Raw genomic sequence first — 56482 nt, 5'->3', positions numbered from 1 at the left:
CCCTCTATCGGCGGGCCGAGATGGTGGTCGAACCGGCGCCGGCCGTGTGGGAGCGGCGCGCGGCCCTCAGTTTCCGTTGATGTTTTCGCTGATCCGGTTCAATACGCCGACAAGGAGAGAGATAGCACCCGACACCACAACAGTTGATTTTTGATGGCTTGGTACATTGCACGACGCTCCATTTTTTAGGTCTTTTATTTATATAAAAGACCTTTTTTTCATTTTATGGCTCTAAAAGCCTGATCCGCCGTTGTTAGATAAAAAAGTGCTTAGCAAAGGCATTATTGGTGTTTGTTGCCCCTAACTGGAATGCGCAGAATCGCTCTATCGAATGTTTTTCATAACAAACGGAAGCGTTATGCGATTTGGTTCTTACTCAGTCCTGCCGGGCTTTGGCCCGACCCTCGGCTTCAGCCTGCTCTACCTGGGCGTGCTGGTGCTGCTGCCGATTTCGGCGCTGGTGCTGTTCGCGGTGAACAACCTCACCCTCGCCGAGTTCTGGCAGGTGATAGGTTCCCCGCGGGTGCTCGCCTCCTTTCGCCTGAGTTTCGGGGCAGCCTTTATCGCGGCGCTGCTCAACAGCCTGTTCGGCCTGATCCTGGCCTGGGTGCTGGTGCGTTACACCTTCCCCGGTCGCCGGCTGGTGGATGCGCTGATCGATCTGCCGTTCGCCATGCCCACCGCCGTCTCCGGCATCGCCCTGTGCGCCATCTTCGCCCCCAACGGCTGGATCGGGCAGTGGGTCGCCCCGTTTGGCATAGAGCTCGCCTACAACCCCATCGGGGTGGTGATTGCCCTCACCTTCATCGGTCTGCCCTTCGTGGTGCGCACCCTGCAGCCCGTGCTGCGGGAAGCCGAGACGGAGCAGGAAGAGGCCGCCGCCAGCCTGGGGGCTGACCGCTGGCAGACCTTCCTGCGGGTGCTGTGGCCGACCCTGGTCCCTGCGCTGATCACCGGCTTTGCGCTGGCGTTTGCCCGCGCCGTGGGGGAGTACGGTTCCGTCATCTTCATCGCCGGCAACCTGCCCATGGTTTCCGAGATAGCGCCGCTGATGATCATGAGTCACCTGGAGGAGTACGACTATGCCGGTGCCTCCGCCATCGCCGTGGTCATGCTGCTCATCTCTTTCATTCTGTTATTGCTGATCAACAAGCTGCAGGCCTGGAGCTGGGTGCGCATAGGAGGTAGCCGGATATGAACGTATTTGCCATCAGCTTGAATGCTGTCCCTCATACCGGGGAAGCCGCAGGCAAACACCGGTCGGATATCTCTGAACGGTGCAGGAGCATGATGTTATTGCCGATCAGCCAAGTGCTGCAGGCCTGGAGCTGGGCCCGTATCGGAGGGAGCCGCATATGAACGCCTCACATTCAAGCCTGGACCTTGCCCTCGACGTGGCACAGGCCACCCCGGTTCGCCATCCCCCGGTGACCCGTGAACCCGTCTGGGTCAAGTGGCTGCTGATCTCCCTCGGGCTGGGCTGGTTTGCCGCCCTGCTGCTGCTGCCGCTGGCCACCGTCTTCATTCAGGCGCTGAGACCCGGGCTGGCCTTCTTCTGGCACGCCATCAGCGAGCCGGATGCCCTGAGTGCGCTCGGGCTCACCGCCCTGGTCACGCTCTGCGCGGTTCCCCTCAACCTGCTGTTCGGGATAGCGGCGGCCTGGGCCATAGCCCGCTTCCGCTTCCCCGGCCGGCAACTGCTCATCACCATCATAGATCTGCCGTTCTCGGTCTCGCCGGTGATCGCGGGCCTGATGTTCGTGCTGATGTTCGGCAGCCGCGGCTGGTTTGGCGACTGGCTGAGCGAGCACGACATCAAGGTCATCTTCGCTACACCTGGCATCATTTTGGCCACCACCTTCATTACCGTGCCCTTCGTGGTGCGCGAGCTGCTGCCCCAGATGGAGGCGCGCGGCCCGGAAGAGGAAGAAGCCGCCATCATGCTGGGGGCGAGCGGCTTGCAGATGTTCTGGCGGGTCACCTTGCCAGGCATCCGCTGGAGTCTGATGTATGGGCTGCTGCTCTGTACCGCCCGGGCCGTGGGGGAGTTTGGTGCCGTCTCCGTGGTCTCCGGCCATATTCGCGGCCAGACCAACACCCTGCCGCTGCACATAGAGATCCTCTACAACGAGTACCAGACCGGTGCCGCCTTCGCGGTGGCCAGCCTCCTGGCGCTGTTCGGGATCTTCACCCTGCTGGGAGAGACACTGCTGGCCCGGCTGCGTGGGCAGCCCACCAAGTCCCATTGATGTTATTGCGACACGGATCTGGCTGCGCGGTCAGCCCGATCCGGATACCCCATTGATATGGATTGGGGTGTGATGGCGAGCAGGACCGGCCGTACGGACTGGCCAGCTCGGAGACTCCATCCATCCCGATTTAACGGTTCAGAGAGGCAGCCATGAGCATTCAGGTTCAACAACTCAACAAGCATTTCAATCAGTACGCGGCCCTGGCCGACATCAACCTCGACTTTCACGACGGCGAGCTGGTGGCCCTGCTTGGCCCCTCCGGCTGCGGCAAGACCACCTTGCTGCGGATCATCGCCGGGCTGGAGCAGGCCGACAGCGGCAGCGTCATCATCCGCGGGGAAGATGCCTCGGATCTGCACGTGCGCGAGCGCAACGTCGGCTTCGTGTTCCAGCACTACGCCCTGTTTCGCCACATGACGGTGTTCGAGAACGTGGCGTTCGGTCTGCGGGTCAAGCCGCGCAGCGAGCGTCCGGCCGAGGCGACCATCCGCGCCCGGGTCAAGGAGCTGCTGGATCTGGTGCAGCTCAGCCACGTGGCCGAGCGCTATCCGACCCAGCTCTCCGGTGGCCAGCGCCAGCGGGTCGCCCTGGCCCGCGCATTGGCGGTGCAGCCCAAGGTGCTGCTGCTGGACGAGCCTTTCGGCGCCCTCGATGCCCAGGTGCGCAAGGAGCTGCGCCGCTGGCTGCGCGAATTGCACGACGAGCTGCACGTCACCAGCCTGTTCGTGACTCACGATCAGGAGGAGGCGCTGGAGGTGGCGGATCGGGTGGTGCTGATGAACGCCGGCCGGGTCGAGCAGATAGGCACCCCGGCCGAGGTCTATGACCATCCCGCCAGCTCCTTCGTCCACAGTTTCCTCGGCAGCGTGAACCTGTTTCGCGGCCGGGTGGCGGAGCAGGGCTTTGGCATCGGCGAGCAGCTGCTGGGCGGTCCCATCAGCTCCCATCAGCTGGCTCAGGGCAGTGCGGCCATCGCCTATGTGCGCCCCCACGAGCTGGAGATACTGCCGGCGGATGCGCCCGGCGGGATCAGCGCCACCATCACCCGTCTGCTGCCCATGGGGCCGCGCATCCGGGTGGAACTGCGTGGCAATGGGGATACAAACGGTGCACACTTTGAGGCCGAACTGAGCAAGGAGGCGGCCAAAGCCTTCACGCCGGGGCAGGGGGTGCGACTGGTCGCCAAACAGGCTCAACTCTATCCGGACTACCAGATCTGACGGCCATCGCCGCTTGAAATGAACAGATAGGATGGCGGAGTGAGCCCGCCTGGGATACAAGGGTGTCAGGCCGTTGCCGGACTCGATGAGGAGTCCGGCCAGGCAGATAACAAGAAAACGGCGGCGGGTAACCCCGACCGGCCAGTCAGCGCAGGAGGCGATGACGTGAATTTTCAGCAGTTACGTATTATCCGGGAAGCGGCGCGGCGGGATTACAACCTGACCGAGGTCGCCAATGCCCTGTTCACTTCCCAGTCCGGGGTCAGCCGCCATATCCGCGAGCTGGAAGAGGAGCTGGGGATAGAGCTGTTCATCCGCTACGGCAAACGGCTGCTCGGCATGACCGAGCCGGGCAAGGAGTTGCTGGTGATCGCCGAGCGAATCCTCAACGACGCCAACAACATCCGCAAACTGGCCAGCACCTTTGCCAACCGCGAGTCGGGCCGGCTGCTGGTGGCGACCACTCACACCCAGGCCCGTTACGCCCTGCCGCGGGTGGTGAAGGCGTTTCGCGAGCAGTTCCCGCAGGTGCAGCTGGAGCTGCGCCAGGGCAGCCCGGAGGAGATAGTGCGGCTGGTGCAGACCGGCGAGGTGGATATCGGCATCAGCAGCGAGCAGCTCGACAAGAGCGAAGGCGTGGTGGCGTTTCCCTACTACCGCTGGCACCACAACATAGTGGTGCCCGAGCAGCATCCCCTCACCGCCGAGCGGGAGCTGACCCTGGCGGCGCTGGCGAACTGGCCCATCATCACCTATCAGGCCGGACTGACCGGACGGGCACGGGTGGATGAGGCGTTTGCCGAGGCGGGAATAGCGCCGCAGATCCTGCTGACCGCCCAGGATTCCGACGTCATCAAGACCTATGTCGAACTGGAGATGGGGGTCGGCATACTGGCGGACATGGCGTTCGACACCCAGCGCGACAAGGGGCTGGTGCAGCTCGACGGCAGTCGGCTGTTTGCGCCGCACACCGCCTGGATCGGCCTCAAGCAGGGGCAGTTCCAGCACAACTTCGCCTGGCAGTTCATCCAGCTCTGCAACCCCGAGCTGGCGCTGGCAGACATCCAGGCTCGCGCCATGGGCGGCGAACCCGCCCTCGACTTCCAGATCTGAATCCTGCTGCGAGATAAAAAACAGGGAGCCATGGGCTCCCTGTTTTTTATCTGCCTATCGATGGAAAGCCGCCCCTGCGGCGAAGCGCCGTCTGCCTATTTGCCGGTGTGGGGCCCCAGCATGCGGTAGAGGGTGCGATCGCCCTTGATCCTGTGGTGATACAGGGCCGCGACTACGTGCAGCATGACCAGGGTGGCCAGCGACAGGCAAGCGAGGCGATGAACATCGAAGAAGAAGCGGTTGATCTCGGGAGTGTTGATGGGGTTGGCGATCGGGTAGAGCCAGAACAGGGGATAACCCCGCTCCAGCATCAGGAAACCGCTCAGCAGCACGGTGAACATCAGCCCGTAGAGCAGGGCATGGGCCAGCTTGACCCACCCATTATGATGGTCGGCACCGTTCTCGGGCAGCGGATGCCTCAGATGTTGCCAGCCCCAGCGCAGCAGGAAGAGCGGGGTGATCAGGGTGGCCATCGACATGTTCAGCACCGACAGAAACTGAAACAGCCGGGGGTGGCTGTCGATCACCAGGTGCATCAGGTAACCGGCCAGGGTGGCGTAGAGAATGACGACAGCCATCAGCCAGTGCAGCAGGCGACTCAGAGGGTCATAGTAGTTTTTCGTCATAGTGTTTGTCCGATGGGGGATCTCGCGGTGCCCAGGGCAGCGGGATCCCGGATAACAGGCGCAAAAAAAGAGGCCGCTCGGGCCTCTTCTGTTCAGGTGTTGCGGGTTCAGTTCACTTGAGTCCAGGCATCCTGCCAGTTGGAACCCACGCCGGGTTCATACTGGGTCGTTGTGCTCGACCAGATGGTGCACCAGCCACTGTAGGGGAAGGGCTTGCACTGATAGACCTTGCCGTTCTTGGGCTGCAGCACCTTGGTGCCGTTGGTGTAGGACTTGAGCCCCTCCGGGAAGCTGAACTGGTAGTCACCAGCGGACGGATCCTTGAGCATCAGATCCAGGGTCTGCTGCAGAGCTTCGCCACCCGCCTTCGGCTTGCCTTCGATCACCAGCTGATGATGACCGGCGCTGAGCCCGGTCAGCGGCATGGTGAAGCTCTGGCTGCTGTCCTTGATGTCGGCACTGGTCTGGCCCTTGGCGGCACCACCATGGTCATACAGGGTGTTGGTGACCGCGAGATCCCCCTGGGCGGTGACGCTGAAGTTCAGGGTGACCTTGCCGTTGTCGAGCAGGTATTCACTCTCCAGACCGCTCACACTGATGCTGTCGTTCACCGGCGGTTGCAGCTGTTCGAGCTGGATCTCGACCCGCTCCAGCGCGCTGCCTGCCTTGAGGTAGACGGGGTTCTGGCCGTAGACGGGGTTGAACTGGCCGTCGGCGTTCTGCTGACCGGCGCGGATCTGGCTCTGCTCTGCATTGATCTTGCTGGCCAGGGCATGAGCCCAGTTGTTCTTCTGGCCCTGCTCCGTGGTGGTGATGGTCAGCTCGGTCTGCAGATCGGGACGCACGCCATTGGCGTCGAATACCAGGGTTCTGGCCTTGTCACCGGCCGCCAGATCGGTGGAGGGATAGATGGTGCCGCCCTGGCTCCAGTTCAGCGGTGGCTGGGTGCCACCCTTGAAGTTGGCATCGATCAGGTTGTAGAAGCTGTTGCTGGTGTCCCCCACTTCCCACACGCCGAGGATCAGCTGATAACCGGTGCGCTCTGGCAGGGTGCACTGGTGAGTGACCTGCTTGGGCGGCTGCACCATGTTGCCATCCACCACGCAGAAGGGGGTGAGATCGAAGGCGGCGCGGGTCAGCGGCTGGTTCGGATTCCAGTCCTGCTTGGTGAGGTAGTAACGCCAGTTGCGGGTCACGTGGTTGGCGGTGAAGGTCCAGCTGATGGCGAAGGGGCCTGCCTGCACTTCCCGGCGGGTCCAGCGATCGCTGGTCTGGGCATTCAGCTCGCTCCAGCGGGAGCTGCCCGCCGAGGCTATCTGACCATCCTGGGGGCCGGATTGCGGGAAGCCGGAGGGGCCTTCCACGCTCTGGGGCTCATACTGCACAGCACCACACTGGCTGTTGCCGCCCGTGTTGCACAGGTAGTTGCGACTCTCGGGCTGGCTGATGTAGCCGTGGGCGAGCACGCCGCCACTGGCCAGCAGCGCCAGCGCCGCCGCGACGTGATTGAGTTGGATTTTTGCTGCCATACATTCCTCTGTTCGATAGATGTGGGCAGTCAAGTTGGCAGGGGAGTTCCCCGATACACACTTGCGTGTGGCAACCCCGCTATCCTGGACGACGTGTCTTTAGACCGGAGGCTTTGCGTCCTGGCCTTTCAACCAGTTTGCCAAATGACTACATAAAGGGTCATAGTGTCGCGTTTGACGACGACACCATCATGACTAGTTTTGATTAAATAATTAAGTGTAAATGTTTGCAGCCTGACCTCATCGGAGTAGAGCAAACACTTAACTTAATGTTTTTAAATGTATATTTAATCTACTCGCCTTACCGAATATCGTTAATCACGTCGATAAAATGCAAAAATATGACATTTTTTATCAATAAAAAATTCCTGCCAGCTTTGCTGGCAGGAATGGTCGTTGCGACAGGGCGGGACGGATCAGTGGCGAGCGCGGGGGCGTTCGGCCTGATGGCTCTGCCGATGCAGCGGTGCCAGCCGCTGTTCCAGCTGCTGGTCGATGGCGCTGCCGAGCTTGAACACCGCCAGCCGCTCGTCCAGGCTGCGGGATAGGCCGGCCAGCAGCTCGCTCTCCCGGGCTAGTTGCGAGGCGGACTGGGACATCTCCAGCGCCGAGTCGTTGATGCCGCTGACGTTGCGGTTCATGTCCTCGGCCACCATGCTCTGCTGTTCGGCGGCTGTGGCTATCTGGGTCGCCATGTCGCTCACGTGCTGGATGTGGTTGACGATGAGGGAGAGATCCTGCCCCGCCTTCTCCGACTGGCTGACGCTGCTCTCCGCCAGCTTGCGGCTGGCATCCATGGCGCTGGCGGCGGTGACGGCCCGCTGTTGCAGCTGGGCTATGGTGCTCTGGATCTCCTCGGTGGACTGGCGGGTACGGCTCGCCAGCTGGCGCACCTCGTCGGCCACTACCGCAAACCCGCGTCCCTGCTCCCCGGCGCGGGCCGCCTCTATGGCGGCGTTGAGGGCCAGCAGGTTGGTCTGCTCCGAGATGGCGCTGATGACCGCCGTCACCTCGCTTATCTGCATCACCCCCTCCTTGAGCTGATTGACCTGCAGCGTGGCCTGCTCCACCTCGGTGGCCAGCGCCTGTATGCCGTGCACGCTGGCATGCACGTCCCGGTTGCCGAGCCCGGCCTCGCTGGTGGCATCCTGGGTATCGCGGGCGGTATTTTCCGCGTGGCCCGCCACATCCGAGATGGTCGCGCTCATCTCGTTCATGGCGGTGGCGAGCTGAGCCAGCTGATCTCGCTGGCTGTTGACCGCCTGATTGGTCTGCTCGGCGGAGGCGGCGATGCGCAGGGCGGCATCCGCCACGTTGCGGGCACCCTGGCTGGCCTCCAGCAGGGCATGGCGAATGGCATCTAGCCCCTGGTTGGTGCAGGTGGCGACGACCCCCAGCTCATCCTTGCCGTGTATCGGTATGCTGACCACCAGATCCCCGGCCGCCACCTGCTGCATGGCGCGCTTGATCTCGGCCAGCGGATTGACGATGGAGCGGCTGATGGCAAACCCCAGCAGCCCCATCAGCAGGATCACCAGCAGGGTGGCGCCCCCCATCAGCTGGTACTGGGACCAGATGGTGGCCTCTATGTCCTGCAGCAGCACGCCGGAGCCCAGGATCCAGCCCCAGGGCTGGTAGCCCGCTACCAGCGACATCTTCTGGGCCGCTTCACCCGTGGGGGTAATCCATTGATATTCCAGCCGGCCATGCTGGCCCCCCTTGCCAAGATCCACCATGCGCTGCCAGTGCGCCCCGGCGGTTGCGCCGCTTTCCCCCATCTGTTGACCGACCAGCTCAGGCTTGGTGGGGTGTACCACCACGTGGCGGGTCTCATCGATCACGAACAGATAGTTGTCGCCATCGAAGCGCATGCTGTTGAGCATGGCCTTGGCTTCGGCCTGGGCCTGGGGGGCGGGCAGCGTGCTAGCGAGGGCCTGGATCCGGCTCATGGCGAGATCCAGCACGGCCTGCAGCCGTGCCTCCCGCTCACTCATCAGATTGCGATTCAAGGCACTGGCCGAGATGAGCAGCAGTGCGATGAAGCCGACCAGTGCCAGTGAGAGCAGCAGCATCAATTTGCGGCTCACGGCGATATCACCGAGCTTGAACATAATCTCTTCCTTCTTTCCCGTGCGGGTCTGGTGGTGGCCAGTCATGACGATGGCCCTGATTATTTCATTATTAACATCTAATTAACTTTCAATAACTTGTGGTGAGTAAACGCTAATTGAGTATTTTGACAACCAGTATAGCCAGCAGACAGAAACCCTCGCTTTTGGTAGCGTGGTCGTGCGCATCCCGGCGCACCATTTGCCGTACAATTTGCAGAAAATGTGAATGAGTTGGCATTTCACCAAAAAAGGAGTGGGCGCCCCAGGGGCAGCCCCATAACAAGAGGGAATTTATGAGTTCCATTGCCAGGAATTACTTGAACCAGCTCAACGCCGACTACCTGCAGGTACACAGGCGCAAGGAGGACCTGTTCTGGTCCACCTACATGGGCACCAGCGACGATCAGGCCGGCTTCACCGCCGCCGAGCAGGCCTACAAGGCCTTCTGTGCCGATCCTGCGCGCCTGCCGGTACTGCGGGAGAAGCAGGCCCTGGCCGAGGAGACGGAACTCAAGCGGGGTCTGGGGGGCTGGATCGCCTTCTTCGAATGCAACGTCATCGAGGATCCGGCCGCGGCCGCCCTGATGGATGAGCTGGTGGCCGCCGAGGCGGCGCTGTTCGCCCGTCGCCGGGAGCTGAAGCTGACGTTACTGGACGAGCAGGGCCGCCAGGTGGCCGGCAGCCTGCCTGCCGCCAGCACGGCACTGGCCGCCAGCGCCGATGAAGCGGTGCGCCAGAGCGCGCTCGCCATGTTCCATACCCTGGAGCAGTGGGTGGTCGACAACGGCTATCTGGAGATAGTTCGGCTTCGCAACCGCTTCGCCCGCGCCATGGGCTATCGCGACTACTTCGATTACAAGGTGCGCAAGAACGAGCAGATGAGCCCGGCGCAGCTGTTCGCCGTGCTGGATGACTTCATCGCCCGTACCGAACAGCGGGTGCACCAGAGCCTGGCGGAACTCAAGGCGGCCAAGGGGGAGGCGGCGCTGCTGCCCCACAACCTGCGCTACAGCGTGAGCGGCGACGTGACCCGCCAGCTCGACCCTTATGTGCCGTTTTCACGGGCGCTGAAGGACTGGGTCGAGAGTTTCCGCCGGCTCGGCATCCAGTACCGGGACGCGACCCTCACCCTGGATCTGCTGACCCGGGAGGGGAAATACGAGAACGGCTTCTGCCACGGTCCCGTGCCGAGCTTCTGGCAGGAGGGCCAGTGGGTGCCCGCCGTGGTCAACTTCACCAGCCTGGCGGATCCGGCTCAGGTCGGCAGCGGCTGGAGCGGCCTCAACACCCTGTTCCACGAGGGGGGCCACGCCGCCCACTTTGCCAACGTGACCGGCAACGCACCCTGCTTCTCCCAGGAGTTTCCGCCCACCTCCATGGCCTATGCCGAGACCCAGTCCATGTTCTGCGACAGCCTGCTGGACGATGCCGACTGGCTCAAGCGCTATGCCAGAAACGCCGCGGGGGAGGCGATCCCCGATTCGCTCATCAAGGCCATGATAGAGGCGCGCCAGCCGTTTCGCGCCTTCAACGAGCGCCAGATTGCCCTGGTCTCCTACTTCGAGCGGGATCTCTACGCCATGGCCGATGGCGATCGCACCCCGGCCGCCGTGCTGGCGCTGGCCCGCCAGTGGGAGCGCAAGATCCTGGGGACTGAGAGCCCGCGTCCGCTGCTGGCCATCCCGCACCTCCTCAATCAGGAGTCGGCCTGTGCCTACCACGGCTATCTGCTGGCGCTGATGGCGGTGGAGCAGACTCGCGCCTACTTCCTGCGCCGGGACGGCTATCTCACCGACAACCCGCGCATCGGGCCGGATCTGGCCGCCCACTACTGGGGGCCGGGCAACGGCATGACCCACGACCAGACGCTGCAGAGCCTCACCGGCGAGGGCTTCAGCGCCGCCCCCCTGGCACGGGCATGTAACCAGAGCGTGGCCGAGGCGTGGCAGCAGGCAGAGGCCTGCATGACGGCGGCGCAGCAGCGGCCGCCGGCAGGCGAGGGCACGCCGCTCAATGCCCGCATCCGGGTGGTGCACGGGGATCTGCTGGTTGCCGACAACAGCCAGTCGGAGGCGGCCATGCTGGCCGACTTCGAGGCCTGGATCCGGCGCCATGGCGAGGCCGAGCCCGCCACCCTGGGTTAGGAAACCCCGGTTGCAAAAGAGCCCTGCCAATTGGCAGGGCTCTCTCTTTATATGACGAGCGGGTCAGTCACATCTTCAGCAGGCTCACCGGCTTGCCCTTGAGGGCGACCAGCAGCTGCCTGCCCGGCAGCTTGTGGCCATCGATCATCATGCTGCTGTGGCTGAAGTTGGCCACCAGCCGGCTGCCGTCGGAGAAGCGGGTCTCCTGCACCCGGCCCACCCCGTCCCGCCAGCGAAAACCCACCAGCGCCTTGTCCCACAGCGCCTCGTGCAGCGGGGCAAACTGGCTGTTTAGCCTCACCAGCGCCGGCAGGCGACTGTCCAGGGTGCTGCGGCTCAGGTTGACCAGCGGCGGCGTGTTGTAGAGCAGGCCGAGCAGGGCGCGATCCTCCTTGATGCCCGGGAACTTGAGGTTGTCCAGCAGCCAGTGGTGGCTGTTGAGCACAGAGTCGTGGAACACGGCCTGGTAGAGGGGCAGTCGATCCGCCGGGTTGAACACGGTTTTCAGGTAGCGCGGCTTGAGCCGGGCGGGCTGGAAGAAGACCTGTGGCGCCTCGTCCGGCCACCACTTGCCGAGGTAATAGGGGGACTTGGCCTGCTTGCGCATGGCGGCATCCTCCCAGCCGAAGCCCCAGCTCTGGATGCCGTGGGCAAACATCAGCGGCTTGCTGGTGAGGGCGTTGCCATCCTCCGAGCCCAGCACCAGCCCGAGCCGCTCCCCTACCCAGCTCATGCGGGCGTTGCGGTCGGCGATCATGGCCTGACTGCCCTGCTGGTGGGCCGGGTTGTAATCGTTGGAGGCCATGGCGGTGCCGTCCACGTCGAGGAACAGGCTGTTGATGCCGCTGGCCTTGGCCAGCTCGCTCATGCGGCTCTTGGCAAACGGCAGGGTGCAGCCCGGGTTGAGGTAGACCCCCTCGCCGCCGAAGCCCGGCTTGGGCTTGCCGTTGGCCTCGACGATGGCGCAGCGCTTGCCGATCTCGATCGGCAGCTGGGCGGTGAGCCAGCTGTCGTTGCTGCCGGGGGGGATGGCGGTATCGTAGGAGTCATAGCTGCCCACTAAGTAGCCCTGGCGCTGGGCGGCGGTGAGGGCATAACCCTGCTGCAGGGCCGCCGTCCACTGCGGGGTGCCGAGCCACAGCTTGCGCAGCCCCGCCTGTTGCAACGTCTCGACCACAGGCAGCGACAGCCCCTGGCCCCAGCGCTCCTGCGCCACCAGCTGCTCGCCGAACCGGCCCTTGACCCACTGCTGGCGCAGGGCCAGCACCTTGCTCTGGGCCTGCGGGCCCTGCTGGGCGGGCAGCGGCAGCTGGTCGGCAATCAGCCGGTTGAGACCGGCCATGATCAGCGTCTGCTGCCAGGGTTCTGGCGCCTTGGCGGCCAGCGCCTCCCGCTCCTCGGCATGGAAGTCTTGCAGCCACTCAGGCTTTTGCCGGAGTTTGGCCTGCAGGCCGGGCCAATCCGTCACATCCTGCCGATCGAGCAGGGCATCGCCCCACAGATAGACATGGCTGGCGCCGATCAGCCGCCGAGCGGCCGGAATGCGGGCAAACTTGTCGGCCAGGGACTGCCAGGCGCCTTCGCCCTGCAGCCACTCCCGGTAGCGGCGGGCGCCGGCCAGCCAGTCATCCCCCACGCTCAGCCGCACCACCATGGGGGCCTGCTGGTTGAAGCTGCTGAACTCGTGGCGGGCGCTCAGCTGCAGCCGCCCCCCCTTGCGGGTGAAGCTGAGCTGGTTGTCGTAGGGGGTCTGCAGGATCCAGCTGTAGGTCTGCTTGCCCGCGTCCTGGCTCCAGAGCGGCAGCTTGAGGTCGTAGTGGGTGTTGAGCTCGGCCAGCTCGTCGCCGACATAGCCGAGCCAGTCGCTGTCGCGTACCGAGAAGCGGCTGCCCTCGCCAAAGGCCAGGGAGAGGTGGGTCTGGTTTTTCGGCAGGCTGTACCAGGCCAGCTGACGGGGACTGTCGCTGACAAGTGTCAGCAGCAAGTCATTGCCGTCCAGCTTGACCTCCACCCTGGCGTCCTGGGCGGGCCAGTGCCAGCTGGCCTGCTGCTCGCCCTGCTGCAACTGATCGACCTGGCGGGCGGGCTGGCCGGCGCTGACCGGGATCTTGTTGACCGAAATGGCCAGTGTGTCGGGATCTATGCGGTAACTTTGCGTCTCGCCCTGCAGCGTCAGGGGGGCGGCGGCCAGCGGCGCCGCCAGCAGTGAAATCAGCAGCCAGCCCAGTGCTGGCGCCTTTGTCTGTGAAGCCTTCATTCAACATCCTTGACCTGATTGATGCCATCAGGGTACGCCGTCGTCCGCCCCCCGGTACAGCCAAATCTGCTTAACCCATATGGGGTAAATGGCATCATGCCAGTCCTTTTTGGGGCCGTTTTCATGCGCCAAAAAAGCATCATTCGAACCCTTTCCAAGCCCCCGCCAGCACTGGCTTCAGCGACTCGCCCAGAGGGTGTGAACGTCCACCGCCCATTTTTTCGACGCCCCATATAGGGGGGTGTCAGCCTGCCCGCCGGTTTCTAGCATGTCCGCTCAATTTGAATGCAATTCATTGTTTTATAAGGATTGTTTTTGACTGGAGTATCAGTATGAAGAGAGCGAAGTGGGGGCTTGGGCTGGGATTGCTCGCCCTCTTGGCCGGGGTGATCGGCGGGTACCTGTGGCCGCAGCCGGCGGCGCCGGACCTGGAGGCCGGCTACAGCGGCGAGCCGTTGGCGGACTCCCCCGGGTGGATAGAGCCGGCTCAGCTTGCCGTGATGCCGACACCCGAGATCAAGCCGGCGCCGGCAGAGGCAGCCGCCAAGCCGGGCCGGCTGCGTGAGGACGGCAGCCAGCAGCTGGATGCTCCCTGGCAGGCGGCCGAGGTGGATGCCGACTTTCCGCTGGCGGACCCCGGCGAGGGGGTCGAACAGCCCCAGCCGATCGCCCTGCAGGGCGGCGAGCTTGGACAGGCTCAGGTCGGCGACAGCGTGACCCTGCCGCTGCCGGACGGCAGCACGCTGGAGGCCAGAGTGACCAGGGTTGAGCTGCAGCGGGGCGGGGAGCGCAACTGGCAGGGCGAGATACGGGTCGACGGTGACAGCTATCCGGTCAATTTCACCGTCGGCAAGCAAGCCATCTTCGGGTTCATCGGCACGCCGCAAGGCAGTTACTCCGTCGAGACCCAGGGGGGCAAGGGCTGGGTTTACAAGAACCCGCCACTGGATCTGGGTCATGGCGGCAGCGATGCCCTGATCCCGACTCATCAATAACAACAGAAGAAGGAAAATCACATGCAGAAAACAACCTTGGGGATCATGATCGCGGGTCTGCTCGGCGCCACGCCCGTGCTGGCGGAAACCATAGATCTGATGGTGCTGCACAGCCCCGGGCTGGCGGCCCGTTATCAGGGGGATGCCCAGACCCGGATCCAGCACATGATCAACGTCACCAACCAGATCTATGCCGCCAGCGGCCTGGATCTGACGGTGCGGGCCGTGCACAGCCAGCAGGTGAACTATCCGGATGGCGGCACGGACGAATCCGCGCTTAATGCGGTGACCCATCAGAGCGACCAGGCCTTCAAGGCGGTGCCGACCCTGCGTACCCGCTATGGCGCCGACATGGTGGTGCTGATGCGGCCCAACACGGGTGACCACGGCAGTTGCGGGCTGGCCTGGGTGGGCGGTTCAGCCACCTATGCCGATGGTCGCAAGGCGTATGCCGACGGGGATGTTTCCAAGGAAGCCGGCAACATGTTCAGCCATGTCACCGCCACCGGCTGTGGCGACGTCGTGCTGGCACACGAGCTGGGCCACAACATGGGGCTCAACCACTCCCGGCTGCAGGATGGTACGGGCGGCACCTACCACTATGCGCTGGGGCACGGGGTGCAGGGCTCCTTCGCCACCGTGATGGCCTATCCCTCCAGCTTCGGGGTCTACAGCCATGAGTACAAGTTCTCCAGCCCGGATCTGGTCTGCAAGGGGCAGCCCTGCGGCGTGGATCACAGGGATCAGGCCAACGGTGCCGATGCGGTGCGGGCGCTGCGGGTCACCACGCCCCAGATCGCCAGCTTCTACCCCACCATGGTGACGGAGGCGATGCCGGATCTGGGCGAGCTGGAACACTCGCTCGAGGCGCGTCGTCAGGATCTGGCGACTGCCCAGGCCCACTACCGCCAGCAAGTGACAGCCAGTACCGCGCTGCAGGATCGGCAGCAGGCGCTCAAGGCCAACTTTGATCGCTACGATCGCGAGCTGAGAGCTCTGAACCAGCGCAACAGGCAGACGGTGCAGGAGATCAACCGGCTGGTGCGGGAGCACAACAGCTACAACGGCAGCTACAGCCCGGACGAGTATCGCCGGATCCGCGCCATCCAGGCGAGTCTGAGCACCCGCATCGATCAGCTGTACGATGAAAACAATGCCCTGATCCGCCAGTCCAACGAGATCAGCCGGCGCTTTAACGCTGAGGTGGCCGAGTACAACGGCAGCTGGGATCGCTACAACCAGCTGACGGCGGCGGTGAAGGGCGCCGAAGGCAAGGTGAACGAGGCGCGCCGCGAGCTGGAGCTGGCCGAACACAGGTATCAGCTGGCGCTGGCCCGCCAGCCGGCCGAGACGCTGCCGGCCTGATGAAAAAGCACGCCCCGCCAATGGCGGGGCGTGCTCTGTTTCACGCGGCAGGATGAGCCCGTCTGGTTCGTAGCCGGATTGGTCCATCCGTTTTCCAGCAGGCTTCAATCACGCCTCTTTCCTGCTTATTTCGCTTTCGCTGACAAATGGGCGAGGGCGGCCTGTACAGCGGCTTCCAGTTGGGGATCGCGCCCCGCCAGCATGTCGGCCGGGGTCAGCGCCACCTGCACGTCCGGGATCAGCTCCTGATTTTCGTAAAGCGTGCCGTCGGGGTTGCGCAGTCCCAGGGTCGGGATGCCGTAGGCAAGCCCCGGGATCAGTCTGGATTCGTGGCTATAGACCATGGTGCCCGTGCCCGGCACAGGCTCGCCGATTATGGGGCCCACCTTGAGGGTGCGGTAGTACTGGGGGAAGGCCGAGCCTTCCGAGTAGCTGCCCGCGTTGACCAGCACCACCGAGGGCTTGGTCCACTGGCGGGTGGCGGCGTCCGTCTCCCCCTTGCCGAGCCGTGGCCAGCTGCGGGCCATCCCCTTGGCGCTGCCGTTGCCGGTCAGAAACTCCACCAGGGTATTGGCCAGGTAGCCGCCCTTGTTGAAGCGCACGTCCACTATCAGTGCCTCGCGATTGCGCTGACGGCCGAGGGCATCGGCAACCATCTCCTCATACACGGCGCTGCTCATCTCCGGCAGATAGACGTAGCCGACCCGACCCTGACTCAGTTGCGCCACCTGGGCGCGGCGCTTGGCGACCCAGCCATCCAGTTGCAGGCGGTACTCCTGCGGTAAGTCCATGGCGGTGACTTCCAGCTGGCTGGGCTCCTTGGCTCCCTTGGGCAGCACAGTGAGCGCCAGCCGCTGGCCGGCCTGGTGGTTGAGCAGGGCATCCAGCTCGTTCAGGCTGTGCAGCTCTGCGCCGTTGATGGCCAGCAGGCGGGCGCCCGGCACCAGATCCGTCTCCTGATCCAGCGGGCCGCCGGCCAGCAGGGCCGTCAGTTCGACCCCGTGTTTGTCTTCGCGCCAGTAGCCGCCGAGGCTGGCGGTGTCATCGGGCAACCGCGGGAAGGGCGCCGGGCCATAGCCCCAGGTGTGGGAGACGTTCAGCTCGCCGGCCAGCTCCGCCAGCAGGTTGCCGAAGTCCCGACCATTGCCGATGCCGGGCAACTGGCGGCGATAGGCGGCCACATAGCCATCCCAGTCCACGCCGTTCATGTCGGCCCGATAGAATTCGTCCCGGGTGAGCCGGGTGATCTGGTCAAAGGCGGCTGTCATCCGAGCCTGCCAGCGCCCGCTCTGCAACAGGGCGAAGGGGTGAGGGGTCGCCTCGCCGGAGGCCATGTCTATCAGGGTCACTTCCCCCTCCCGCACCAGGGTGGCGAGGCTGGCGTCGTCATTGAGGTTGGCCAGCGCCGGGCCAGGCTGTTCGGCGAACAGCAGCTTGGTCTCCCCCTTGCGCAGCTCCTGGGCGTAGCCCTTGATCTCGCTCTCGCCATTGGCATCCGTCTCCTCCACCAGATAGATCAGGTGATCATCGACGATGCGGCTGGCGAGGACGGGGCCGCGTGGTTGTAGCTGCAGCGCTTCCCTGTGTGCCAGCTTGTCGCTCTCGAAGCCGTAACCCGTCTTGGGGGGGGCCTGCTCGGCGAGGAAGTCGCTCTTGGCGGCGCGGCTGCTGTAGAGGCCGAGTAGGCTGCCATCCAGCGGCTCGCCGTCGGCGCCCAGCTTGCCGTACTTGGCGGATTGCCAGTAGAGGATGCCGCCATCCTGACTCCAGGCCGGGCTGCCATCCTGATAACCGTTGAGACTGACGTTGACCGGTGTGGCCTTGGCATCCCGGGTGTCGATGACGGCGATCTCCTGCTGGGCCGAGTCGGGCTGTAGGGTCAGCGCCAGGTGGCGGGAGTCGGGGGCGAAGGCCAGCTCCACCGCATGGCGGGAGGGGTTGAACTCGGCGGCGACCAGCGGTCGCTGCTTGCCACTGGCCAGATCCAGCAGGTGCATGGCCTGACCGTCCACCACGAAGGCGAGCTGCTTGCCGTCAGGGGAGAGGGTCGGCTTGCTGATGGCGACGCCCGGCATGGCCAGCAGCTTCTCCTCGATGAGGGGGCCGGGCTCGCTGAACAGCCGGTCCGGCTGCGCCTTCTTCAGGCGATAGAGGGCGGCCGGGCCATGCTGCTCGGAGAGATAAATGAGCCCCTGTTCCTTGTCCACGTAGCGTGGCGATGACTGTTCGCTGGGGTGGCGGGTGAGCTGGCGTACCCGCTCGCGGCGGGTGTCGACCGCAAACAGATCCCCCTGACTCACCAGGATCACCTCCTCCCCATCCTGGCGGACGAGGGCCTCGTCGATGACGACCGGGGTGTCGCTCTGCTCGTCGGGAGCCTGGGCCGAGAGCGGCCGGATCGTCAGCTTGCGCGGCGTCTCGCTGCCGGCATCGAGCCGGTAGAGCTCACCCTGCCAGGACCAGACCAGATCGCCGTGGCGGGAGGCGCTGAGACCGCGCACCGGATGGCCCTGATAGTGGGTGAGCTGGCGATCCTGACCGCTGGCCAGATCCCGTTGCCAGACGTTGAAATCGTCGCTGCGCTCGCTCAGGTAATAGAGCGCCTCGCCCTTGTCATCCCAGACGGGATCGCTGGCGGCGACCCTGTCTTCGGTCAGCTGGCGATGCTGTTTGCCATCGAACAGCCAGAGGCGAGAGACGGCAAAGGAGCGCTGGTGCTTGCGAAACGGCTGATCCATGCCCGGCATCTGATAAGCCAGCTGGCTGCCGTGGGGGCGGGCCAGGGTCGCGGGCAGGGGCTGGGCCGGGGTCAGGGCGCCGCCATCTATGGGGGTCCAGTAGAGGGCGCTGGCCTGCAGTCCCTCTGCCACGAAGTGATCCGCCTCCGGACTGGTCAGGCGCTGGCTGCTCAGCAGCAGCTGTTTGCCATCGGCGCTGAATGCCTGGGGCAGGTCGGGGCGCGAATCCCGGGTCAGCCGCACCATCTCGCCCCCCTCGCTCGGCACCACGAACACGTCTTCATTGCCATAGAGGTTGGCGGCGAAAGCAATCTGCTTGCCGTCCGGTGACCAGAGCGGGCGCTGGCTCAGGTAGTCACTGCCGGTGAGCGGCGTGGCGAGGCCGCCGTCCCCCGCACTCAGGTAGATGCGGCCCTGCCAGGTGAACGCAAGCTGCTTGCCGTCGGGGGAGAGCGCAGGCTCGCGCAACCAGCGCGGCTCGGCGGCCTGCAGGGGGGTGCAGATCAGCAGGATCAGCAAGGAGAGTCGGTATCGCATCGTGGAAGTTCCTGAGGGGTGAAAAGCGCCTTATCTTCCCCCAATCCCCCGCGGGGGACTATCCCGAGATAGGGGGGGTATCCCGTTGTTTTGGCAGTTAATTGTAACAATCTATAAAAGATGGCGCGGGATATGTTTCTCTGGATATATTGAGTATTGATGGCGATCCAATATGATGGCGCTCGCCCGCCACTCGGGGCGGTGCAGTTCAGATGATTTGGTAACAAGAAAAGCCCTTACCAGAGGCTTGTCGAGGGATGGAATGAGAGCCGTATTACTGTGTTTGCTGGGGCTGTGGCCCGCACTGAGTTTTGCCACCTTGTCGGCCGACATGATAGTGGTGAAGAAGTCTTCCTATAGCCTGACCCTGATGAAGGATGGCAAGGAGGTCAAGCGCTACTGGATCGCCCTGGGGCCGGCCCCCAAGGGTCACAAGCAGCAGGAAGGGGATCAGCGTACGCCGGAAGGGCGCTACATCCTCGACTACAAGAAGACCAACTCCAACTATTACAAGGCCATCCACATCAACTACCCGAACCTGGACGACATCAAGACGGCCAACGAGCTGGGTGTGCGACCGGGTGGCATGATCATGATCCATGGTCAGCGCAACAGCATAGGCAACACCCGCTTGCAGCCGTCCAACTGGACCAATGGCTGCATCGCCATGCTCAACAAGGATCTGGACGAAGTGTGGAACGCCATCGAACCCGGCACCCCCATCGTCATTCAGCCCTGACCCTCTGCAGCGCGCCACCTCCGGGTGGCGTTCTGTTTTTCGGCTCCCCCTGTTCTGTCTCCATCCTCTCTTTATCCGCAGCCCCTTGGTATCTGTCCCCCTGCTGTGCTAGTTTTTCCGGCTCGCCGTGGATGCAACAAGGATGATCCCATGCCGTCAGCAACAAGCTCCCAGCCCGTCGGGGCCGAGAGTCGCCGCGCGCTCTGGTGGCGCGCTTCCATCGATATTCTGCCGCTCTCCATCTCCGTCATTCCCTGGGGGATCCTGTGTGGCGCCCTGGCGCTGCAGGTGGGGCTGAGCCCGTTGCAGGCCCAGCTGATGTCGCTGCTGGTCTATGCCGGCGCCGCCCAGCTCTCGGCCACCACCCTGTTCGGGGCCGGTACGCCCCTGCTGCCCATCATGGGCTCCACCTTCGTCATCACCTCCCAGCATCTGCTCTATGGCTTCACCTTCCGCCGCGATGTGCTGCCGCTCGCCCTGCGCTGGCGTGCCAGCCTGGCGTTTTTTCTGACCGACGAGATGTTCGCGGTGGCGCTGAAAGACAGGGAGCGCAGCGGTGCCTTCAATCCCGCCTACGCCCTGATCGCGGGCTTCGTTTTCTATCTGTTCTGGAATCTGGCGACCCTGCTCGGCATCGCCGCCGGTCAGTACATAGACGGGCTGGACAAGATGGGGCTGGACTTTGCCATCGCCGCCACCTTCATCGCCATGACCATACCCGCCATGAAGAACCTGCCCATGGTGGCGGCGACCCTGGTGAGCGGCGGCACTGCGCTGCTCACCAAGCCGCTGCTGGCGGAGATCCATATCATCATATCGGCGCTGGCCGGCATGGTTGTGGGCTACGTGCTGCACCGGATGAGGAGATGACCATGAGCTGGCTGATGATAGGCCTGCTGGCCCTGATTACCTTCTTCAACCGCTTCGCCTTCTTCTCGCGGCTGACCCGCTATCAACCGGGCGCCGAGATGGGGGCCTTCCTCAGCTTTTCGGCCCAGTCGGTGTTGACCGCCATCTGGCTGCCCATCGTCTTCAGCTATGAGCCGGGCAAGGGGCTGACGTGGGATCCGGACTACCTGGCCGCTACCCTGCTGGTGACGGCGCTGACCCTGTTGCGGCTGCCGACCCTGCTGGTGGTCGTGGTGGGCATGGGGGGCTTCTTCCTGCTGCGCTGGCAGGGTGGGCTGGCGGCGCTGCTGCCCTGGTTTGGCTGAGCCGTGATCCCGCATGGTGGATGTCTTTTATGGATATCCGCTATGTTGTGAATGTCACTTCAAAAAACACCTCCCAAATGTGAGGATTTAGGGACCATCCGCCAAGGAGCTCCCCCATGTCTTTCACCGAAATCTGTCAGCGCATAGTGCGTGATCACCACCTCTCTGCCGCCCAGAAGAGTCATGCCCTGGCGCTGGCCGCCGAAAACGCGCTGCCTTACCCCGAGCTGCCCCCGGCGGTCGCCGAGGCTAGGGTGCAGGGTTTTCTCTGTGACATGTTTGAGGGGCATGCCCCTTACAAGCCACGCTATGTGCTGCCTGACTATGAAAAGTTCCTGAGTCAGGGCTCCGCCTGGCTGGAGCTGGCGCCGCCGCAGGATTTCGACGAAGCGCTCGATGCCCTGCGCATCCTCTATCACCATGTGCCCTCCGTCACCGGCATGCCGGTCTGGCTGGGGCGGCTCGATCATCTGCTGCTGCCCTTTGTCAGGGATCTGGATGACGAGACCCTCCATCGCAAGCTGAAGGGGTTCTGGATCTACCTGGATCGGGTGCTGCCGGATGCCTTCATGCACGTCAACATAGGCCCCGACGACAACCGTCTCTGCCGCCTGATCCTGCGCATCGACGGCGAGCTCAAGCAGGTGGCGCCGAACCTGACCCTGTTCCACGATCCGGCGCAGACCCCGGACAGCCTGCTGATGCTGGCGGTGCAGAACATAGCCAGCTGCAGCAAGCCGCACATCGCCAACTACCCGCTCCATAGCAACACCTTCGATCAGCGCGGTTTCGGCATCGTCAGCTGCTACAACGCCCTGCCCCAGGCGGGCGGCGCCAATACTCTGGTGCGGCTCTCCCTCAAGCGGGTAGCCGAGCAGGCCCACGGCATAGACGACTTCATGGGCTGTCTGCTGCCCCACTACTGCCGTCTCGCCTCCCAGCTTATCGAGGCGCGCGCCGCCTTCCTCCATCAGGAGTCCGGCTTCTTCGACAGCTTCCTGGTCAAGGAGGGCTTGCTCGATGAGGATCGCTTCGTCCCCATGTTCGGCATCTATGGCATGGCGGAGGCGGTCAATTTGCTGATGGACAAGGAGAATCTGCCCGAGCGCTACGGCCGTGACGAGGAGGCCAACCAGCTTGGCTATCGCATCTCGGCCCTGCTCTCCCGCCATGTGACTGAGACGCCGCAGGTGCATGCCTGGGGCGGCCGCGCCCTGCTCCACTCGCAGGGCGGGCTCAGCGTGGATCGAGGGGTGACCCCCGGGGTGCGCATCCCTTACGGTCAGGAGCCGGATCCGGCCAGCCATGTGCTGGCGCTGGCGCCGCACCACGGTTTTTATCACTCAGGGATCAGCGAGATCCTGACCCTGGATCCCACCATACGCCAGAACCCGCAGGCGCTGCTGCAGCTCTGCAAGGGGGCGCTCGCCATCGGCATGCGCGAGTTCACCGCCAACGTGGCGGACAGCGACCTGGTGCGGGTGACCGGCTACATGATCCGCAAGAGCGACGTGGCCCGTTTCGCGACCGAGGGCTCGCGGCTGCAGACCACCTGCCTCGGCGCCGAGGCGAGCGAGCTGACCGGGATCCGCCAGCGGGCGCCGCGGGTGGTAGGGCGCGAGGCGACCCTGTGTGACTACTGAGTGTGGCAGTCGGGCAGGGGCGGCGCGCACCGCGACGGTGAGCCGCTGGCTGCCCTTCTCCTGCGTGGACGGCCCCGGCAACCGGCTGGTGCTCTTCCTGCAGGGGTGCAACTTTCGCTGCCCCGGCTGCCATAACCCGCACACTATCGGCATGTGCGATCACTGCGGTGACTGCGTGCCGGCCTGTCCGAGCGGGGCCTTGACGCTCGTCGAGGGCAGGGTACGTTGGCAGGCGGCGCTCTGCACAGATTGCGATCGCTGCATCGACGACTGCCCGCGCCATGCCAGCCCCAAGACCAGCCAGATGTCGGTGGCCGAGGTGCTGGCCCTGCTGCGCCGCTACGGCCCGCTGCTGACCGGCATTACCGTCTCCGGCGGCGAGGCCACCACCCAGCTGCCGTTCGTGATTGCCCTGTTCACGGCCATCAAGGCAGCGCCGGATCTGGCTCACCTCACCTGCCTGCTCGACAGCAACGGCTCCCTCGCCGAGATCGGCTGGCAGCGGCTGCTGCCGGTGCTCGACGGCGCCATGCTCGATCTCAAGGGGTGGCGCGACTCCGTGCATCACATGCTGACCGGCCATGGCCGCGAGCGGGTGCTGGCCTCGCTGCAACTGCTGGCAAGCCACGGCAAGCTGGCCGAGCTGCGGCTGCTCCATGTGCCGGGGCGCAGCGATTTTCTGAATGCCGATGGCAAGCTGGAGACGGGCCTGGTCAGCTTTCTGCAGAGCCTGGGGCCAGTCCCCATTCGCCTCAACGGTTTTCGCCATCACGGGGTGCGCGGGGTGGCGACGAGCTGGCAGGAGGCGGACAGGGAGGCCTTGACCCGGCTTGCCGCCGCGCTGAGCGAAAGGGGGCTGGGGCCTGTGTCCCTGCCGGCGATCTGCTGAATGGCTACTCGATGCTAATCAATTGATCGCAAAGGTATTTTTTGTGGTTTCTTGGTCGATGTCCGGCGAGCAGGCGGCAAGTTTGTGGCCTGGCTCCGGGTTTTGGGCTCTGTGAGTCTCAAGATGACGTAACTGTGATTGCTGTCTATTTGAGCTCTGGGAAGGGGCGGCTAGAATGGGGCATTCGCCCACCATCAACAGACGAACATGAGTGAATCCAACGCCTTATACCGAGTGCAGTTCATTTGTCACAACGAGCGTTACGAAGTCTATGTCAGGGAAGTGAGCCAGGGTCAGCTGTTCGGCTTCATCGAGATAGCGAACTTCGTGTGGGACACCCACACGGCGCTCATCGTCGATCCCAGCCACGAGAAATTGAAGAGTGAATTTGCCGACGTCAATCGCACCATGATCCCCATGCACCATGTGCTGCGGGTCGATCAGGTACGCAAGCAGGGGGCTGCCCGCATCACAGAGCTGGGCAACAACGTCGCTTCCTTTCCCAGCCCCATCTATACCAAGAAGCCCTGAGGCTTCCTCCTCTCTGCGAGCCTTGCCATGGGGATCCCGCTGGCGAGGCTCTCTTCTCTTCGGATCTGTATTGGCGCCCGCAGGATCTGCAATGGGTGCCGCCTGGGTGGGCTAACCCAGTTCCCGGGCCAGTTGCAGGATCCGCTGGCGGAACCAGCGCCGCGCCGGCTCTTCACCGGCCGGGCCATACCACACCAGGCTGTGGGTGACGGCGCCATAGTCGAACGGGACCGGGCGGATCACCAGATCCCGGCTCATGGCCTGCTCGGCCCAGCCTTCGACGGCGGTGAGGATGAGATCGCTCTGGCGCAGCATGGCCGCTGCGCTGCCAAAGTCCGGCAGGGTGGCGCTGATCTGGCGGCGCACCTGCAACTGGGCCAGGCTCTGCTCGAAGAAGGGGTTGGCCAGCTCCTGATCGCGAATGGCGATATGGCGCCAGCTCAGGTAGGCATCCAGATCCCAGGGTTTGTCCAGCGCCGGGTGGCCCGCCCGCAGCAGGCAGACCAGCTTGTCTTCCCGCAGCGTCTCCCATACCAGCCCCGGTTGGCGGGGCAGGGGCTGGCTCTGGTCGTGGGGCAGGATCACGAAGTCGAGCTTGCCCGCCGCCAATGCCGCCAGCCCCTGTTCATCCTTGTTCCAGATATCGGGCACCAGACCGGGCACCTCCCGCATCAGTTGGCCTAGAATGGGGCCCATGGGCCAGACCATGCCGCTTTCCCGCAGGGCAAATTTCAGCTGTCCCTGCCAGGTGGCGGGGTCGAACCCGCCCTGGCTGGTGAGGCTGTTGAGCTCGCTCAGCAGCCGGTGCAGGGTGGGGCCGAGTCGCTCGGCAAACGGGGTCAGCAACAGCTGGTTGCCCTGGCGGTAGAGCAGCTGATCGCCGAGCAGATCCCGCAACTGGTTGAGGGTCTTGCTGACGGTGGAGGGGGTGGTGCAGAGCCGCTCGGCTGTGCGGGTGACGCTCTGGCTGTCGAGCAGCAGGTGCAGGGTGACCAGATGGCGGCCACCCAGCCGGGACAGGGCAATCAGATCCATAAAGACTCCACAAGCGAGACAAGTGCGGGCAGAGGCGGTCGATTGACCCGGTGGCGACCCCTCACAGTCACACATGACAGTGCAATCAGGTTCATGGCGGCTCCATAAAATCGGGACAAACAAAAAGCCCCGCCGAGGCGGGGCTTGAGCGGATTAGCCCTTGAGCACGGCCGCCATGGCGTCGGCCACGTAGTCGACGTTGCGGCTGTTGAGGCCCGCCACGCACATGCGACCTGAGCGCACCAGGTAGACGGCGAACTCTTCGCGCAGGCGGTCAACCTGCTCTGGCGTGAAGCCGGTGTAGCTGAACATGCCGCGCTGGCTGATGAAGTAGCCAAAATCGCGGCCAGGCACCTTGGCGCTCAGCACCTCGAACAGCTTCTGGCGCATGGCCTTGATGCGGGTGCGCATCTCGGTCACCTCACCGACCCAGAGGGCGTGCAGACTGGCATCGTTCATCACGGCCGCGGTGATTTGGCCGCCGTGGGTGGGGGGGCTTGAGTAGTTGCGACGCACGGTCGCCTTCATCTGGCCCAGCACCCGGCTCGCCTCTTCGGCATCCTTGCAGATGACCGACAGGCCGCCGCAACGTTCGCCGTAGAAGGAGAGGTTCTTGGAGAAGGAGTTGCTGACGAAGAAGCTGACACCGGCGGCCACCATGGCACGGATGGCGTAGGCATCCTCTTCCAGCCCGTCACCGAAGCCCTGATAGGCGATATCCATGAAAGGAATGAGATTTTTCTCGACCACCAGCGCAATGACCCTGTCCCACTGGGCAGAGGAGAGATCCACGCCGGTCGGGTTGTGACAGCAGGGGTGCAGCAGCACTATGCTTTTCGCCGGCAGGCTGCTCAGGCAGTCGAGCATGGCATCGAACTGGACACCGCCGGTGGCTTCATCGTAGTAGGGGTAGTCGTGCACCTTGATGCCGGCCCCCTCGAACATGGCCTTGTGGTTGTCCCAGGTCGGATTGCTGACCCACACCTCCGAGGTCGGGAAGTAGCGCTTGAGCAGGTCGGCGCCGATCTTGAGCGCGCCCGAGCCGCCTATGGTCTGGATGGTGGCGATGCGGCCGGCCTTGACCGCCTCGTGGTCGGCGCCAAACAGCAGGTGCTGCACAGCGGTGCGGTAGTTGGCGGCACCCTCCATCGGTTGATAGGGGCGCGGTGCCGGCGCGGCGGCGCGTTGGGCTTCGGCCTGCTGCACCGAGGCCAGCAGCGGAATGCGGCCCTGCTCGTCGTAATAGAGACCGATCCCCAGATTCACCTTCTGCTCGCGGGTGTCTTTGTGGAAGGTCTCGACCAGGGTCAGTATGGGGTCGCCAGCGTAGGCATCGACGTGTTCAAACATGGGGGGTCCTTGCGAAGTGGAATCCAGGGTAAGGCGATCAACGATCGGCGGTCATGATGGCGTAAAGCGGGCGAGGGCTCAAGTCTGAAACGGACCTGGGATGCCCGGCCGGCCCAGCCCGGCTGTCAAGAGGCCCGCACTGCCGACGCGTTTCACCGCAGGCATGCAGGCTGGCCGCCAGCGGGCAGGCGGGGGATCCCTTACTTCAGATAGGATCTCAGCACCCGCACCACCTGATCCAGATCCTCCAGCCGCTCGGCCGGGGTGGCCTCTTCGGCGCCCAGATGTTCGCGCATATGGCCCTCAAGCACCTCCAGCATCAGGCCGTTGACGGCGCCGCGGATGGCGGCTATCTGCTGCAAAATGGCGGCGCAGTCACCCTCCTGCTCCAGCGCGCTTTCCAGTGCGCCTGTCTGGCCCTTGATGCGGCGCACCCGCGCCAGCAGCTTCTTCTTGCCGTGAATGGTGTGTGACATGCAGGATCCTCTCGATCAATAAAACTATACTGGGGTATAGTATATTGCATTGTCGCCCTCAGGAGAAATTCATGTCATCCCTCGTCTCATCCCATTGCCATCAACCCGTCGTACACCAGGGCAATCCGCTGGCCGAACAGAAGACCCGCTGGGCCGTGCTGCTCACCGTCATCATGATGGTGGCGGAGATCAGTGGCGGCTGGTTCTACAACTCAATGGCGCTGCTGGCCGACGGCTGGCACATGAGCTCCCACGCGCTGGCGCTCGGCCTCTCGGTACTGGCCTACCGCGCCGCCCGCCACTTCGCCCGTGACCACAGATTCAGCTTCGGCACCTGGAAGATAGAGGTGCTTGGCGGCTTCACCAGTGCCCTGCTGCTGGTGGGAGTGGCCGGCATGATGCTGTTCGAATCTGTGTTCCGGCTGCTGGATCCCAGCCCGATCCACTATCAGCAGGCCATCGTCATCGCCATCGTCGGCCTGCTGGTGAACCTGGCCTGTGCCTGGCTGCTGAAGGACGATCATGGGCATCATCACGGTCATGACCATGGCCATCATCATGATCATCACGGCCACGATCATCATGACCATGCCGACCACCAGGGCCATCAGGATCTGAACCTGCGTGCCGCCTACATCCATGTGCTGGCGGATGCGGCCACCTCGGTACTGGCCATACTGGCGCTGGTGGGTGGCATGTGGTGGGGGGCCGACTGGCTGGATCCCCTGATGGGCATAGCGGGCGCCGTGCTGGTGGCCGTGTGGGCCTGGGGTCTGCTGCGCGACTCGGGCCGGGTGCTGCTGGATGCCGAGATGGATACCCCGCTGGTGGCGGAGATCCGCGAGGTGATAGCCGAGTTGCCGGAGGCCGAGATCCGCGATCTGCACGTCTGGCGGGTGGGGCAGGAGCAGTATGCCTGCGTGCTCTCCCTGCTGATGGCTGCCCCCATGCCTGCCCGGGAGATCCGCGAGCGACTCGCCATCCACGAGGAGCTGGTGCACGTCACCATAGAGATTGCCCAGCCCTGATCATGCCCGGCTGGTCGCACGAGACATGAAGAAGGGGCCCAGGCCCCTTCTTGTGGTTTGAATCAGTGGTGCTGGCCGTGATCATCGTCCGGCTTGTGCTGCCAGATGGCCCCCAGCAGCAGCTTGAGCAGCAACTGGGGCGGGTTGTCCAGCAAGGATCCCGACTCCAGCTGCAGGTGGCCATCGGCCCGAAAGCCCAGGCTGGCGTGGACTGTGCCATCTTCGCTGCCCACCTGGATGAGACCGCTCAAGGTGCCACGCTCCCCCGGCTGGCAGCGCAGGCGCAGCTCGCGCGGCTCCCCCAGCAGGGTGAAGGCCCGGCAGAGGGGCGGTGTGTCTTCATAGTCGGGCCAGTTGAAGAAGTGGTACTGCTCGGCGAGCACGCCCGCCTGCTGGCAAAATTGGTCAAACAACTGCGCGATCGCCTGATACTCCTGATCCAGCCGTTTGGCCTGTTCCTCAATTCGCTTCATATGCCGTGACTCCCTCTCTATCCACTTGATCGGAAATTGATTTTTCCGGTATGGACTCGTCTGTCTGCTGGTATGGGCCGAAAGTGAGGCCGGGTCTGTGAGCCCGATCCAACTTTCGTTATGAAAACGTTATCTTGTTGAAAATGGTTGGTTTTTTTGCCCTGCTGCTCACATTTGAAACGATTGCCGCTGATTAATATGACACCGCTCGGCAATGACCGGGTACTCGACTATCGAGACTAACTACAGCGGGAATTATAAAAAAATGGATATGAAAAAGACCAAAGTGGCGCTGGTAACAGCCTCACTGCTCGCGCTTTTGTCCGGCTGCAATGACAACAGCTCCTCCCCCACCCCTGGCCCCACTGACGGCCCTGTCGCCCGTCTGCCCAATGTGCAACCCCCTGCCGAGCAACTGGTGGCCGGGCCCGATCAGGCGGTGATCGCCCTGGTGGATACCCAGACCAGCGCGGCGCGCGGGGTGGATGGCCCCTTTGCCAACTACAGCCTGCACCTGTGGAACAACGACGCCTGCAGCGCCACCGCCGAGAGCGGCCTCAACGCGGGCTGGGATGACAAGGTCAATACCCCGGCGGCGGCCGACGGCTTCGGTCCCAGCTGGGTGGTACCGCTGGCCAAGCTGGAAGGCTGCATCAACTTTATCGCCCGCAACGGCGATCTGGCCAACCTGACCGGTGCCGACATGAAGGTGATCTTCAGCGATCACCCGGACCGCACAGTGGCCATCGTCGCGGGTAAGAGCGAGGTCTTCGGCAGTCGTGCCGACGCCTTCACCGCTGCCTTTGGCGTGGCGGGGGCCAGTGCCCATCTGATCGATGGCAACACCCTGATCTGGCAAGGGGGCAAGGACAAACCCCATGTGCGCCTCTATTACACTGAGTCGGGCACCATCAAGGCCAATGCGGAAGGGGTATTCGACTTCCCCTACATTGCCCTGACCCCGACCAGCCTGACCGCCGAGCAGCAGGCCAAGTATCCGCACCTCAAGGATGCCGCCGCCTTCGCCCTGCCGGCTGGCAAGGACCTCAAGCCCCTGCTCAAGGGCGAGCTGGTGGCCATAGGCACAGATGCCGACGGCATTCTGCAGGGGGCAACTCTGGTGCAGAGCGCCGGTGCCCTTGATGCCCTCTATGCCGACGCCGCCGCCAAGCTGGCCTATGGCGCCATCGTCGAGGGGGGCAATGTCACCTTCCGACTGTGGGCGCCGACCGCCAAGTCGGTCAAGCTGGCACTGTTCGATGACAAGCACAGGGCGCTGGGCGAGCGCACCATGACTCGGGACGAGGCCAGCGGCAGCTGGAGCGCGCAGGGTGGCAGCGAGCTGGTAGGCAAGTTCTACCGCTACGACATCCAGGTCTATCACCCGGTCAGCCGCAAGCTGGAATCCTATCAGGTGACAGACCCCTACTCCCTGAGCCTGGCGATGAACTCAGAGTTCAGCCAGGTGGTGGATCTCAATGATCCGGCCCTCAAGCCGGAAGGGTGGGACAGCCTGAAGGCGCCCCACAGCCAGCAGAACCCTGCCGACATCACCATCTATGAGGCCCATGTCCGCGATCTGACCGGCAACGACGACTCCACCTTGCCTGCGCACCGCGGCAAGTTCCTGGGGCTGACCGACAGCGACAGCGTGCCGGTCAAGCACCTGCAGGCGCTGGCCAAGAGCGGCGTCAGCCACCTGCATTTGTTGCCGGTGTTCGACATCGCCACCGTCAACGAGGATCCGGCCAAGGTGGCCAACCTTGCCGATGACTTCAGCAAGCTGTGTCAGGTCAACCCCGAGGTGCAGAACTCCAAGTTCGCCAGCCATTGCGGTGGCGGTCAGACCATAGAAGCCGTGCTCACCGATCTGCAGGGGGCCGACAGCAAGGAGAACCCGCAGGTACAGGAGCTTTACGGCTATCTGCGCGGGGTGGACTCCTTCAACTGGGGTTATGACCCTTACCACTACACGGCGCCGGAAGGCTCCTATGCTACCAATGCCGAGGGCAGCCAGCGCATCCTGGAGTTCCGCGAGATGGTCAAGGCCATCAAGCAGAACATCGGCATGAACGTGGTAATGGACGTGGTCTACAACCACACCAACGAGGCAGGCCTGGGTCCCAAGTCGGTGCTCGACAAGATTGTGCCCTGGTACTATCAGCGTCTCAATCCGGAGACCGGTTCGGTGGAGAACTCCACCTGCTGCTCCAACACGGCGCCGGAACACGCCATGTTCGCCAAGCTGATGGATGACTCCCTGGTCACCTGGGCCCGCGACTACAAGATAGACGCCTTCCGCTTCGACCTGATGGGCCACCACCCGAAAGATCAGATGGTGCAGGCGCTGGCCGCGGTGAAGAAGGTCAACCCCGAGATGTACTTCTACGGCGAGGGCTGGAACTTCGGCGAGGTGCAGGATGACAAGCGCTTCGTGCAGGCGACCCAGAAACACCTGGGTGGCACCGGCATAGGTTCCTTCTCCGACCGCTTGCGGGATGCGGTGCGCGGCGGCAGTCCGTTTGACGGTGGCGATACCATTCGCAAGACCCAGGGCTTCGGCAACGGCGCCCTGGTGGATGCCAACGAGATGGACGGCGTCGAGCTGGCCACGGCGCTGCATCAATCCGACCTGGTTCGCCTCGGCATGGCCGGCAACCTCAAGGATTTCGTGCTGACCGACAAGGACGGCATGCCGAAGAAGGGCTCCGACATCGACTACAACGGTCAAGCTGCGGGTTATGCCCAGGATCCGACCGAGATCCAGAACTATGTCGACAAGCACGACAACCAGACCCTGTTCGACAACCTGATCTACAAGGCGCCGGAAGGAGCCGATCTGGTGCGGATGCAGGGGGTGTCGCTGGCCACCGCCATGCTGGGGCAGGGCATTCCGTTTACCCACGCCGGTGTCGAGCTGCTGCGCTCCAAATCCATGGAGCGGGACAGCTACGACTCGGGTGACTGGTACAACAGAGTCGACTACAGCCTGGCCGACAATAACTTCAACAAGGGGTTGCCGCGCAAGGACAAGGATGGCGACAACTATCCGCTGATCGAGCAGGTGCTCGACAAGCACGTCAAGCCGAGCGGGGCCGACATGGCGACCATGGTGGGCTTCTACCAGGAGCTTGCCGAGCTGCGTCAATCCTCCCGTCTGCTGCGTCTTGGCAGCGGCGCCGAGGTGATCAAGCGGGTCGACTTCCGCAATACCGGCCCGGATCAGGAGCCCGGCCTCATAGTGATGACGGTGGATGACGGCATCAATGCGGGTGCGGATCTGGATCCGGCCATCGACGGTCTGGTGGTGATGATCAACGCCACCAATGCTCCCCAGAGCATCGGCGACTTCCGTGACGGCAATGATCAGCCCATCGATCTGAGCACCCTGCAACTGAGCCCGGCCCACCATGCCGGTAGCAGCATAGCCCGCGATGCCGCCGTCAATGGCGGTACCCTGACCCTGGGGGCCTGGTCCGCTGCCGTCTTCGTCAAGCCGCAGGCCGGTGTCCAGGGCGCGGGCCTGCCGGTGAGCAAGAAGACAGATCTGAGCACGGTTCCGCCGTTTGGTGACACAGATGTCTTCGTGCGTGGTTTCCTGAACCAATGGGATCCGGTCAACAAGATGATCTTTGGCGGCAACTTCACCTACGAGTTCACCACAGAAGTGACGGCCGACAAGCTGGGGATGACCCAGGTGAAGATTGCCGGTAGTGACTGGGGCGGCTCGATCAACTACGGCAAGTGCAGCAACACCGACCAGCTGGCGGTAGGCCAGGTCAGTGTGCTCTGTGCCAATGGCGGGGATCTGCCGTTCAATGCTGACAAGGCGGGCAGCTACAAGTTCGTCTTTACCGCCATGAACAAGGAGAAACCAAGCTTGAGTGTCAGCTTTACCGCACCCACTGCGACCAAGTAAGCAGCCCCATCGAGCCCGGGGCTGGCTCGGCAGCCCAGGGTTGAATTCCACCTTGCCAAGGGTGGGATAACGCCGAGAGCGTAAGCAAAGCGCGACTGCCAACCGGTAGCCGCGCTTTTTCTTTGTCGTCGTGGGCGAGGCAATAAAAAAGCCGCCCCACTGGGGCGGCTGTTGGCTGTGCCGTTAACGGCTGGCTTAGCGCTTGCGCAGCAGGCGCAGGGCGTTGGCCGTCACCAGGGCGGTGGCGCCGGTATCCGCCAGCACGGCAATCCACAGACCCGTGATGCCGAGCAGACTGGTGACCAGGAAGATGGCTTTCAGTCCCAGCGCCAGCGCTATGTTCTGGTGGATGTTGGCCAGCGCCGCCCGCGACAAGCGGATCATAGCGGCGATGCCACCGAGCTGGTTGTGGGTCAGGGCGGCATCGGCCGTCTCCAGCGCCACGTCTGTGCCGCCACCCATGGCGATGCCGATGCTGGCGCGCTTCATGGCGGGGGCGTCGTTGATGCCATCCCCTATCATGGCGACCTTCTGGCTGATGGCCAGCTTGGCTATCTCCTCCACCTTGCCCTCCGGCAGCAGGCTGGCGCGCCAGCCCATGCCGAGTTCGTTGGCAATCGCCTCGGCGGCGCGCGGGTTGTCGCCGGTCAGCATTATGCTGCGCAGTCCCAACCCCTTGAGCTCCGCCAAGGCCGCTGCCGCTTCGGGCCGGATCTGATCCCGCAGCGCCAGCAGGGCCGCCGGCGCGGCACCCGGCTGGCCGAGCACCACTACCGTCTTGCCCTGCTGCTCCAGGGTGGCTATCTGGGCGTTGAGGGCATGGCTCAGCGAGTCAATCCGGCTCGGCGCCAGCAGTTGCCAGAGGGTGCCGTCGATGCGCCCCTCCACCCCCATGCCGGGCAGGGCGCGCAGATCCTGAGCCGCGGCCAGAGTCAGTCCCTGCTCGGTCGCTTTGGCTACCACGGCCCGGGCCAGCGGGTGGTGGGAGCCCTGCTCTATGGCGGCGGCCAGTGCCAGCAGTTCAGCCTCGGGCCGGCCATTGAGGCTGACCAGCTCGGTCAGTTGCGGCTTGCCCAGGGTCAGGGTGCCTGTCTTGTCAAACGCGACTGTATCTATGTGGGCCAGCCGCTCCAGCGCGGCGCCGCCCTTGATCAGGGCACCCTGTCGGGTTGCCGCCGCCAGGGCGGAGGTGACAGCCGCCGGGGTGGAGATCACCAGGGCGCAGGGGCAGCCGATGAGCAGCAGCGCCAGTCCGCGATAGACCCACTCGTCCCAGCTCTGGCCGAAGGCCAGCGGCGGCACTATCACCACCAGCAGGGCGACCAGCATCATGGCCGGGGTGTACCAGCGGCTGAAGCGGTCGATGAAACGCTCTATGGGGGCGCGCTGGGTCTCGGCCTCCTCGATCAGGTGCAGTATGCGGTCGATGGCGTTGTTGCCGGGCTCGGACACCACCTCGAGGCGCAGCACCCGATCCGCCGCCAGACTGCCGGCGGGCACCTTGTCGCCCTGGCGACGCTCCACCGGAATGGATTCACCGGTCAGGGCGCTCTCATCAAAGGCGCCGAGGGTGTCGAGCAGACGGGCATCCGCCGGCAGGCGGGCGCCCGGGGCTATCTCTATGATGTCGCCGGGACGCAGCTGGTCGGCCGCCACCTCTTCCCGCACGTCACCGTCAACCGTGGTGCGGATCCGCAGCGCCTTGTCGGGCACCAGCGCCATCAGGGCCGTGACGCCGGCGCGGGCACGGCCGGCGGCGTAGGCCTCCAGATGTTCCCCCAGCATGAAGAGCAGCAGCACCATGGCTGCTTCGGCGGTTTCACCGAGGAAGAGGGCGCCCAGCGCCGCCACCGTCATCAGGGTTTCGATGGCGAAGGGGGAGCCGCTCTTGGTCAGGGCCCAGGCCTTGCGGGAGATGGGCCACAGGCCCCAGAGGGTGGCCAGGGTAAACAGCGGCTGACCGAACTCTTTCGGCAGCAGGGCCGCCACCAGCATCAGGCCGGCCAGCGACAGCGGCTGCCAGTATTTGGCGAGCAGGCTAATCTGCGGGCTGCGCCGCCTGGCGTTGTCGTCCCCGGGCTGAGTTGCGCCCTTGAGCCGGAAACCCGCGGCCAGCACGGCGGCGGTGACGGGATCGGGGGAGAGGCCGGGGGCCAGATCCACCACCAGCTTCTCGGTGGCAAACAGCACCCGGGCCTGCTGCACGCCCGCCACCCTGCTGACGGCTGTCTCGATCTTGCGGGCGCAGCTGGGGCAATCCATCCCCAGCACCTGCCAGCTGTGGCGGCGACTGTCCTGCTCCGGCGCGATTAACGGCTCGGCGGTTTGCTCATGGCGATCATGCTCATGATGGTCATGGTCATGGTCATGGTCATGGTCATGGGGCGGCTGCGGGCTGCAGCAGCCCTGGCTGTGACAGCCTGCTCTGGGGGGCTCTTCATCCCCCGGCGATTCACTCCCCCCCTGATCCTGATGATCATGGGGGGCCTTGCTGGCACAGATGCTGACCTGCGTGGCACTGTCACAGCAATGGCTGTCGTGCTGATGCTCGTTCTGACTGGTGGCAGACTTGCTGACGGCCTTGATGGGGGCGGCGGCAGCTTGATGGCTGCAGCAGGATTTGCTCATGATGAGTCCCTCTTGGATGGATCCCGCCGGTGCGAGATCTTCGATGACTGAGCCGAGTGTAAACCTTGGTGTTAAGTCCAAGGTCAAGCTCCTTTATCTTGCTGACTGAGCCGGCAGGGGCTAGCTGTCCGGGTCAGGATGAAGCGCCCTTATATCCTTGTGGTTGGCGGGTGTTTGTCACCGCCCGGCGCGCCTATACTGGGGAGCCCTATCCTCCCTCGATAATCAAGGACATAACATGAGCAATTCCGTTACCCTGCAAGGCAACCCCGTCTCCGTCGCCGGTCACTTCCCCGTTGCCGGTGAGCAGGCCAAGCCCTTCTCCCTGGTTGCCAAGGATCTGTCCGACCTGACCCTGGCGGCCTACGCCGGTCAGCGCAAGATCCTGAACATATTCCCGAGCGTCGATACCCCGACTTGTGCCACCTCAGTGCGCAAATTCAACGAACAGGCCAGCGCGCTGGAGAACACAGTCGTGCTCTGCATCTCCGCCGATCTGCCGTTTGCCCAGTCCCGCTTCTGCGGCGCCGAGGGTCTGGACAAGGTGGTGACCCTCTCCACCCTGCGTGGTGCTGCCTTCCTGCAGGACTACGGCGTGGCCTTCTCCTCCGGTCCGCTGGTGGGCCTGGCCGCCCGCGCCATAGTGGTGCTGGATGAAGAGAACAAGGTGCTGCACAGCGAGCTGGTGGCCGAAGTGGCCGACGAGCCGAACTACGCCGCTGCCCTGGCCGCGCTGTAAGTTTGTGAGTGCAAAAATCCCGCCACGGCACGCCGTGGCGGGATTTTTTATGGATGGTGTCTGGTCATCAGGGCGTGCTGGATTACGTCGGCGGGGCCAATGGCTCGGGATGGGGCTGCCACACCTCATAAGGGCGATGCAGCCTGGAGTAGATCTCGGCCAACTTGCCGGACGCGGCCAGCCGGTCGATGGCCGTGCTGAGGAAGTGATCCATATCATCACCCGCCGCCCCCTTGGCGATGATGAAGACATCCTCGAAATCGCCGAAGTGTTCCCGGTGGATGTTGGTCAGCCCCAGCTGACGCAGCACCAGGTCGGCTTCCTCCTGGGCCCAGATGAAGGCGTCGATGCGACCGCGTGAGAGCTTGCGCAGCGACTGCTCTATGCTCATGGACCTTTGCAGTGGAATGGGCAGAAAGCCCGGAGTGGCTTCGATCAGCAGATCCCGTTGGGTAGGCTCAACCCCATAGGCCATGTCGGTGGTGACGGGGTGAGCCGTGTTGCTGTAGATGACATGGGTGACTTTGCCAAAGCTGCGGGTGCTGAAGCGATAGGGCAGCATGTCCGCATCGTGCAGATTGCGGATCGCGGGCAGGCTGAAGTCGGCCTTGCCTGCGATGACACCGGCCATGGCACGGGCAATGGGGTATATGGTGATACGGATGCTGACTTCGGGAGACTGCTCATCAATCGCCCGCACCAGATCGACGAAGGGGCCCGTCTTGTCGGCGTTGATGAGGCCCGGCAGCTCGCCAAGATGGGCGTTGAGGATGCGAACCGGTTTGTCCGACGGCGTGGCCGGCGTGCCTGCCAGGGAGAGGCTCAGGGTTGTGACCCCCAGCAGGCCGAGCAGGAGAAACAGCAAGATGTAGATATGTCTGGTCATGATCTGGTCACACCCTTGGGAGATGGTTCCAGAAGTGTAGTCAGAGCCGCTTCGGCCAGATCGAACCGGGCTTGCCTGCAGGGCCGCGATGGATGGGGTTTTACTTATCGCTCCCTGCTCACTAGACTTCGCCTCCCACTTCTTTATTCAGCCGATATCTGCGTAGCCCCATGACCTTTAGCGAACTCGACCTCAATCCCGCCCTGCTGGCGGCCCTGCCTGCCAGCCTGCACACCCCGACCCGCATCCAGCAGCTTGCGATACCCGTGGTATTGGCGGGGCAGGATCTGCTGGCGCTGGCCCAGACCGGCAGCGGCAAGACGCTGGCATTCGGGCTGCCGCTGCTGCAACGACTGGATCCCGCCGCCAGTCTGGTGCAGGGGCTGGTGCTGGTGCCGACCCGCGAGCTGGCCACCCAGGTGAGCGCCGCCTTGCAAGGGGTCGCCGAGGCGCTGGGGCTGCGCGTTTTGACCCTGTGCGGCGGCGTGGCACAGGAGCGGCAACAGGCCGAGCTGGCGCTGGGGCCGCAACTGCTGGTGGCGACGCCGGGGCGGCTGCGGGATCTGCTCACTCAGCAAGTGCTGGGGCTGGATGGCCTGCAACAGCTGGTGCTGGATGAGGCGGATCGCCTGCTGGAGATGGGCTTCTGGCCCGACATCCAGTGGCTGATGAATGAGATGCCCGCCGAGCGTCAGACCCTGCTCTTCTCCGCCACCCTGCCCGCCGAGCTGGATGAGCTGGCGACCGGCCTGCTGACAGAGCCGACCCGCATCGAGGCCAATCCCCTCAACAGCCTGGTGAACGAGATCGAGGAGCGGCTCTATCTGGTCAACAAGAGCAGCAAGGTGCCGGCGCTGATCAGCCTGCTCAAGGAGCAGGCCTGGCCGCAGGTGCTGGTCTTCATCAGCGCGCGGGACGATGCCGATGGCGTGGCCAGGAAGCTGGCCAGGGCGGGGATCCCGGTTGCCGCCCTGCATGGCGAGAAGGAGCAGGCGGTGCGGGGTCAGGCGCTCGACGATTTCAAGGCCGGCAAGGTGCGGGTGTTGGTGGCCACCGACCTGATGGCGCGGGGCATACACGTGGAGGCGCTGCCGCTGGTGATCAACCTGGACCTGCCCGCCAGCGCCCCCGTCTATGTGCACCGCATCGGCCGCACTGCCCGCGCCGGGTGCGAGGGGCTGGCCATTTCGCTGGTGTGCCACGGCGAGAGCGATACCCTGGTGGCGATCCGCACCCTCACCGGCCGTGAGTTGCCGCTGGCGGAACTCGCCGGCTTCCCGGTGACCGACCTGCCCGCCAGCGGGGAGGGCAAGCGCCCCCCGCGGGACAAGCAGGCAAACCGCCGTACCGCCAACAAGCGCAGCGTCAAGCAGTTCAAGGGCAAGGCCTGATTCAAGGATGGACTGCCCGCTTGGGCAGTACCAAAGGACGCCGGTTTCACTATGCTCCATGGGTTCAACCACGGAGGGATAGGCAATGGCGAGTCTGGTAATGGGGCCCCTGCTGGGGCTCGAAGCTGAGACGCAATACAGCATCTGTTTTCTGGCGGGGCCCGGCTGCAAGGGCGCCAGCATCAGGATCAACGGCACCTTGCTGCCTGCCGGCAAGCAGGCGGATACCCCAAAGGGCGGTTTCTGGCGGGCCAGCTGGACGGCCAACCCGGCCGCCGGGGGGACGAGCGTGGAGTACCAGATCCTGCTGGACGGGGAGCCCGCCCGGGATCTGGCCGGGGACGACCACTGGCAGTTTCATCTGCCGGGGTCGGCGGAGCAGGTGCGCATCGGTTATGCCTCCTGCAACGGTTTTTCCGACTTCAAGCTGCTCACCTCCACGCCTCAACCCTATGTGATGTGGGATCGGCTTGCTGCCGAACACGCCGCACACCCCTTCTCGCTGCTGCTGATGGGGGGTGATCAGGTCTATGCCGATTCCCTCTGGACCACAGTGCCCAGCCTCAAGGCCTGGAACGAGCTGGACAGGACCGAGAAGGTCAAGCGCAAGGCGACCCGCACCATGGAGGAGCAGCTCGATCGCTTCTACTGCGATCTCTACTGCAAGCAGTGGGGACGGCCCGAGGTGGCGCGCCTGCTGTCCCGGGTGCCAAGCGCCATGATGTGGGATGACCACGACATCTTCGATGGCTGGGGCAGCTATCCCGAGGATCTGCAGGGCTGCGATGTCTATCGGATCATCTATGCCGCCGCCTCCCGCTATTTCCGGCTGTTCCAGCTGCGCAGCGGCGCCAATGCCTCCCTGCTGGACCCGGTCAACTTGGCCCATTACTCCTGGCTGCTCAGTTTTCGGGGCTACCGGATCCTGGCGCTGGACAACCGGGCGAATCGCACCCAGGCCCGGGTGATGAGCCAGTCCCAGTGGGATCAGGTCAACGGCGCGCTGGCCGGCTGCGACGCGGGCCACCTGCTGGTACTGGCGGGCGTGCCCGTGGTTTATCGGGACTTCTCCTTCACCGAGGCGGCGCTGGATGCCACCCCCTGGGAGGAGGAGCTGACCGACGATCTCAAGGATCACTGGCGGGCCAAGGCCCATCAGGGGGAGCGGGCCCGGCTCATCATGCGGCTGCTGGATAACGCCCGAGTACGGCGCCAGCACAAGACCCTGATCCTCTCCGGTGACGTGCACGTGGGCTGCCTTGGCGTCATTCAGGACAAGCGTGAAGGGGTCACAAATGTGCACCAGCTGGTCTCCTCCGGCATAGTCCATCCCTGTCCCACCCAGTTCCAGTGGATGGGGATCCTCGCCATGACCAACGACAATCCCGAGTACCTCGACGAAAACCGCGCGATCCGCGCCGAGCTGATCAAGCCGTTCGGCGCCCCCGTCTACCTACGCACCCGCAACTTCGCCACCCTGCTGATGGGCAGCGACAACAAGCTGTGGGCCAACTGGCATTGCGAGAACGGGCTGGCCGCCAGCTACCCGCTGGCCTGAAGGGCTGGCAAACGCAAAGGGCCCTGGCGGGCCCTTTTTCTTTTCAACGTAGGCTCCCCGGGCCGCCTCCCGCTCAGGGCTTGCCCTGTGCCTGGGCGAAGAAGTCGCGCCTAAACTGGCCGAGTACCTCCTCCCTGTGCTGCTGCCAGCGCTCGGGATCCATGTTCCCCTGACTGGCCGCCAGCTGCTGCTCCAGCTCGGCCAATTGCTGCTGGTAGTGGCCGCGCTGATCCAGCTGCTGCTGGCGGGTGGCGGCAAAGGCCAGGCTGGCCTCGGCCCGATCGGCGGGCAGGAAGTGGCGGGCCAATGTCTCCAGCTCCTCGTCCCCCCACAGCTGGCGCGCCTGCTGCAGGCGGGCGTCCGGGTTGAACAGATCCGCCGCCAGATCCGGATGATCCGCCGCCCACTCATCCTGCAGCCGGGTCAGGGCGGCCAGCCGCTCCGCCAGGGTCAGCTGCTCACCCTCGCTGGCCAGCTGTGCCAGCGCCTCGGCATAGCGCCCCTGCAACCGGGTGAGGCTCTCCCCCTCGCTCATCCACTGCGACTCCAGTTCACTCAGGTTGGCGAGGCGCTCGGCGAGCGGCTGCTCGCTGTCGCCTACCTCGCTGGCGAGCAGCTGGCTCATCTCCTGCGGCATCTCCCGCCAGCTGGGGTGCGGATCCGTGGGCTGGCTCCCGCTGGCAGCCGGGGTGAGCCGGGTCATGAGGGCCGTCACAGGGGGGGCTGGCGCCTGCTGTGGCTGACGTACCCCGCGCAGGCTGGCCTGTGCGTCGGCCGGCGTCTGCGGTGGTTCATATTGCCAGCCGAGGTTGAGCAGCAAGAGCGAGAGGACCGCCAGGGCCAGCAAGCCGTAGCGGCGCTTCATCGGCTGATCTCTCCCTTGACCGGGAAGTGATCGGAGAGGTTGCTGGCGGGCCAGAGGCTGCCATCGCTGCTGCGCGGGATCCAGACGCTGTTGAGGTTATGGCTGGCGGCGCCGTACTCCCGGCTCACCACCAGATAGTCCAGGTACTCGACGTTGGCACCACCGGAAAGGGGCCCGCCGGCATAGGGGTTGAGCCTAGGGTCGAAGGTGGCCTCTGTGTAGCCGCCATAGGCGGGCTCATGGGCATTGAGGTTGCTCAGCATGTTGGCGTAGTCGTCGGCAAACTTGCGCTTGTTGACGTTGAAGTCGCCGCCGTAGATGACGGTGTCACCGGCCGGGATCTTGAGGCTGGCGGCCAGGGTGCGCATCTGGCCGAACTGGATCTGGCGCAGCCGCCTCGCCTCGTCGGTGTCGAAGCTGGCGGTGTGGGTGGCGAACAGGTGCCAGGCCTTGCCCCCTTTGATCACCTCGGCGTACATGACCCCCTTGTCGGCGAAGCAGTCGGTGCCTGTGCACTGGGGATAGACCAGCTGGGCCTCGCGCACGATTGGGTAGCGGCTGACGATCACCACGCCGCCGTCGTGGATGTTGACCCCCGGCTTGTCGAGCACCTTGGTCTGATAGGGGTACTCTTTCGCCAGCGCCTGCAGGAAGCCCTCGCGGCGGCCGTCGAACACCTCCTGCAGCAACAGGGCGTCATAGCCCTTGAGGTACTCGGGCAGCAAGGCCAGCCGCTCGCCTATGCTGGCGGCGATCACCGGCAGGGCCCAGACGTTGTAGCTGGCGACCTTGATCTTGCTCTCCGCCGGTTCTGGCTGCTCCCGCTTTTGTGGTGGCGTCAGCATGTAGTGCAGATCGTCGTAACGGCCGGTGAACTTGGCGGCGAAGGCCAGCTCCTGTGGGCCCAGGGTGCGATGCAGGGCGCGATCGCTCTGCCAGCCCGAGCTGGCGGTCGGGGTGTCGCCACCGTGCTGCAATGTGGTGTTCCACCAGGTGCCCTCCATCAGCTGGTTGAGGCGATAGGTGTCGCCCCCGGCCGTGGTGACCCGGGTTTCGAACAGATAGCTTTTGCCCGCCTTCACCCCCTCGTAACGATTGAAGCTGAGTACCATGGCGCTCTCCCAGGGGCCCAGCTCAGTCCTGTGCTGGATCCACTGGCTGCCCGCCTGCAGCTGGCCGCTGCCGCTCTGGCGGATCTCCAGCTGCAAGGGCTCTGGGCCGTTGTTGGTGAGGTAGACATCGGTATCGGCCAGCGCCTGCAACGGAAACTGGCTGGCCAGCAGCAGGGCGGCATAACTGAGAGGCTTGTGCATCATTAAGTCCTTTTGGTTGAGGCACGATGGAAAGTGACTGTTATGGCGGGCACAGAGGTCATTTCATTTACATTTTTGTTACAAATAAATGAAAGGCCCCATATGGGGAGAGGGGGCATTGAGGGGAGGGATCTGTGCCCTGCCCACGTGGAGAGCAGAGCAGGCTCGGCAATCAGGGGCGCGCGTGCCGGCCGGCATGCGCGCCCCTGTGATGGGTCAGTGGCGGAACTGGTTGATCAGGCGGGAGAGGGCATGCAGCCGCTCCACCAGCAGCGTGATGCCGTCCAGGGCCTGTCTGCTGTTGTCGGCTGTGTGGCTGGCCAGCTGGTGGATCTGGTGGATGCCCTGATCCAGGGTGCTGGTGACATCCGCCTGCTGGCTGACTGCCTGGGCTATCTCGTCGCTGGTGTGGGTGACCTGAGCCAGCATGCGGTTTATCTGGTTGAGCACCTCGGCTGTGGTGCTCACATGCTGCTGGCAGCGCTCCGAGGTCTGGGCCCCCTGGGTCATGCCATCGGCCAGCTGGCGGGTGGTCTGCTGCAGCGCCTGGATCATCTCGTTGATCTCGCCGGTGGAGCTGCGGGTTTTCTGGGCCAGCGCCCGTATCTCGTCGGCCACCACAGCAAAGCCGCGCCCCTGCTCACCGGCCCGCGCCGCCTCGATGGCCGCATTGAGGGAGAGCAGGTTGGTCTGATCGGCGATCTGGCTGATCACCGCCAGGATCCCGCTGATCTTCAGGCTGTCGCCGGTCAGCTGCGCCAGTACCTGATGGTTGGCGTCTAGCTCCTGATGGAGCTGGTTGACCGATGCCTGGGTGGTCGTCAGCGCCTGCAGCCCCTCGGCCGACACCTGCTGCACCTCGCCCACTAGGGCATTGGCCTGATGGGCGTTGCTCGCCACGTCGCGAATGGAGTGGCTCAGTTGTGTGATGGCGGCTGCCAGCTGCTCGCTCTGGGCCCGTTGCTGTTGCAGGTGGATGTCTATGGTCTGGATATTGCCCCTGTCATCCTCGGCGGCCTGCAGTATCTGCTGGTTGGTGTCGGCGCTGCGCCCCACCACCGCCTTGAGCTCGGCCCGCTTCATGCGCAGGGCCAGCTCGAGAGCCGCCAGTGTGTCTCGCCGTTTGGTGTAGAGCACCTGACAGAGCGGGGTGCCCATCTCCTCGCTAGCCGTGACGGCCAGCCGGTTGAGCCGCTGTTGCAGCCGCCCGCCGTGGATAATCTGGGCCAGCAGCGCCGCCGCGCCGGGCGCTCCCCACAGGGGATTGCCGGTGGCGAGGGCCGCCAGCAGGGCGAGCAGGGCCGTGCCGGAGAGGAGCAGGGTGAGCTGGCCCGGCTCCAGGGTGAGCCGGCTGAGCCAGGGCAGTGCCTTGCCCGCCCGGATGCGGGCGTAGAGCTGCTCAGCCCAGGCGATGTCCTGCTCGCTCGGGCGGGTACGCACCGACTGGTACTCTATGATCTGCCGCTGTTCGTTGAGAATGGGGGTGACGTAGGCGTTGACCCAGTAAAACTTGCCGCTCTTGGCGCGGTTCTTTACCAGTCCCATCCAGCTCTTGCCCTGTCGCAGTCGTTGCCACATGTCGGCAAAGGCAGCCTTGGGCATGTCGGGGTGACGCACCAGATTGTGGGGGACCCCCTCCATCTCGTCGGCGTTGTAACCGGCCACCTCGCAGAAGTGCTGGTTGGCATAGGTGATGTGGCTGGCGGGATCCGTGGTTGAGATCAGTGATAGATGGTCGGGGAAGCGTATCTCCCCCTCCCGTTGGGTTGTTGTCATGTGAGCATCCTGAGTGAGCCAAGTAACTGATAGTTTTGTTTTTATTTTTGTGATGGTTACCGGCCCATTTTATGGGGCAAAGATGACGCTAACTTGGCTTGGGTCAATTAATCGACATGCGGGCTTGGCAAAAAAGTGCAAATAGAAAGTCTATATCGAACGGACAGGCCGCAGGCAGGGGGCAGAGGAGGGGAAACAAGGGCGCCCCGGGCGGGGCGCCCGGGATCATCGGGTGGCCAGGGGGTAGGTAAACAGGGCCAGATGGGCGAAGTTGAACAGGAAGTGGATCGCGATGGCGACGCTCAGGCGGCCACTGAACTGGAACGCCAGGCCGTAGCAGGCGCCCGCCAGGGCGGCAAACAGCATCAGTAGCGGGCCGCCGGCCAGGTGGGCGGCGCCGAACAGCAGGCTGGCCACCAGGATGCCGAGCCAGAGCCGGCTGCGGGCGGCCACCCCCTGCTGGATGAAGCCGCGAAACAGCGCCTCTTCCGCCACGCAGGTGAACAGCAGGTTGTTGAGGGCAAACAGCCACCACCAGTGGGGCAGGCCCGCTTCGGGCTTGAGCGCCCCCAGCTGCCAGGCGGTGATCAGCAGAGCCGCCAGCGGCAACAGCAGCAGGGCCAGCGCTCGCCAGCGGATCGCACCGCCCTGGCCGAGCAAGGCGGGCCAGGCCAGCAGCAGGCCGAAGAAGACCAGCGGCTTGTCCAGATTGAGGTACATGTTGAAGGGCACGCTGGCGGGGCCGGCCTGCACCTGATCCAGCACCTTCAGATTGCTGAAGCCGGGGATGAGGTGCAGCATCAGCGCTATGGCCCACAGCAGCATCAGGGTCAGGGCTGCGCCACGCCAGGGCTGGGGCAGGCTAGGGGTGCGCCACGCCAGCAACAGGCCCGCCAGCGTGATCAGCAGGGCGAAGAGGCTGAGATGGTCGAGGTAGAGGGCGGCCAGCAGAGCGACCCCCAGCAGGATCAGGCCGGGCAGGCGTTGCCGGGCCAGACAGAGCAAGACGGCCAGCGCCAGTGCTCCCCAGATGAGCGAATCAGGTAGAGGTAACATTGAGTCTCCAAGGCCGATAAAAGTCCCGCACCTTAACAAGTCGTCACATCATGACACAAGGCTTAATAGGCTGGTCGGATCCCTGCAAGGGCGAGTCTGCGGCGGGGCGCAGCCATGAAAAAGCCGGAGCTGAGGCTCCGGCTTTTCTGATACGGCATTGCCAGGTTTGGGGCGTTTTCGCGGCCCGCCCCGGCAATCACGCGGGATTTATCGACCGGATTCGGCGATGACGCGGGCTATGATGTCGGCACGCTTGGTGGCTTCCAGCTCGCCCAGGGCGATGAGGCCGGCCTTGAAGATGACGTTCTTCGGCAGGCTGACGTCGTCCAGGGTGGTGATGGCTTCGACGTGCAGGCCGTTCAGACGGCTGGCATCGCGCGGGCTCAGGTTGACCTGAGTGTTCATCACCTGCTTGCCTTTCTTCTTGGCAGGCACGGCCTGTTTGGTCTGGTCCTGCTCGTCTTCCGGCTGTTCTGGTTGTTCGCCGTCAAAATCGTAAATAGACATAGTCAATCCTGTTGGGTTGCAAGGGGCATGCTCGCCCGAAATGTGGGTATCAGCCCATATCCTCGTTGCGGATAAAGGCGCGCCAGGAGCCGAGCACCTGGGCAAAGTCTTCCAGTCCGCACATGGCCAGCTGCTCATCATCGTAGTAGGCGAGATCGTCGAGATCCTCATCCAGCTCGATATTGAGGACGTTGGCCTTCACTTCGGCCTCCTCAGGGGTGAGCAGCAGTGAATAGTCACCGCCGTGCAGCAGGTATTCCGTGCGGGTGCGATTGGACAGCTGGTCGATGATGGAGAAGAGCTCGTCGAGCTTCTCCTCATCCTTGCCAACTTCATCGATCAACCACTGACCGATGGCCTCATGGCCCATGGAGAACCGGGCGCGATAGCCACCGAACGGGTCGCGGCGAAATTCATAGTCCATAGCGGAGTCCATATCGGAAGGATGAAGCCACCACGCCACACAGCGGCATAACGCCAGATCCATGATCCATGGTGGGGCACACATAGCGTAAAGTGGCCTATTCTAGCGATCCCCCCCGCGCTTGTCTTGATGATGTGGGATCTTTGCGCGTCGGCCCGTGCGATTGTCGGCCCCCAGGCGTCATGCCAGCTTGTTGTCCGGAGATGTTATGCAGCTAAACGATACCCTGGCCCGTCAGATTGTCAGTCGGGCGATGAAGATATTGTCGTTCTCGGTCAACGTGATGGATGAACACGGTTTGATCATCGCCTCCGGCAATCCCGAGCGCCTGCATCAGCGCCACGAAGGGGCCGTGCTGGCGCTGACAGAGAACCGGGTGGTGGAGATAAGCGAGGCGACCGCCCGGCAGCTCAAGGGGGTGCGTCCCGGCATCAACCTGCCCATCGCCTATCAGGGGGAACTGCTCGGGGTCATCGGCATCTCGGGCGATCCGGACGAAGTGCGTGCTTACGCCGAGCTGGTACGCATGACGGCCGAGCTCATTCTGGAGCAGGCGGCGCTCACCGAGCAGTTGCAGTGGGACAAGCGCCACAAGGAGGAGCTGGTGCTGCAGCTCATTCGCGGCGAGGGGCGGGTCGATCAGCTGCAGCAGGCGGCCCGTTTCCTCGAGCTGGATCTGGACCAGCCTCGGGTGGTGGCCGTGCTGGCGTTGGAGGAGGCGGATCCGGCCCGCCTGCGGGAGCTGGTGCATCTGCTGGAAAATCCGGAGCGGGACAATCTGGTGGCCATCAATGGCCTCGACGAGATAGTGGTGCTCAAACCGGCCCAACTGAGCGAGGGCGTCTGGCAATCGGAGCAGGAGCGCAGCCGCATCAAGCAGTTGCTGGCCCGCATTCCCCACTTCAAGGTGCGGATCGGGGTGGGTGATTACTTCGGCGGCATAGACGGGCTGGCACGCTCCTACCAGACGGCGCGGGATACCTTGCGCCGGGGCATGCGGCAGGCGCCGCGCAAGCAGGTCTACTTCTTCGAGGATTACCGGCTGCCTGTGCTGCTCGGCAGTCTGGCGGACTCCTGGCAGGCGGATCAGCTGCGGGCCCCCTTGCTCAAGCTGGCGCAGGAGGACAGAAAGGGAACGCTGCAAAAGACGCTACGCCAATATTTCTTGCAGGATTGTGATCTGCATCCCTGTGCCGAAGCCCTGTTCATCCACCCCAATACACTGCGCTACCGGCTGACCCGGATCGAGCAGATAACCGGGTTGAATTTCAACAAGTTAGATGACAAGTTCCTGCTCTACCTCGGGCTCAATCTCGATAGCTGATTTGTTGTAATGAACAAGAAGTATCTCTTTAAAGAGACCTTATTTGGCTTTTCAGCCAAAGCATTCCGATCCCGGATCACCATAATGGCCACCACTCACTCATTTGAAAGGTGCCCGTCATGATCCCTGTATCCGCGCTCGGCGCTCTCGCCGCGCTCTCCATCGCCATCTTCCTCATCCTGAAGAAGGTGCCGCCTGCCTACGGCATGATAGTCGGCGCCCTGGCCGGTGGCCTGATCGGCGGGGCCGATCTGACCCAGACGGTCGCCCTGATGATAGGTGGCGCCCAGGGGATCACCACGGCGGTGATGCGGATCCTGGCGGCCGGTGTGCTGGCGGGCGTGCTGATCGAATCGGGCGCGGCCACCACAATCGCCGAGACCATAGTCAAGAAGCTGGGCGAGACCCGCGCCCTGCTGGCGCTGGCGCTGGCCACCCTGATCCTGACCGCGGTCGGCGTCTTCGTGGACGTGGCCGTCATCACGGTCGCCCCCATAGCGCTGGCCATAGCGCGCCGTGCCGACCTCTCCAAGGCGGCCATACTGCTGGCCATGATAGGTGGCGGCAAGGCGGGCAACGTCATGTCCCCCAACCCGAACGCCATCGCCGCGGCCGATGCCTTCCACCTGCCGCTCACCTCCGTCATGGCGGCCGGCATCATACCGGGCCTGTTCGGGCTGGTGATGGCCTACTGGCTGGCCAAACGGCTGAACAACAAGGGCAGCAAGGTCGCCGCCGACGAGGTGGTGAGCTTCAGTGGCAGCAAGCTGCCCGGCTTTGCCGCCGCCATCAGTGCGCCCCTGGTCGCCATACTGCTGCTGGCCCTGCGCCCCATCGCCGGCATCGTGGTGGACCCGCTGATTGCACTGCCCCTCGGCGGTCTGGTCGGCGCCCTTATGATGGGCAAGTTCAGCAAGGTGAACCAGTTTGCGGTCTCCGGTCTGGCCCGTATGGCGCCGGTGGCCATCATGCTGCTGGGGACCGGTACCCTGGCGGGTATCATAGCCAACTCGGGTCTGAAGGATGTGCTGATCAGCGGCCTGACCGCCTCAGGTCTGCCCTCCTACCTGCTGGCCCCCATCTCGGGCGCCCTGATGTCGCTGGCGACCGCCTCGACCACGGCCGGGACTGTAGTGGCTTCCAACGTGTTCAGCTCCACCCTGATCGAGCTCGGCATCAGCAGCCTGGCGGGGGCCGCCATGATCCATGCCGGTGCCACCGTGTTTGACCACATGCCCCACGGTTCCTTCTTCCATGCCACCGGTGGCAGCGTCCACATGGGCGTGGGGGAGCGCCTCAAGCTCATCCCTTATGAAACTGCCGTCGGCCTGACCATAGCAGCCGTCTCCACCCTGATGTTTGGCGTGTTTGGTCTCGCCTGAGGAATTGATATGAAAATTGTTATCGCACCGGATTCATTCAAGGAGAGCCTGAGCGCCATGGCGGTGGCCGATGCCATCGAGGCGGGTTTCAAGCAGGTGTTGCCAGATGCCACCTACATCAAGCTGCCCATGGCCGATGGCGGCGAGGGCACTGTGCAATCCCTGGTGGATGCCACGGGTGGCAGCATACTGCCGTTTTATGTGACAGCGCCGCTCGGCAACCAGGTGCAGGGCTTCGTCGGCCTGCTGGGGGATGGCGAACGCGCCGTCATCGAGATGGCGGCGGCCTCCGGCCTGCACCTTGTCCCCCCCGAGCTGCGCAATCCGCTGCACACCTCCAGCGTCGGCACAGGTGAGCTGATCCTGGCGGCCCTCGACATGGGGGTGAAGCACCTGATCCTCGGCATAGGCGGCAGCGCCACCAACGATGGCGGTGCCGGCATGATACAGGCGCTCGGCGGCAAACTGCTCAAAAGCGATGGCACCCCCATAGCGCCGGGCGGCGCCGGGCTGGCGGAGCTGGCCACCATAGATCTGAGTGGGCTGGACTCCCGGTTGGCCAGGACCACCATAGAGGTGGCCTGTGACGTGGACAATCCGCTGTGCGGCCCGACAGGCGCCTCCGCCGTATTTGGCCCGCAGAAGGGGGCCAACGCAGAGATGGTGGCCCAGCTGGATGCCAACCTCTCCCACTACGCCGATTGCATCGAGCACGCACTCGGTTGCCAGGTGAAGGCGATCCCGGGTGCCGGCGCCGCCGGTGGCATGGGCGCGGCCCTGGTGGGCCTGCTCGGTGCCGAGCTGAAACCCGGCATCCAGATCGTCATAGCGGCGTTGAAACTGGCCGAGGCGGTGGCCGATGCGGATCTCGTCATCACGGGAGAGGGGCGCATCGACAGCCAGACCATTTACGGCAAGACGCCAATCGGTGTCGCACGCTGTGCCAAGCAGTTCGGCAAGCCGGTGATAGGTATTTCGGGCTGCCTCACCGACGATTACGGTGTGGTGCATGAGCACGGACTGGATGCGGTGTTCGCCGTGGTCAACCGCGCCATGTCGCTGCCGGAGGCGCTGGCCACCGCCACCACCAACCTGCAGCTCACGGCCCGCAACGTGGCCGCGCTCTATATGCTGCGACGCTGACCCTCTTCTGGCTGGTGCCAGGCACCGGCCAAACCCTGCCCCGTGTCGCGGTGATGACCGGCATCCTCTGCCGGTCTGCCCGAAACACCTTGCCGATCTGTCGATCGGCTTTTTTCATTATCCTGCTGTATCCCCACCACTTTTCTGCGGTTTCTGTGTTCCGGTTGCGCACTTTGCGGCATAGTGATCCCCCATAGTACAAGGAGCAACCCATGATCTTGCTGACCCTGGGGGTACTGCTGTTTACCCTTATTCACCTCTACCCCTGCTTCGCCGCTGCCCACAGGGACCGCCTGCGCGACCGGCTGGGGGAGAATCGTTACAAGGGGCTCTTCTCGCTGCTGGTATTTGTCGCCATCGGCTTCATTCTTGCCGGCTGGCGCAGTGCCAGCCCCATGCCGCTCTACTTGCTGCCCGCCTGGGGCCCGACCCTGATGATGGCCGCCATGCCGGTCGCGTTGATCCTGTTCTTCTCCGGCCAAGGGCCCAATCACCTGCGGCGCTGGCTGGTGCATCCCCAGCTGCTCGGCACCCTGATCTGGGCCGGCGCCCATCTGGCGGTCAACAGCGAGGCCCGCTCCCTGGTGCTGTTCGGTGGCATAGGTCTATGGGCGCTGATCAGCATCATCTGGATTTCGGTGCGTGACTGGCAGCGCCATCCCCGTCCCGCAGCGAACTGGGTTGGCACAGGGATAAGCGTGGGGGCCGGGCTCGCGGTCACGGCGCTGCTGATCTTCTGGGGCCATGGCTGGCTGACCGGCATACCGCTGCGCTGAGGCAGGGTTGAACCGACTGCGCCGTTTGTGCGTATGACGCTCATCTGTTCAAAAGGAGTTGCCCGATGAAATGGTTCACTTTGTTATTGCTGCTCGGTGCGGGAGCCGTATCTGCCGCCTGTCCCGACTACTTCAATGTGGAGATGCGAGAGCTCAACAACACCCAGCGTCACAACCTCTGCCAGCTGACCGAGGGCAAGGTGGTATTGGTGGTCAATACCGCCTCCTACTGCGGCTATCGCGGCCAGTTTCGGGATCTGGAGCAGCTCTATCAGACCTACAAGGACAAAGGATTGATAGTGCTGGGCTTTCCGTCCAACGACTTCTGGCAGGAGGCGGGGGATGAGGGCAAGACAGCCGCCGTCTGTCGCCGTGACTACGGGGTGACCTTCCCCATGTTCAACCGGCTGGCGGTGCGCGGTGACGATGCCAGCCCGCTCTACAAGGGGCTGGCGGCTGCGGCGGGCGAGGCGCCGGGCTGGAACTTTCACAAGTACCTGATCGGGCGCGACGGCAAGCTGGTCGCGAGTTATGGTGCGAACCAGAATCCGGCCGACGATCCCCTGCAAAAAGAGGTCAAACGGGCGCTCGGTCTTTAGGTCTACCCCGCTGCGGGCGGCTCTGGAATAATGGAGGTCCGCTTTCCTATCTGGTAATCCCGTGCTGCAACGTCTGCCCCAAATGGTGATCTTCGATGCCCTGGTCCGTGAACAGGGCATATCGGCGGCCGCGCGACGGCTCGGCGTCTCCAAGTCCCACATCAGCAAGCAGCTGGCCCAGCTCGAGACTGAGCTCGGTGCCCAGCTGGTGCAGCGCACCACTCGCCGCTTCTCCCTGACCGAACTCGGCCAGGAGTATGCCCGTCACTGCCGCGCCCTGGTGGCGGTGGCGCTGGAGGCGGACTCCATGGTCGCGGAGCGCCGTGGCAAGGTAAGCGGCATCCTGCATCTGGGGGTCGGTCAGTCATTTGGCCGGCTGCACGTGATCCCGCGCCTCAAGGCGTTTCAGGATCGCTACCCCGGGCTGGAGCTGGAAGTCTCCCTGTTCGATCACAGAACCAACCTGGTGGATGAGGGGCTGGATCTCTGGATCACCACCTACGAGGACAAGCCAGAGGCCCTGGTGGGGCAGCGACTGGCGGATATCCACTTCGTGCTGGTGGCCTCGCCGGACTATCTGCTGAGCCACGGCACCCCGCTGCACCCCAAAGATCTGGCCCAGCACAACTGCATCACTTACCAGAGTCGGGAGCGGCGCTACCACGAGTGGTCGTTTCGCCAGGGCAAGGAGCGCCAGACGGTGCAGGTGGCCGGCAACTACCGGGTGGATCTGGCGGAGGCGGTGCGCGATGCCGCCCTGGCCGGGCTCGGCATCGCCTATGTCGCCAATTACTTGCTGGACAAGGAGTTGCAGTCCGGTCAGTTGATCCCCCTGCTGCCCCAGTGGCGGCCGAACCAGAAGATGGCGGTGCACGCCGTCTACGCCAGACGCGAACATCTGGATCCCAAGATCCGGCTGTTCATCGATTTCCTCAAGGAGAGCTTCGGCCCCAATCCCTATTGGGAACAGCGACTCGCCCCCTGGCTCGGCGGCAAATTGTCCGGCACAGAGGAATAATCGTTTCCATATACGAACACTGGCTTTCGCGTGATACCAAAATTGAACCAAATCAGCAGGTTGGCGCAACCGGTATCGTGCAAACGTTTTTGCTAACAGGGCTGTAACCAAGCGGGCTTGCAGTGGCAGAGCATGGAGCGCAGAATCCGCGCCCATCTTTTGCCCCCTTGATGGAATCCCTATGATAGCCCTGCTCGGCATACTGAGTATCCTGGCCCTGGCCGTGCTCTGCTCTGATAATCGTCGTCGTATCCCGTTGCGAACAGTGGGTCTTGCCCTCTGCTTGCAAGTTCTCTTCGCCGGCCTGGTGCTCTGGCTGCCTGCCGGTCAGCATGTGCTGAACGGGGTCAGCGAGAGCGTTAGCAGCGTGATCGGTTACGGTCAGGAGGGGATCGCCTTCCTGTTCGGCGATCTGGCCAAGTTCAAGCTGGGCTTCATCTTTGCGTTCAACGTGCTGCCGGTCATCATCTTCTTCTCCGCGGTGATCGCCATCCTCTACCACATAGGCCTGATGCCGCGCGTCATAGCCCTGCTGGGCGGCGGCCTGCAGAAGCTGTTGGGTACCGGCCGTGCCGAGAGCCTCTCCGCCACCGCCAACATCTTCGTCGGCATGGTGGAGGCGCCGCTGGTGGTCAAACCCTATCTCTCCAAGATGTCCGACTCCCAGTTCTTCGCCGTGATGAGCTGCGGTCTCGCCTCCGTGGCCGGCGGCACCCTGGTGGGCTACGCCAGTATCGGGGTCGAGCTGAAATACCTGATAGCTGCCGCCTTCATGTCGGCCCCGGCCGGTCTGGCCATGGCCAAGATCCTGGTTCCGCCCGGAATCGGCGAGGTGGATCACCATCAGGACGTGGAGATCCCCCGTGCGACCAATGTGATCGAAGCGGCGGCCGATGGTGCCATGGCTGGCCTCAACATAGCGGTCGCGGTCGGTGCGACTCTGCTGGCCTTCGTCGGGGTGATCGCCATGCTCAACGGCCTGCTGGGCTGGGCCGGTGATCTGGTGGGGCTGGAGCTGAGCTTCCAGATCATCCTGGGCTGGCTGTTCGCCCCCGTCTCCTGGCTGATCGGCGTGCCCTGGGATCAGGCCCAGGCGGCCGGCGCCCTGATCGGGACCAAGATAGTCATCAACGAATTCGTCGCCTTCATCGCCCTGGTGCAGGATCAGACCCTGAACGAATCGAGCAAGGCCATAGTCACCTTCGCCCTGTGCGGTTTCGCCAACATCTCTTCCATGGCGATCCTCATCGGTGGTCTGGGTGCCATGGTGCCGGAGCGCAAATCCTTCATCGCCCGTTACGGCATGCGCGCCATACTGGCGGGTGTGTTGGCGAACCTGATGAGTGCCTCGCTGGCGGGGCTCTTCCTCGCACTCTGATTAACCCTGAAGTTAGCACCTTCCGGTCAGAGCCCGCTTCGGCGGGCTTTTTTGTGGCCGCGTTCGGGCAAAAAAAAAGCGCCTCAGAGGAGGCGCGGGGAAAAAAGACAGATTGGAAGCGTCACATGGGTGCCACTTGAATGAGGGATGAGCCATGCCATCCAAGTGTGAAGCCATGATGCCTGACCCTGTCTGAAGCCCTTCTGAGGCGATTCTTCATACTGTGTTCATTTTGCTAAACGCGAAACGGGGCCAAACCAGCGGCTGAAGCCCACGTTTACAGGGATGCCGCTGTTATCAGGGGGTCAATTCAAATGAACCGGCAGTCTGCTGCGCCAGCGCCAACAGCCAGTGTTTTACAGGGATGCCGCTGTTGTCAGGGAGTCAATTCAAATGAACCGGCGGTCTGTTGTTCCAGCGCCAGCAGCCAGGGTTTTACAGGGATGCAACTGTTATCAGGGAGTCAATTCAAATGAACCGGCAGTCTGTTGTTCCAGCGCCGGCAGCCAGTGTTTTACAGGGATGCCGCTGTTATCAGGGGGTCAATTCAAATGAACCGGCAGTCTGTTGTTCCAGTGCCAGCAACCAGCGTTTGATGGGTATGCCGCCGGCATAACCGGTCAGCTCGCCGCTGCGCCCTATCACCCTGTGGCAGGGCACTATGATGCTGAGGGGGTTGCGGCCATTGGCGGCGCCCACCGCCCGCACCGCCTTGTGGTTGCCGATGGACTGGGCTATTTCGAGATAGCTGACGGTCTCGCCGTAGGGAATGTCGCACAGGGCGCGCCACACCGATTGCTGGAACGGGGTGCCTTTGGCGGCGAGCGGCAGCTCGAAGCGCTGCAGCCGGCCGGCGAAATAGGCGGCGAACTGCTCGACGTAGGGCGCCAGTGCCAGATCATCCTGACGCCACTGAGGGGTTGGCATTATGGGGCGCTCACCCTGCATGAACTCCACGTGGCGCAGGCCATCTTTATCGATGGCGATGAGCAGGGGGCCGTGGGCGCTGTCGCAAAAACTGTATCTCATCTTCTCTCATCCTTGGCGTGGGCAAGTCGTAAGGCTGGCGATATTACTCCAGCACGGGTTTGCCGCGGGCCGACTTGATGTCGCCCTTGCGCTTCTTGGCATCGACCCGCTTGCGCTGGGAGCTGCGGGTCGGCTTGGTGGCATGACGGGCCTTGGGGCGCCAGGCGGCCTTCTTCAGCAGCTCCACCAGGCGGCTCATGGCCTCCTTGCGGTTCATGTCCTGGCTGCGATGGGTCTCGACGCGGATCTGGATAAAGCCGTCGTGTACCCGGCTGTCGCTCAGCTTGTCGAGTCCCTCCTTGTAGAGATCCGGCAGGCTGGGGGAGCTGCGGTAATCGAAGCGCAACCAGACGGCGGAGTCGGTCTTGTTGACATGCTGGCCGCCGGCACCCTGAGCCCGCATGGCTTGAAACTGCAGCTCATGCCAGGGCAGGGTCACGCTGTTGGAGATGACTAACATACTGCTGTGCTCTTGTTTGGTGCATCGGGAGAGGCTGGTTCAGCTTGGTGCCTCATTATGGGGCGAGATGCGCTCCCTTGGTGATGTTGGGGGGTATCTATCCCGGACACAAACACTATCCTTTTGAAATTAAACAATAAAAAGACTTGGCACAAGAATTGATTCCCAATTCATGACATACCATGGATTGGGAGCAACCAGATGAAGCTGATTACTGCGATTATCAAACCCTTCAAGTTGGACGATGTGCGCGAAGCCGTCGCCAACCTGGGGGTCGAGGGTCTGACCGTGTCCGAGGTCAAAGGGTTTGGCCGCCAGAAGGGGCACACCGAATTATACCGGGGAGCCGAGTACCAGGTCGACTTCTTACCCAAGGTGAAGCTGGAAATAGCGACGGCCGATGACAATGTCGAAGGTGTGATAGAGGCGATCTGCAAGGCGGCCTACACAGGCAAGATCGGTGACGGCAAGATCTTCGTATACGACCTGCTGCAGGCGGTGCGCATTCGCACCGGCGAGAGCGACGACGAGGCGCTCTGATCCCTCGCGCCTGATACCGGTTCGAGCAAGGGCACTCTGTTACTGATTGGCCGGACCGGGCAGATTGCCGATGTGAAGTCGCGGATGGACTCCATGGTGGGGCTGGATAGGATTCTATCCGGCCCTTTTGTTTGCACGGCGTTTAAATATGTGATCCCGCACTCGATGTTTTCTTGATCCCGCTGTCGCGGCCAATGCAAAATACAAACAGCAATGGTTATCACTCGATATAGCAACTCAAGGAATGGATGATGAAAATGAAGATGCTGGCTCTGGTTTTCTCGACTCTGGCTGCTCAGGGAGCGTTGGCGGCAGGGGAGGTGAACGTCTACTCCAACCGGCAGGATGAGCTGATCAAGCCCATCATCCAGCAGTTCGAGAAGGAATCGGGTATCAAGGTCAACGTGGTGTTCGCCAAAGAGGGGCTGAACGAGCGTCTGGAGCGGGAAGGCAAGCTCTCCCCGGCCGATCTCATGCTGACCGTCGACATCAGCCGGCTGACCGATCTGGTGGACAAGGATCTGGTGCAGCCGGTGGACAGCAAGATACTGCAGGAGAATATCCCCGCCATCTATCGCGATCCGGACAACAAGTGGTTCGCCCTGACCACCCGGGTGCGCGCCATCTATTCCAGCAAGGATCGCCTCGGCAAGCTCGACACCATCAGCTATGAAGATCTGGTGAAGCCTGAATTCAAAGGGAAAATTTGTACCCGCAGCGGCAAGCACGAGTACAATGTGGCGCTGGTTTCCTCCATGATCGCCCATCACGGCATGGCGGATGCCAAGACCTGGCTGGAAGGGGTCAAGGCCAACCTGGCGCGCAAGCCACAGGGCAACGACCGGGATCAGGTCAAGGCGATCAAGGATGGCATCTGTGACCTGTCGCTCGGCAACAGCTACTATCTGGGCGCCATGCTGAAAGATCCGGCGCAGAAGTCCTGGGCCGATGCGGTCTACATCAACTTCCCGAACCAGGCCGACCGCGGTGCCCACGTCAACGTGAGCGGCGTGGCCATGACCAAGTACGCCAAGAACAAGGATGAAGCCCGCAAGTTGATGGAGTTTCTGGCTGGCGACACGGCCCAGCATATGTATGCGGACGTGAATGCCGAGTATCCGGTCAAGGCCGGGGTCGAGCCGTCCGCCATGGTCAAGTCCTGGGGCAGTTTCAAGTCTGACCCCATGCCGGTCAGCGATTATGCCAAGCACCGCAAGGATGCCTTGCAGCTGCTGGATGAAGTGAAATTCGACTTGTAATCAGATGGGGCCAAGGGCCCCATCAACTTCTGTGGTCTCATGAAAAATTGTGGATGGATTGCCGGCAGCTGGGCCACCGCCCTGCTGCTGGGTTTGCCGGTGCTCGCCCTGATCTTCTCCGCCTTCTCGGCAGAGGAAGACCTGTTTCGCCACCTCGCCGATACGGTACTGCTCGACTACCTCGGCAATACGCTGGGGCTGGTGGCGGGTGTGGTGCTGCTCAGCCTGCTGTTCGGGGTGCCCACCG

Annotated in this window: 48 protein-coding genes and 1 riboswitch (2 of these 49 running past the window's edge); of the genes, 29 read left to right on the top strand and 19 right to left on the bottom strand. The window is 63.6% G+C overall.

The window, feature by feature from the left end:
• The 5 genes from ACM3N8_RS12035 to cbl all read left to right on the top strand — a co-directional run.
• A protein-coding gene (locus tag ACM3N8_RS12035) for an RBBP9/YdeN family alpha/beta hydrolase (RefSeq protein ID WP_416016173.1) crosses the window boundary here: on the top strand, positions 1-80 show its 3' end. 496 nt of this gene lie to the left of the window's left edge; the window shows 80 of its 576 coding nt (coding positions 497-576); the start codon falls outside the window, past its left edge; its stop codon occupies positions 78-80.
• A 278-nt stretch (positions 81-358) separates the two neighbouring features.
• Entirely contained in the window at positions 359-1198 is an 840-nt protein-coding gene (cysT, locus tag ACM3N8_RS12030; protein WP_416016172.1) for a sulfate ABC transporter permease subunit CysT, read from the top strand.
• Between the two features lie 157 nt (positions 1199-1355).
• On the top strand, positions 1356-2249 hold the full coding sequence (cysW, locus tag ACM3N8_RS12025) for a sulfate ABC transporter permease subunit CysW (protein ID WP_241278912.1): 894 nt from the start codon (positions 1356-1358) through the stop codon (positions 2247-2249).
• Positions 2250-2401: 152 nt separating this feature from the next.
• The gene (locus ACM3N8_RS12020) at positions 2402-3472 is read left to right on the top strand and encodes a sulfate/molybdate ABC transporter ATP-binding protein (RefSeq protein ID WP_043141048.1); all 1071 of its coding nucleotides are present in this window, start codon (positions 2402-2404) and stop codon (positions 3470-3472) included.
• Between the two features lie 165 nt (positions 3473-3637).
• Positions 3638-4585, top strand: coding sequence for an HTH-type transcriptional regulator Cbl (gene cbl, locus ACM3N8_RS12015; protein ID WP_043557468.1), 948 nt, complete (start codon positions 3638-3640; stop codon positions 4583-4585).
• 95 nt (positions 4586-4680) lie between these two features.
• Here the strand turns inward: cbl and ACM3N8_RS12010 are convergent, their stop codons facing one another.
• The 3 genes from ACM3N8_RS12010 to ACM3N8_RS12000 form a co-directional block, all read right to left on the bottom strand.
• Positions 4681-5211, bottom strand: a complete 531-nt coding sequence (locus ACM3N8_RS12010; RefSeq protein ID WP_378080747.1) for a cytochrome b — start codon at positions 5209-5211, stop codon at positions 4681-4683.
• 107 nt (positions 5212-5318) lie between these two features.
• On the bottom strand, positions 5319-6740 hold the full coding sequence (gene gbpA / locus ACM3N8_RS12005) for an N-acetylglucosamine-binding protein GbpA (RefSeq protein ID WP_378080746.1): 1422 nt from the start codon (positions 6738-6740) through the stop codon (positions 5319-5321).
• A 66-nt stretch (positions 6741-6806) separates the two neighbouring features.
• A riboswitch (cyclic di-GMP riboswitch) is annotated at positions 6807-6892 on the bottom strand.
• A 264-nt stretch (positions 6893-7156) separates the two neighbouring features.
• On the bottom strand, positions 7157-8851 hold the full coding sequence (locus ACM3N8_RS12000) for a methyl-accepting chemotaxis protein (protein WP_378080745.1): 1695 nt from the start codon (positions 8849-8851) through the stop codon (positions 7157-7159).
• 293 nt (positions 8852-9144) lie between these two features.
• On the opposite strand from ACM3N8_RS12000, the gene ACM3N8_RS11995 reads away from it, so the two are divergent.
• On the top strand, positions 9145-10995 hold the full coding sequence (locus tag ACM3N8_RS11995) for a M3 family metallopeptidase (protein ID WP_290018998.1): 1851 nt from the start codon (positions 9145-9147) through the stop codon (positions 10993-10995).
• A 67-nt stretch (positions 10996-11062) separates the two neighbouring features.
• Here ACM3N8_RS11995 and ACM3N8_RS11990 read toward each other — a convergent pair whose 3' ends face one another.
• Positions 11063-13252, bottom strand: coding sequence for a glycoside hydrolase (locus ACM3N8_RS11990; protein WP_290018999.1), 2190 nt, complete (start codon positions 13250-13252; stop codon positions 11063-11065).
• A gap of 332 nt (positions 13253-13584) precedes the next feature.
• Between ACM3N8_RS11990 and ACM3N8_RS11985 the strand changes: the two genes are divergently transcribed.
• Together ACM3N8_RS11985 and ACM3N8_RS11980 are read left to right on the top strand one after the other, a co-directional pair.
• Entirely contained in the window at positions 13585-14247 is a 663-nt protein-coding gene (locus ACM3N8_RS11985) for a hypothetical protein (RefSeq protein WP_290019000.1), read from the top strand.
• Positions 14248-14268: 21 nt separating this feature from the next.
• Complete coding sequence (locus tag ACM3N8_RS11980) at positions 14269-15612, top strand: M12 family metallo-peptidase (RefSeq protein WP_290019001.1); 1344 nt, start codon at positions 14269-14271, stop codon at positions 15610-15612.
• A gap of 125 nt (positions 15613-15737) precedes the next feature.
• Here ACM3N8_RS11980 and ACM3N8_RS11975 read toward each other — a convergent pair whose 3' ends face one another.
• Positions 15738-18887 carry a S41 family peptidase gene (locus ACM3N8_RS11975; protein WP_416016171.1) on the bottom strand — a complete coding sequence of 1050 codons (3150 nt, stop codon included), beginning with the start codon at positions 18885-18887 and terminating at the stop codon, positions 15738-15740.
• 262 nt (positions 18888-19149) lie between these two features.
• Here ACM3N8_RS11975 and ACM3N8_RS11970 point away from each other — a divergent pair, with 262 nt between their 5' ends.
• The 6 genes from ACM3N8_RS11970 to ACM3N8_RS11945 all read left to right on the top strand — a co-directional run bounded on the left by ACM3N8_RS11970 (position 19150) and on the right by ACM3N8_RS11945 (position 23903).
• Complete coding sequence (locus tag ACM3N8_RS11970) at positions 19150-19626, top strand: L,D-transpeptidase family protein (RefSeq protein ID WP_416016170.1); 477 nt, start codon at positions 19150-19152, stop codon at positions 19624-19626.
• A gap of 150 nt (positions 19627-19776) precedes the next feature.
• Complete coding sequence (locus ACM3N8_RS11965; protein ID WP_241278921.1) at positions 19777-20496, top strand: AzlC family ABC transporter permease; 720 nt, start codon at positions 19777-19779, stop codon at positions 20494-20496.
• Between the two features lie 2 nt (positions 20497-20498).
• The gene (locus tag ACM3N8_RS11960; protein ID WP_043140686.1) at positions 20499-20840 is read left to right on the top strand and encodes an AzlD domain-containing protein; all 342 of its coding nucleotides are present in this window, start codon (positions 20499-20501) and stop codon (positions 20838-20840) included.
• A gap of 116 nt (positions 20841-20956) precedes the next feature.
• A complete protein-coding gene (locus tag ACM3N8_RS11955) occupies positions 20957-22483 on the top strand; it encodes a YjjI family glycine radical enzyme (protein ID WP_416016169.1) in 1527 nt (508 codons plus the stop codon).
• Positions 22484-22520: 37 nt separating this feature from the next.
• Positions 22521-23372 (top strand): YjjW family glycine radical enzyme activase, encoded by an 852-nt coding sequence (locus ACM3N8_RS11950; RefSeq protein WP_416016221.1) that lies wholly within the window; start codon positions 22521-22523, stop codon positions 23370-23372.
• Between the two features lie 207 nt (positions 23373-23579).
• Complete coding sequence (locus tag ACM3N8_RS11945; RefSeq protein ID WP_043140690.1) at positions 23580-23903, top strand: DUF1820 family protein; 324 nt, start codon at positions 23580-23582, stop codon at positions 23901-23903.
• A 111-nt stretch (positions 23904-24014) separates the two neighbouring features.
• Here ACM3N8_RS11945 and ACM3N8_RS11940 read toward each other — a convergent pair whose 3' ends face one another.
• From ACM3N8_RS11940 to ACM3N8_RS11930, 3 genes are all read right to left on the bottom strand, one after another.
• Positions 24015-24938: a LysR family transcriptional regulator gene (locus ACM3N8_RS11940; protein WP_098980811.1), complete on the bottom strand. Its 924-nt coding sequence runs from the start codon at positions 24936-24938 to the stop codon at positions 24015-24017.
• Positions 24939-25091: 153 nt separating this feature from the next.
• Positions 25092-26288, bottom strand: coding sequence for an aromatic amino acid transaminase (locus tag ACM3N8_RS11935; protein WP_290019008.1), 1197 nt, complete (start codon positions 26286-26288; stop codon positions 25092-25094).
• 200 nt (positions 26289-26488) lie between these two features.
• Complete coding sequence (locus tag ACM3N8_RS11930; protein WP_005313657.1) at positions 26489-26764, bottom strand: metal/formaldehyde-sensitive transcriptional repressor; 276 nt, start codon at positions 26762-26764, stop codon at positions 26489-26491.
• A 71-nt stretch (positions 26765-26835) separates the two neighbouring features.
• Between ACM3N8_RS11930 and dmeF the strand changes: the two genes are divergently transcribed.
• The gene (gene dmeF, locus ACM3N8_RS11925) at positions 26836-27792 is read left to right on the top strand and encodes a CDF family Co(II)/Ni(II) efflux transporter DmeF (protein ID WP_098980809.1); all 957 of its coding nucleotides are present in this window, start codon (positions 26836-26838) and stop codon (positions 27790-27792) included.
• Between the two features lie 62 nt (positions 27793-27854).
• Here dmeF and ACM3N8_RS11920 read toward each other — a convergent pair whose 3' ends face one another.
• Positions 27855-28265: a hypothetical protein gene (locus ACM3N8_RS11920; RefSeq protein WP_043140700.1), complete on the bottom strand. Its 411-nt coding sequence runs from the start codon at positions 28263-28265 to the stop codon at positions 27855-27857.
• 265 nt (positions 28266-28530) lie between these two features.
• On the opposite strand from ACM3N8_RS11920, the gene pulA reads away from it, so the two are divergent.
• Positions 28531-32184 carry a pullulanase-type alpha-1,6-glucosidase gene (gene pulA / locus ACM3N8_RS11915; RefSeq protein WP_416016168.1) on the top strand — a complete coding sequence of 1218 codons (3654 nt, stop codon included), beginning with the start codon at positions 28531-28533 and terminating at the stop codon, positions 32182-32184.
• Between the two features lie 195 nt (positions 32185-32379).
• On the opposite strand, the gene ACM3N8_RS11910 is transcribed toward pulA, so the two are convergent.
• Entirely contained in the window at positions 32380-34812 is a 2433-nt protein-coding gene (locus ACM3N8_RS11910; RefSeq protein WP_416016167.1) for a zinc/cadmium/mercury/lead-transporting ATPase, read from the bottom strand.
• A 238-nt stretch (positions 34813-35050) separates the two neighbouring features.
• On the opposite strand from ACM3N8_RS11910, the gene tpx reads away from it, so the two are divergent.
• The gene (gene tpx / locus ACM3N8_RS11905) at positions 35051-35551 is read left to right on the top strand and encodes a thiol peroxidase (RefSeq protein ID WP_416016166.1); all 501 of its coding nucleotides are present in this window, start codon (positions 35051-35053) and stop codon (positions 35549-35551) included.
• Positions 35552-35633: 82 nt separating this feature from the next.
• Here the strand turns inward: tpx and ACM3N8_RS11900 are convergent, their stop codons facing one another.
• Complete coding sequence (locus tag ACM3N8_RS11900) at positions 35634-36437, bottom strand: ABC transporter substrate-binding protein (RefSeq protein WP_416016165.1); 804 nt, start codon at positions 36435-36437, stop codon at positions 35634-35636.
• 170 nt (positions 36438-36607) lie between these two features.
• Here ACM3N8_RS11900 and ACM3N8_RS11895 point away from each other — a divergent pair, with 170 nt between their 5' ends.
• Positions 36608-37828 (top strand): DEAD/DEAH box helicase, encoded by a 1221-nt coding sequence (locus ACM3N8_RS11895; RefSeq protein ID WP_416016164.1) that lies wholly within the window; start codon positions 36608-36610, stop codon positions 37826-37828.
• Between the two features lie 85 nt (positions 37829-37913).
• Entirely contained in the window at positions 37914-39386 is a 1473-nt protein-coding gene (locus tag ACM3N8_RS11890; protein ID WP_416016163.1) for an alkaline phosphatase D family protein, read from the top strand.
• A 73-nt stretch (positions 39387-39459) separates the two neighbouring features.
• Here the strand turns inward: ACM3N8_RS11890 and ACM3N8_RS11885 are convergent, their stop codons facing one another.
• From ACM3N8_RS11885 to ACM3N8_RS11860, 6 genes are all read right to left on the bottom strand, one after another.
• Positions 39460-40251, bottom strand: a complete 792-nt coding sequence (locus ACM3N8_RS11885) for a hypothetical protein (RefSeq protein WP_290019024.1) — start codon at positions 40249-40251, stop codon at positions 39460-39462.
• A complete protein-coding gene (locus ACM3N8_RS11880) occupies positions 40248-41564 on the bottom strand; it encodes a sphingomyelin phosphodiesterase (RefSeq protein WP_290019025.1) in 1317 nt (438 codons plus the stop codon). The genes ACM3N8_RS11885 and ACM3N8_RS11880 overlap by 4 nt, the downstream gene beginning before the upstream one ends.
• A gap of 216 nt (positions 41565-41780) precedes the next feature.
• Positions 41781-43340, bottom strand: coding sequence for a methyl-accepting chemotaxis protein (locus tag ACM3N8_RS11875; protein ID WP_416016162.1), 1560 nt, complete (start codon positions 43338-43340; stop codon positions 41781-41783).
• Between the two features lie 225 nt (positions 43341-43565).
• Positions 43566-44396, bottom strand: coding sequence for a lysostaphin resistance A-like protein (locus ACM3N8_RS11870; RefSeq protein WP_416016161.1), 831 nt, complete (start codon positions 44394-44396; stop codon positions 43566-43568).
• Positions 44397-44603: 207 nt separating this feature from the next.
• Positions 44604-44903: a hypothetical protein gene (locus ACM3N8_RS11865; protein WP_005313598.1), complete on the bottom strand. Its 300-nt coding sequence runs from the start codon at positions 44901-44903 to the stop codon at positions 44604-44606.
• Between the two features lie 49 nt (positions 44904-44952).
• Positions 44953-45327, bottom strand: a complete 375-nt coding sequence (locus ACM3N8_RS11860; protein WP_043140571.1) for a YacL family protein — start codon at positions 45325-45327, stop codon at positions 44953-44955.
• 208 nt (positions 45328-45535) lie between these two features.
• On the opposite strand from ACM3N8_RS11860, the gene ACM3N8_RS11855 reads away from it, so the two are divergent.
• The 7 genes from ACM3N8_RS11855 to ACM3N8_RS11825 all read left to right on the top strand — a co-directional run bounded on the left by ACM3N8_RS11855 (position 45536) and on the right by ACM3N8_RS11825 (position 52947).
• Positions 45536-46651, top strand: a complete 1116-nt coding sequence (locus ACM3N8_RS11855; RefSeq protein ID WP_416016160.1) for a sugar diacid recognition domain-containing protein — start codon at positions 45536-45538, stop codon at positions 46649-46651.
• Positions 46652-46770: 119 nt separating this feature from the next.
• On the top strand, positions 46771-48033 hold the full coding sequence (locus ACM3N8_RS11850) for a GntP family permease (protein WP_241325733.1): 1263 nt from the start codon (positions 46771-46773) through the stop codon (positions 48031-48033).
• 9 nt (positions 48034-48042) lie between these two features.
• Positions 48043-49176, top strand: a complete 1134-nt coding sequence (locus ACM3N8_RS11845; RefSeq protein ID WP_241278936.1) for a glycerate kinase — start codon at positions 48043-48045, stop codon at positions 49174-49176.
• Between the two features lie 212 nt (positions 49177-49388).
• Positions 49389-49952 (top strand): NnrU family protein, encoded by a 564-nt coding sequence (locus tag ACM3N8_RS11840; RefSeq protein WP_290019031.1) that lies wholly within the window; start codon positions 49389-49391, stop codon positions 49950-49952.
• 65 nt (positions 49953-50017) lie between these two features.
• Positions 50018-50551 carry a glutathione peroxidase gene (locus ACM3N8_RS11835; RefSeq protein ID WP_098980798.1) on the top strand — a complete coding sequence of 178 codons (534 nt, stop codon included), beginning with the start codon at positions 50018-50020 and terminating at the stop codon, positions 50549-50551.
• Positions 50552-50633: 82 nt separating this feature from the next.
• Complete coding sequence (locus ACM3N8_RS11830; protein WP_416016220.1) at positions 50634-51569, top strand: LysR family transcriptional regulator; 936 nt, start codon at positions 50634-50636, stop codon at positions 51567-51569.
• Positions 51570-51750: 181 nt separating this feature from the next.
• Positions 51751-52947, top strand: a complete 1197-nt coding sequence (locus ACM3N8_RS11825) for a NupC/NupG family nucleoside CNT transporter (protein WP_042869087.1) — start codon at positions 51751-51753, stop codon at positions 52945-52947.
• A 534-nt stretch (positions 52948-53481) separates the two neighbouring features.
• Here ACM3N8_RS11825 and ACM3N8_RS11820 read toward each other — a convergent pair.
• Both ACM3N8_RS11820 and arfB read right to left on the bottom strand, forming a co-directional pair.
• A complete protein-coding gene (locus ACM3N8_RS11820; protein ID WP_274452714.1) occupies positions 53482-53976 on the bottom strand; it encodes a methylated-DNA--[protein]-cysteine S-methyltransferase in 495 nt (164 codons plus the stop codon).
• 43 nt (positions 53977-54019) lie between these two features.
• Positions 54020-54436 (bottom strand): alternative ribosome rescue aminoacyl-tRNA hydrolase ArfB, encoded by a 417-nt coding sequence (gene arfB / locus ACM3N8_RS11815; RefSeq protein ID WP_042038790.1) that lies wholly within the window; start codon positions 54434-54436, stop codon positions 54020-54022.
• Positions 54437-54637: 201 nt separating this feature from the next.
• Between arfB and glnK the strand changes: the two genes are divergently transcribed.
• The 3 genes from glnK to ACM3N8_RS11800 form a co-directional block, all read left to right on the top strand.
• A complete protein-coding gene (gene glnK, locus ACM3N8_RS11810) occupies positions 54638-54976 on the top strand; it encodes a P-II family nitrogen regulator (RefSeq protein WP_042869091.1) in 339 nt (112 codons plus the stop codon).
• A 251-nt stretch (positions 54977-55227) separates the two neighbouring features.
• A complete protein-coding gene (locus ACM3N8_RS11805; protein ID WP_290019034.1) occupies positions 55228-56235 on the top strand; it encodes a Fe(3+) ABC transporter substrate-binding protein in 1008 nt (335 codons plus the stop codon).
• 39 nt (positions 56236-56274) lie between these two features.
• A protein-coding gene (locus tag ACM3N8_RS11800) for an iron ABC transporter permease (RefSeq protein ID WP_348686616.1) crosses the window boundary here: on the top strand, positions 56275-56482 show its 5' portion. The gene runs 1418 nt beyond the window's last position; only the first 208 of its 1626 coding nucleotides appear in the window; its start codon is at positions 56275-56277; its stop codon lies off the right edge, out of view.

Origin of the sequence: Aeromonas sp. A04 (assembly GCF_047780465.1) — a bacterium.
Taxonomy (GTDB): Bacteria; Pseudomonadota; Gammaproteobacteria; order Enterobacterales; family Aeromonadaceae; genus Aeromonas; species Aeromonas bestiarum.
The sequence above is the reverse complement of the archived record's forward strand: the minus strand, read 5'-3'. Positions and strand labels throughout refer to the sequence as shown.

Excerpts from the sequence above, each read along its gene's own strand:
- ACM3N8_RS11895 (WP_416016164.1), top strand. The coding sequence starts at position 36,608 with ATGACCTTTAGCGAACTCGACCTCAATCCCGCCCTGCTGGCGGCCCTG.
- cysT (WP_416016172.1), top strand. The coding sequence starts at position 359 with ATGCGATTTGGTTCTTACTCAGTCCTGCCGGGCTTTGGCCCGACCCTC.
- ACM3N8_RS12000 (WP_378080745.1), bottom strand. The coding sequence starts at position 8,851 with ATGTTCAAGCTCGGTGATATCGCCGTGAGCCGCAAATTGATGCTGCTG.
- ACM3N8_RS11835 (WP_098980798.1), top strand. The coding sequence starts at position 50,018 with ATGAAATGGTTCACTTTGTTATTGCTGCTCGGTGCGGGAGCCGTATCT.
- ACM3N8_RS11870 (WP_416016161.1), bottom strand. The coding sequence starts at position 44,396 with ATGTTACCTCTACCTGATTCGCTCATCTGGGGAGCACTGGCGCTGGCC.
- ACM3N8_RS11855 (WP_416016160.1), top strand. The coding sequence starts at position 45,536 with ATGCAGCTAAACGATACCCTGGCCCGTCAGATTGTCAGTCGGGCGATG.
- ACM3N8_RS11985 (WP_290019000.1), top strand. The coding sequence starts at position 13,585 with ATGAAGAGAGCGAAGTGGGGGCTTGGGCTGGGATTGCTCGCCCTCTTG.
- ACM3N8_RS11960 (WP_043140686.1), top strand. The coding sequence starts at position 20,499 with ATGAGCTGGCTGATGATAGGCCTGCTGGCCCTGATTACCTTCTTCAAC.
- pulA (WP_416016168.1), top strand. The coding sequence starts at position 28,531 with ATGGATATGAAAAAGACCAAAGTGGCGCTGGTAACAGCCTCACTGCTC.
- ACM3N8_RS11825 (WP_042869087.1), top strand. The coding sequence starts at position 51,751 with ATGATAGCCCTGCTCGGCATACTGAGTATCCTGGCCCTGGCCGTGCTC.
- ACM3N8_RS11945 (WP_043140690.1), top strand. The coding sequence starts at position 23,580 with ATGAGTGAATCCAACGCCTTATACCGAGTGCAGTTCATTTGTCACAAC.
- ACM3N8_RS11875 (WP_416016162.1), bottom strand. The coding sequence starts at position 43,340 with ATGACAACAACCCAACGGGAGGGGGAGATACGCTTCCCCGACCATCTA.
- ACM3N8_RS11990 (WP_290018999.1), bottom strand. The coding sequence starts at position 13,252 with ATGAAGGCTTCACAGACAAAGGCGCCAGCACTGGGCTGGCTGCTGATT.
- ACM3N8_RS11940 (WP_098980811.1), bottom strand. The coding sequence starts at position 24,938 with ATGGATCTGATTGCCCTGTCCCGGCTGGGTGGCCGCCATCTGGTCACC.
- cysW (WP_241278912.1), top strand. The coding sequence starts at position 1,356 with ATGAACGCCTCACATTCAAGCCTGGACCTTGCCCTCGACGTGGCACAG.
- ACM3N8_RS11900 (WP_416016165.1), bottom strand. The coding sequence starts at position 36,437 with ATGACCAGACATATCTACATCTTGCTGTTTCTCCTGCTCGGCCTGCTG.
- ACM3N8_RS12010 (WP_378080747.1), bottom strand. The coding sequence starts at position 5,211 with ATGACGAAAAACTACTATGACCCTCTGAGTCGCCTGCTGCACTGGCTG.
- gbpA (WP_378080746.1), bottom strand. The coding sequence starts at position 6,740 with ATGGCAGCAAAAATCCAACTCAATCACGTCGCGGCGGCGCTGGCGCTG.
- ACM3N8_RS11840 (WP_290019031.1), top strand. The coding sequence starts at position 49,389 with ATGATCTTGCTGACCCTGGGGGTACTGCTGTTTACCCTTATTCACCTC.
- ACM3N8_RS12020 (WP_043141048.1), top strand. The coding sequence starts at position 2,402 with ATGAGCATTCAGGTTCAACAACTCAACAAGCATTTCAATCAGTACGCG.
- dmeF (WP_098980809.1), top strand. The coding sequence starts at position 26,836 with ATGTCATCCCTCGTCTCATCCCATTGCCATCAACCCGTCGTACACCAG.
- ACM3N8_RS11845 (WP_241278936.1), top strand. The coding sequence starts at position 48,043 with ATGAAAATTGTTATCGCACCGGATTCATTCAAGGAGAGCCTGAGCGCC.
- ACM3N8_RS11965 (WP_241278921.1), top strand. The coding sequence starts at position 19,777 with ATGCCGTCAGCAACAAGCTCCCAGCCCGTCGGGGCCGAGAGTCGCCGC.
- ACM3N8_RS11885 (WP_290019024.1), bottom strand. The coding sequence starts at position 40,251 with ATGAAGCGCCGCTACGGCTTGCTGGCCCTGGCGGTCCTCTCGCTCTTG.
- ACM3N8_RS11920 (WP_043140700.1), bottom strand. The coding sequence starts at position 28,265 with ATGAAGCGAATTGAGGAACAGGCCAAACGGCTGGATCAGGAGTATCAG.
- ACM3N8_RS11850 (WP_241325733.1), top strand. The coding sequence starts at position 46,771 with ATGATCCCTGTATCCGCGCTCGGCGCTCTCGCCGCGCTCTCCATCGCC.
- ACM3N8_RS11830 (WP_416016220.1), top strand. The coding sequence starts at position 50,634 with ATGGTGATCTTCGATGCCCTGGTCCGTGAACAGGGCATATCGGCGGCC.
- ACM3N8_RS11980 (WP_290019001.1), top strand. The coding sequence starts at position 14,269 with ATGCAGAAAACAACCTTGGGGATCATGATCGCGGGTCTGCTCGGCGCC.
- tpx (WP_416016166.1), top strand. The coding sequence starts at position 35,051 with ATGAGCAATTCCGTTACCCTGCAAGGCAACCCCGTCTCCGTCGCCGGT.
- arfB (WP_042038790.1), bottom strand. The coding sequence starts at position 54,436 with ATGTTAGTCATCTCCAACAGCGTGACCCTGCCCTGGCATGAGCTGCAG.
- ACM3N8_RS11820 (WP_274452714.1), bottom strand. The coding sequence starts at position 53,976 with ATGAGATACAGTTTTTGCGACAGCGCCCACGGCCCCCTGCTCATCGCC.
- ACM3N8_RS11995 (WP_290018998.1), top strand. The coding sequence starts at position 9,145 with ATGAGTTCCATTGCCAGGAATTACTTGAACCAGCTCAACGCCGACTAC.
- ACM3N8_RS11955 (WP_416016169.1), top strand. The coding sequence starts at position 20,957 with ATGTCTTTCACCGAAATCTGTCAGCGCATAGTGCGTGATCACCACCTC.
- ACM3N8_RS11805 (WP_290019034.1), top strand. The coding sequence starts at position 55,228 with ATGAAAATGAAGATGCTGGCTCTGGTTTTCTCGACTCTGGCTGCTCAG.
- ACM3N8_RS11930 (WP_005313657.1), bottom strand. The coding sequence starts at position 26,764 with ATGTCACACACCATTCACGGCAAGAAGAAGCTGCTGGCGCGGGTGCGC.
- ACM3N8_RS11890 (WP_416016163.1), top strand. The coding sequence starts at position 37,914 with ATGGCGAGTCTGGTAATGGGGCCCCTGCTGGGGCTCGAAGCTGAGACG.
- glnK (WP_042869091.1), top strand. The coding sequence starts at position 54,638 with ATGAAGCTGATTACTGCGATTATCAAACCCTTCAAGTTGGACGATGTG.
- ACM3N8_RS11910 (WP_416016167.1), bottom strand. The coding sequence starts at position 34,812 with ATGAGCAAATCCTGCTGCAGCCATCAAGCTGCCGCCGCCCCCATCAAG.
- ACM3N8_RS11865 (WP_005313598.1), bottom strand. The coding sequence starts at position 44,903 with ATGTCTATTTACGATTTTGACGGCGAACAACCAGAACAGCCGGAAGAC.
- ACM3N8_RS11970 (WP_416016170.1), top strand. The coding sequence starts at position 19,150 with ATGAGAGCCGTATTACTGTGTTTGCTGGGGCTGTGGCCCGCACTGAGT.
- ACM3N8_RS11880 (WP_290019025.1), bottom strand. The coding sequence starts at position 41,564 with ATGCACAAGCCTCTCAGTTATGCCGCCCTGCTGCTGGCCAGCCAGTTT.
- ACM3N8_RS11975 (WP_416016171.1), bottom strand. The coding sequence starts at position 18,887 with ATGCGATACCGACTCTCCTTGCTGATCCTGCTGATCTGCACCCCCCTG.
- ACM3N8_RS11935 (WP_290019008.1), bottom strand. The coding sequence starts at position 26,288 with ATGTTTGAACACGTCGATGCCTACGCTGGCGACCCCATACTGACCCTG.
- ACM3N8_RS11860 (WP_043140571.1), bottom strand. The coding sequence starts at position 45,327 with ATGGACTATGAATTTCGCCGCGACCCGTTCGGTGGCTATCGCGCCCGG.